The 55,352-nt window shown below is 69.5% G+C and carries 59 protein-coding genes and 1 pseudogene (1 of these 60 running past the window's edge); 35 read left to right on the top strand and 25 right to left on the bottom strand.

Going from position 1 to position 55,352, the window contains the following annotated elements; genetic code table 11:
- Window positions 1-353 carry the 3' portion of a low molecular weight protein-tyrosine-phosphatase gene (locus tag LVJ59_RS16835; RefSeq protein WP_208526489.1) on the top strand. 187 nt of this gene lie to the left of the window's left edge, so 353 of the gene's 540 nt are visible here — the last part of the coding sequence; its start codon lies off the left edge, out of view; the stop codon is at window positions 351-353.
- 23 nt (window positions 354-376) lie between these two features.
- Window positions 377-1,759: an adenylosuccinate lyase gene (purB, locus tag LVJ59_RS16830; protein ID WP_232763959.1), complete on the top strand. Its 1,383-nt coding sequence runs from the start codon at window positions 377-379 to the stop codon at window positions 1,757-1,759.
- A gap of 13 nt (window positions 1,760-1,772) precedes the next feature.
- On the opposite strand, the gene LVJ59_RS16825 is transcribed toward purB, so the two are convergent.
- From LVJ59_RS16825 to LVJ59_RS16815, 3 genes are all read right to left on the bottom strand, one after another.
- Complete coding sequence (locus LVJ59_RS16825) at window positions 1,773-3,203, bottom strand: MFS transporter (RefSeq protein ID WP_232763880.1); 1,431 nt, start codon at window positions 3,201-3,203, stop codon at window positions 1,773-1,775.
- A gap of 76 nt (window positions 3,204-3,279) precedes the next feature.
- Window positions 3,280-3,642, bottom strand: coding sequence for a hypothetical protein (locus tag LVJ59_RS16820; protein WP_232763879.1), 363 nt, complete (start codon window positions 3,640-3,642; stop codon window positions 3,280-3,282).
- The gene (locus LVJ59_RS16815; RefSeq protein WP_134352497.1) at window positions 3,639-4,289 is read right to left on the bottom strand and encodes an acyl-CoA synthetase; all 651 of its coding nucleotides are present in this window, start codon (window positions 4,287-4,289) and stop codon (window positions 3,639-3,641) included. The genes LVJ59_RS16820 and LVJ59_RS16815 overlap by 4 nt, the downstream gene beginning before the upstream one ends.
- Window positions 4,290-4,593: 304 nt before the next feature.
- Between LVJ59_RS16815 and LVJ59_RS16810 the strand changes: the two genes are divergently transcribed.
- Window positions 4,594-5,517 carry a hypothetical protein gene (locus tag LVJ59_RS16810; protein ID WP_232763878.1) on the top strand — a complete coding sequence of 308 codons (924 nt, stop codon included), beginning with the start codon at window positions 4,594-4,596 and terminating at the stop codon, window positions 5,515-5,517.
- On the opposite strand, the gene LVJ59_RS16805 is transcribed toward LVJ59_RS16810, so the two are convergent.
- The gene (locus LVJ59_RS16805) at window positions 5,505-6,344 is read right to left on the bottom strand and encodes a sulfurtransferase (RefSeq protein WP_232763877.1); all 840 of its coding nucleotides are present in this window, start codon (window positions 6,342-6,344) and stop codon (window positions 5,505-5,507) included. The genes LVJ59_RS16810 and LVJ59_RS16805 overlap by 13 nt on opposite strands.
- A 173-nt stretch (window positions 6,345-6,517) precedes the next feature.
- Here LVJ59_RS16805 and LVJ59_RS16800 point away from each other — a divergent pair, with 173 nt between their 5' ends.
- From LVJ59_RS16800 to LVJ59_RS16785, 4 genes are all read left to right on the top strand, one after another.
- Window positions 6,518-7,405, top strand: coding sequence for a DMT family transporter (locus LVJ59_RS16800; RefSeq protein WP_232763876.1), 888 nt, complete (start codon window positions 6,518-6,520; stop codon window positions 7,403-7,405).
- Window positions 7,406-7,481: 76 nt separating this feature from the next.
- Entirely contained in the window at window positions 7,482-8,141 is a 660-nt protein-coding gene (gene ribA / locus LVJ59_RS16795; protein WP_232763875.1) for a GTP cyclohydrolase II, read from the top strand.
- Between the two features lie 29 nt (window positions 8,142-8,170).
- Window positions 8,171-8,644 (top strand): MarR family winged helix-turn-helix transcriptional regulator, encoded by a 474-nt coding sequence (locus LVJ59_RS16790; protein ID WP_232763874.1) that lies wholly within the window; start codon window positions 8,171-8,173, stop codon window positions 8,642-8,644.
- Window positions 8,645-8,708: 64 nt separating this feature from the next.
- Complete coding sequence (locus LVJ59_RS16785) at window positions 8,709-9,041, top strand: helix-turn-helix domain-containing protein (RefSeq protein WP_232763873.1); 333 nt, start codon at window positions 8,709-8,711, stop codon at window positions 9,039-9,041.
- A 221-nt stretch (window positions 9,042-9,262) separates the two neighbouring features.
- Here LVJ59_RS16785 and LVJ59_RS16780 read toward each other — a convergent pair whose 3' ends face one another.
- A complete protein-coding gene (locus LVJ59_RS16780) occupies window positions 9,263-9,853 on the bottom strand; it encodes a ClpP family protease (protein ID WP_134352502.1) in 591 nt (196 codons plus the stop codon).
- Entirely contained in the window at window positions 9,850-10,464 is a 615-nt protein-coding gene (locus LVJ59_RS16775) for a ClpP family protease (protein WP_232763872.1), read from the bottom strand. The genes LVJ59_RS16780 and LVJ59_RS16775 overlap by 4 nt, the downstream gene beginning before the upstream one ends.
- Window positions 10,465-10,588: 124 nt before the next feature.
- On the opposite strand from LVJ59_RS16775, the gene LVJ59_RS16770 reads away from it, so the two are divergent.
- The gene (locus LVJ59_RS16770) at window positions 10,589-11,062 is read left to right on the top strand and encodes an acyl-CoA thioesterase (RefSeq protein ID WP_052193822.1); all 474 of its coding nucleotides are present in this window, start codon (window positions 10,589-10,591) and stop codon (window positions 11,060-11,062) included.
- A 17-nt stretch (window positions 11,063-11,079) separates the two neighbouring features.
- Here LVJ59_RS16770 and LVJ59_RS16765 read toward each other — a convergent pair whose 3' ends face one another.
- Entirely contained in the window at window positions 11,080-12,294 is a 1,215-nt protein-coding gene (locus LVJ59_RS16765) for a PLP-dependent aspartate aminotransferase family protein (RefSeq protein ID WP_232763871.1), read from the bottom strand.
- Window positions 12,295-12,406: 112 nt separating this feature from the next.
- Here LVJ59_RS16765 and LVJ59_RS16760 point away from each other — a divergent pair, with 112 nt between their 5' ends.
- Together LVJ59_RS16760 and LVJ59_RS16755 are read left to right on the top strand one after the other, a co-directional pair.
- Complete coding sequence (locus tag LVJ59_RS16760; protein WP_047524371.1) at window positions 12,407-12,874, top strand: Lrp/AsnC family transcriptional regulator; 468 nt, start codon at window positions 12,407-12,409, stop codon at window positions 12,872-12,874.
- Between the two features lie 178 nt (window positions 12,875-13,052).
- Window positions 13,053-14,762 (top strand): AMP-binding protein, encoded by a 1,710-nt coding sequence (locus tag LVJ59_RS16755; protein ID WP_232763870.1) that lies wholly within the window; start codon window positions 13,053-13,055, stop codon window positions 14,760-14,762.
- 4 nt (window positions 14,763-14,766) lie between these two features.
- Here the strand turns inward: LVJ59_RS16755 and LVJ59_RS16750 are convergent, their stop codons facing one another.
- The 5 genes from LVJ59_RS16750 to LVJ59_RS16730 all read right to left on the bottom strand — a co-directional run bounded on the left by LVJ59_RS16750 (window position 14,767) and on the right by LVJ59_RS16730 (window position 20,953).
- Window positions 14,767-15,183, bottom strand: a complete 417-nt coding sequence (locus tag LVJ59_RS16750) for a hypothetical protein (protein ID WP_232763869.1) — start codon at window positions 15,181-15,183, stop codon at window positions 14,767-14,769.
- Between the two features lie 135 nt (window positions 15,184-15,318).
- A complete protein-coding gene (locus tag LVJ59_RS16745) occupies window positions 15,319-16,791 on the bottom strand; it encodes an MATE family efflux transporter (RefSeq protein WP_131494443.1) in 1,473 nt (490 codons plus the stop codon).
- A 139-nt stretch (window positions 16,792-16,930) separates the two neighbouring features.
- Window positions 16,931-17,554, bottom strand: a complete 624-nt coding sequence (locus tag LVJ59_RS16740) for a response regulator transcription factor (protein ID WP_047524552.1) — start codon at window positions 17,552-17,554, stop codon at window positions 16,931-16,933.
- Window positions 17,551-18,858, bottom strand: a complete 1,308-nt coding sequence (locus tag LVJ59_RS16735; RefSeq protein ID WP_232763868.1) for a sensor histidine kinase — start codon at window positions 18,856-18,858, stop codon at window positions 17,551-17,553. The genes LVJ59_RS16740 and LVJ59_RS16735 overlap by 4 nt, the downstream gene beginning before the upstream one ends.
- A complete protein-coding gene (locus tag LVJ59_RS16730; RefSeq protein WP_232763867.1) occupies window positions 18,824-20,953 on the bottom strand; it encodes an MMPL family transporter in 2,130 nt (709 codons plus the stop codon). The genes LVJ59_RS16735 and LVJ59_RS16730 overlap by 35 nt, the downstream gene beginning before the upstream one ends.
- 115 nt (window positions 20,954-21,068) lie before the next feature.
- Here LVJ59_RS16730 and LVJ59_RS16725 point away from each other — a divergent pair, with 115 nt between their 5' ends.
- The 11 genes from LVJ59_RS16725 (at window position 21,069) to LVJ59_RS16675 (ending at window position 32,938) form a co-directional block, all read left to right on the top strand.
- A complete protein-coding gene (locus LVJ59_RS16725; RefSeq protein WP_232763866.1) occupies window positions 21,069-21,722 on the top strand; it encodes a YigZ family protein in 654 nt (217 codons plus the stop codon).
- 69 nt (window positions 21,723-21,791) lie between these two features.
- Window positions 21,792-22,712, top strand: a complete 921-nt coding sequence (locus LVJ59_RS16720; RefSeq protein ID WP_232763865.1) for a J domain-containing protein — start codon at window positions 21,792-21,794, stop codon at window positions 22,710-22,712.
- A 123-nt stretch (window positions 22,713-22,835) separates the two neighbouring features.
- Window positions 22,836-23,840 (top strand): LacI family DNA-binding transcriptional regulator, encoded by a 1,005-nt coding sequence (locus LVJ59_RS16715; RefSeq protein ID WP_232763864.1) that lies wholly within the window; start codon window positions 22,836-22,838, stop codon window positions 23,838-23,840.
- Window positions 23,841-23,908: 68 nt separating this feature from the next.
- Window positions 23,909-25,174, top strand: a complete 1,266-nt coding sequence (locus LVJ59_RS16710) for an extracellular solute-binding protein (RefSeq protein WP_134352510.1) — start codon at window positions 23,909-23,911, stop codon at window positions 25,172-25,174.
- A 4-nt stretch (window positions 25,175-25,178) separates the two neighbouring features.
- Complete coding sequence (locus tag LVJ59_RS16705) at window positions 25,179-26,075, top strand: carbohydrate ABC transporter permease (RefSeq protein ID WP_131494437.1); 897 nt, start codon at window positions 25,179-25,181, stop codon at window positions 26,073-26,075.
- Window positions 26,072-26,914: a carbohydrate ABC transporter permease gene (locus LVJ59_RS16700; RefSeq protein ID WP_232763863.1), complete on the top strand. Its 843-nt coding sequence runs from the start codon at window positions 26,072-26,074 to the stop codon at window positions 26,912-26,914. The genes LVJ59_RS16705 and LVJ59_RS16700 overlap by 4 nt, the downstream gene beginning before the upstream one ends.
- A gap of 26 nt (window positions 26,915-26,940) precedes the next feature.
- The gene (locus LVJ59_RS16695; protein WP_232763862.1) at window positions 26,941-27,942 is read left to right on the top strand and encodes a glycoside hydrolase family 130 protein; all 1,002 of its coding nucleotides are present in this window, start codon (window positions 26,941-26,943) and stop codon (window positions 27,940-27,942) included.
- Window positions 27,943-27,946: 4 nt separating this feature from the next.
- Window positions 27,947-29,974 (top strand): hypothetical protein, encoded by a 2,028-nt coding sequence (locus tag LVJ59_RS16690; protein ID WP_232763861.1) that lies wholly within the window; start codon window positions 27,947-27,949, stop codon window positions 29,972-29,974.
- Between the two features lie 59 nt (window positions 29,975-30,033).
- Entirely contained in the window at window positions 30,034-30,453 is a 420-nt protein-coding gene (locus tag LVJ59_RS16685) for a Fur family transcriptional regulator (protein WP_232763860.1), read from the top strand.
- A gap of 66 nt (window positions 30,454-30,519) precedes the next feature.
- Window positions 30,520-31,986 carry a catalase gene (locus LVJ59_RS16680; protein WP_047524506.1) on the top strand — a complete coding sequence of 489 codons (1,467 nt, stop codon included), beginning with the start codon at window positions 30,520-30,522 and terminating at the stop codon, window positions 31,984-31,986.
- A gap of 151 nt (window positions 31,987-32,137) precedes the next feature.
- Entirely contained in the window at window positions 32,138-32,938 is an 801-nt protein-coding gene (locus tag LVJ59_RS16675) for an alpha/beta fold hydrolase (protein WP_232763859.1), read from the top strand.
- A gap of 131 nt (window positions 32,939-33,069) precedes the next feature.
- On the opposite strand, the gene msrA is transcribed toward LVJ59_RS16675, so the two are convergent.
- Both msrA and msrB read right to left on the bottom strand, forming a co-directional pair.
- The gene (gene msrA, locus LVJ59_RS16670; protein ID WP_047522878.1) at window positions 33,070-33,615 is read right to left on the bottom strand and encodes a peptide-methionine (S)-S-oxide reductase MsrA; all 546 of its coding nucleotides are present in this window, start codon (window positions 33,613-33,615) and stop codon (window positions 33,070-33,072) included.
- Complete coding sequence (gene msrB, locus LVJ59_RS16665) at window positions 33,612-34,088, bottom strand: peptide-methionine (R)-S-oxide reductase MsrB (RefSeq protein ID WP_232763858.1); 477 nt, start codon at window positions 34,086-34,088, stop codon at window positions 33,612-33,614. The genes msrA and msrB overlap by 4 nt, the downstream gene beginning before the upstream one ends.
- A 154-nt stretch (window positions 34,089-34,242) precedes the next feature.
- Here msrB and LVJ59_RS16660 point away from each other — a divergent pair, with 154 nt between their 5' ends.
- The 4 genes from LVJ59_RS16660 to pnuC all read left to right on the top strand — a co-directional run bounded on the left by LVJ59_RS16660 (window position 34,243) and on the right by pnuC (window position 37,879).
- Window positions 34,243-35,160 carry a DUF808 domain-containing protein gene (locus tag LVJ59_RS16660; RefSeq protein WP_232763857.1) on the top strand — a complete coding sequence of 306 codons (918 nt, stop codon included), beginning with the start codon at window positions 34,243-34,245 and terminating at the stop codon, window positions 35,158-35,160.
- A 139-nt stretch (window positions 35,161-35,299) separates the two neighbouring features.
- Window positions 35,300-36,508, top strand: coding sequence for a hypothetical protein (locus tag LVJ59_RS16655; protein ID WP_153243168.1), 1,209 nt, complete (start codon window positions 35,300-35,302; stop codon window positions 36,506-36,508).
- Window positions 36,509-36,632: 124 nt separating this feature from the next.
- Complete coding sequence (locus tag LVJ59_RS16650; RefSeq protein ID WP_232763856.1) at window positions 36,633-37,160, top strand: GNAT family N-acetyltransferase; 528 nt, start codon at window positions 36,633-36,635, stop codon at window positions 37,158-37,160.
- 2 nt (window positions 37,161-37,162) lie between these two features.
- The gene (pnuC, locus tag LVJ59_RS16645; protein WP_232763855.1) at window positions 37,163-37,879 is read left to right on the top strand and encodes a nicotinamide riboside transporter PnuC; all 717 of its coding nucleotides are present in this window, start codon (window positions 37,163-37,165) and stop codon (window positions 37,877-37,879) included.
- A gap of 20 nt (window positions 37,880-37,899) precedes the next feature.
- Here the strand turns inward: pnuC and LVJ59_RS16640 are convergent, their stop codons facing one another.
- Genes LVJ59_RS16640 through LVJ59_RS16615 form a run of 6 tightly spaced genes read right to left on the bottom strand, consistent with a single transcriptional unit; the run spans window position 37,900 to window position 43,598 of the window.
- Window positions 37,900-38,637, bottom strand: a complete 738-nt coding sequence (locus tag LVJ59_RS16640) for an amino acid ABC transporter ATP-binding protein (protein ID WP_232763854.1) — start codon at window positions 38,635-38,637, stop codon at window positions 37,900-37,902.
- Complete coding sequence (locus tag LVJ59_RS16635; protein ID WP_047522889.1) at window positions 38,634-39,500, bottom strand: amino acid ABC transporter permease; 867 nt, start codon at window positions 39,498-39,500, stop codon at window positions 38,634-38,636. Before LVJ59_RS16635 ends, LVJ59_RS16640 begins: the two co-directional genes overlap by 4 nt.
- On the bottom strand, window positions 39,497-40,345 hold the full coding sequence (locus tag LVJ59_RS16630) for an ABC transporter substrate-binding protein (RefSeq protein ID WP_134352519.1): 849 nt from the start codon (window positions 40,343-40,345) through the stop codon (window positions 39,497-39,499). The genes LVJ59_RS16635 and LVJ59_RS16630 overlap by 4 nt, the downstream gene beginning before the upstream one ends.
- A 58-nt stretch (window positions 40,346-40,403) precedes the next feature.
- The gene (locus LVJ59_RS16625) at window positions 40,404-40,832 is read right to left on the bottom strand and encodes a cupin domain-containing protein (RefSeq protein WP_134352520.1); all 429 of its coding nucleotides are present in this window, start codon (window positions 40,830-40,832) and stop codon (window positions 40,404-40,406) included.
- 31 nt (window positions 40,833-40,863) lie between these two features.
- Complete coding sequence (locus tag LVJ59_RS16620; protein ID WP_153243172.1) at window positions 40,864-42,159, bottom strand: amidohydrolase family protein; 1,296 nt, start codon at window positions 42,157-42,159, stop codon at window positions 40,864-40,866.
- Window positions 42,156-43,598, bottom strand: coding sequence for an adenosylhomocysteinase (locus LVJ59_RS16615; RefSeq protein WP_232763853.1), 1,443 nt, complete (start codon window positions 43,596-43,598; stop codon window positions 42,156-42,158). The genes LVJ59_RS16620 and LVJ59_RS16615 overlap by 4 nt, the downstream gene beginning before the upstream one ends.
- Before the next feature lie 78 nt (window positions 43,599-43,676).
- On the opposite strand from LVJ59_RS16615, the gene LVJ59_RS16610 reads away from it, so the two are divergent.
- The 3 genes from LVJ59_RS16610 to LVJ59_RS16600 all read left to right on the top strand — a co-directional run bounded on the left by LVJ59_RS16610 (window position 43,677) and on the right by LVJ59_RS16600 (window position 45,660).
- Window positions 43,677-43,925: a type II toxin-antitoxin system Phd/YefM family antitoxin gene (locus tag LVJ59_RS16610; RefSeq protein ID WP_232763852.1), complete on the top strand. Its 249-nt coding sequence runs from the start codon at window positions 43,677-43,679 to the stop codon at window positions 43,923-43,925.
- Window positions 43,922-44,179: a type II toxin-antitoxin system RelE/ParE family toxin gene (locus LVJ59_RS16605; protein ID WP_232763851.1), complete on the top strand. Its 258-nt coding sequence runs from the start codon at window positions 43,922-43,924 to the stop codon at window positions 44,177-44,179. Before LVJ59_RS16610 ends, LVJ59_RS16605 begins: the two co-directional genes overlap by 4 nt.
- 98 nt (window positions 44,180-44,277) lie before the next feature.
- Window positions 44,278-45,660: an LLM class flavin-dependent oxidoreductase gene (locus LVJ59_RS16600; RefSeq protein ID WP_232763850.1), complete on the top strand. Its 1,383-nt coding sequence runs from the start codon at window positions 44,278-44,280 to the stop codon at window positions 45,658-45,660.
- An 83-nt stretch (window positions 45,661-45,743) separates the two neighbouring features.
- Here the strand turns inward: LVJ59_RS16600 and LVJ59_RS16595 are convergent, their stop codons facing one another.
- Window positions 45,744-46,586 (bottom strand): helix-turn-helix transcriptional regulator, encoded by an 843-nt coding sequence (locus LVJ59_RS16595; RefSeq protein ID WP_232763849.1) that lies wholly within the window; start codon window positions 46,584-46,586, stop codon window positions 45,744-45,746.
- A 121-nt stretch (window positions 46,587-46,707) separates the two neighbouring features.
- On the opposite strand from LVJ59_RS16595, the gene LVJ59_RS16590 reads away from it, so the two are divergent.
- Window positions 46,708-47,652: an SDR family oxidoreductase gene (locus LVJ59_RS16590; protein WP_232763848.1), complete on the top strand. Its 945-nt coding sequence runs from the start codon at window positions 46,708-46,710 to the stop codon at window positions 47,650-47,652.
- 6 nt (window positions 47,653-47,658) lie between these two features.
- On the opposite strand, the gene LVJ59_RS16585 is transcribed toward LVJ59_RS16590, so the two are convergent.
- Together LVJ59_RS16585 and LVJ59_RS16580 are read right to left on the bottom strand one after the other, a co-directional pair.
- Window positions 47,659-47,835 (bottom strand): hypothetical protein, encoded by a 177-nt coding sequence (locus LVJ59_RS16585; RefSeq protein ID WP_047522894.1) that lies wholly within the window; start codon window positions 47,833-47,835, stop codon window positions 47,659-47,661.
- Between the two features lie 9 nt (window positions 47,836-47,844).
- Window positions 47,845-48,549: a MerR family transcriptional regulator gene (locus LVJ59_RS16580; protein ID WP_232763847.1), complete on the bottom strand. Its 705-nt coding sequence runs from the start codon at window positions 48,547-48,549 to the stop codon at window positions 47,845-47,847.
- A gap of 79 nt (window positions 48,550-48,628) precedes the next feature.
- On the opposite strand from LVJ59_RS16580, the gene LVJ59_RS16575 reads away from it, so the two are divergent.
- The 6 genes from LVJ59_RS16575 (at window position 48,629) to LVJ59_RS16550 (ending at window position 52,930) form a co-directional block, all read left to right on the top strand.
- The gene (locus LVJ59_RS16575) at window positions 48,629-49,075 is read left to right on the top strand and encodes a DUF6194 family protein (RefSeq protein WP_232763846.1); all 447 of its coding nucleotides are present in this window, start codon (window positions 48,629-48,631) and stop codon (window positions 49,073-49,075) included.
- The gene (locus tag LVJ59_RS16570) at window positions 49,072-49,602 is read left to right on the top strand and encodes a putative immunity protein (RefSeq protein ID WP_232763845.1); all 531 of its coding nucleotides are present in this window, start codon (window positions 49,072-49,074) and stop codon (window positions 49,600-49,602) included. Before LVJ59_RS16575 ends, LVJ59_RS16570 begins: the two co-directional genes overlap by 4 nt.
- A 118-nt stretch (window positions 49,603-49,720) precedes the next feature.
- Window positions 49,721-50,398 (top strand): response regulator transcription factor, encoded by a 678-nt coding sequence (locus tag LVJ59_RS16565; protein WP_232763844.1) that lies wholly within the window; start codon window positions 49,721-49,723, stop codon window positions 50,396-50,398.
- A gap of 16 nt (window positions 50,399-50,414) precedes the next feature.
- The gene (locus tag LVJ59_RS16560) at window positions 50,415-51,707 is read left to right on the top strand and encodes a cell wall metabolism sensor histidine kinase WalK (RefSeq protein WP_232763843.1); all 1,293 of its coding nucleotides are present in this window, start codon (window positions 50,415-50,417) and stop codon (window positions 51,705-51,707) included.
- Between the two features lie 79 nt (window positions 51,708-51,786).
- Entirely contained in the window at window positions 51,787-52,605 is an 819-nt protein-coding gene (locus LVJ59_RS16555; RefSeq protein WP_232763842.1) for a hypothetical protein, read from the top strand.
- Between the two features lie 97 nt (window positions 52,606-52,702).
- Window positions 52,703-52,930 carry an RNA-binding S4 domain-containing protein gene (locus LVJ59_RS16550; protein ID WP_232763841.1) on the top strand — a complete coding sequence of 76 codons (228 nt, stop codon included), beginning with the start codon at window positions 52,703-52,705 and terminating at the stop codon, window positions 52,928-52,930.
- A 4-nt stretch (window positions 52,931-52,934) separates the two neighbouring features.
- Here LVJ59_RS16550 and LVJ59_RS16545 read toward each other — a convergent pair whose 3' ends face one another.
- The gene (locus LVJ59_RS16545; protein ID WP_232763840.1) at window positions 52,935-53,549 is read right to left on the bottom strand and encodes a bifunctional 2-polyprenyl-6-hydroxyphenol methylase/3-demethylubiquinol 3-O-methyltransferase UbiG; all 615 of its coding nucleotides are present in this window, start codon (window positions 53,547-53,549) and stop codon (window positions 52,935-52,937) included.
- A 60-nt stretch (window positions 53,550-53,609) separates the two neighbouring features.
- Window positions 53,610-55,352, bottom strand: a pseudogene (locus LVJ59_RS16540) (hypothetical protein); the annotation flags it as partial.

Here is a 55,352-nt window from a genome sequence, read left to right as displayed (position 1 = left end):
AGCGCGCCGACGAACGCACGATCGAGTCGCTCTCCCGCCGCGGGTACGACGGCTCGCTCCACCGCGCACGGCAGTTCACGTTCGCCTCGTTCGCCGAGAACGACCTCGTCGTCGCACTCGACCGCACGCACGAGCGCATCCTGCGGGAGTGGGCGCGCGACGAAGATGAGGAGGGCAAGGTCACCCTGCTGATGGCCTTCGACCCGAACGCCTCGACCCACGATGTCCCCGATCCCTACTACGCCGGGGCGGAGATGTTCGATTCGGTGCTCGGTATGATTGAGACGGCGACCCGGGGTCTGTTCCGCCAACTCGAGCCCGCCCTGCGCCAGCCCCGCACGCCCCGCATCTGAGGGGCCCGATCAGGAGGACTCCCCTGACTTTCCAGCCTTCGCTCCCGCCGCAGCCCCTGAGCCCGCTCGACGGTCGCTACCGCGGCGCCGTCACCGGTCTCGCCGACTTCCTCTCCGAAGCCGGACTCAACCGCGCGCGGGTCGAGGTCGAGGTCGAGTGGCTGATCGCCCTGACCGACCGCTCGCTGTTCGAGACGTCGCCGCTCTCGGACGCGGACAAGGATCGCCTGCGCGCGCTGTATCGCGACTTCGGCCAGGCCGAGATCGACTGGCTCGCCGAGAAGGAAGCCGTCACGCAGCACGACGTGAAGGCGATCGAGTACCTCGTGCGCGACCGTCTCTCGACGCTCGGCCTCGACGCCATCGCCGAACTCACGCACTTCGCCGCCACGAGCGAGGACATCAACTCCGCCTCGTACGCACTCACCGTGAAGCGGGCGGTCGAGCAGGTCTGGCTCCCCGCTCTCGACACCGTCATCGCGAAGCTCCGCGAACTCGCCGTCGAGCACGCCGATGCGGCCATGCTCTCCCGCACGCACGGCCAGCCCGCGACCCCGTCGACCATGGGCAAGGAGCTCGCGGTGTTCGCGTGGCGTCTGGAGCGCGTGCGCGGTCAGATCGCGGCATCCGACTACCTCGCCAAGTTCTCGGGTGCGACCGGGACCTGGTCGGCGCATCTCGCGGCCGACCCCGACGCCGACTGGCCCACCATCGCCCGTGAGTACATCGAGGGCATGGGGCTGGGCTTCAACCTCCTGACGACCCAGATCGAGTCGCACGACTGGCAGGTCGAGCTCTACGACCGTGTGCGTCACGCCGGCGGCATCCTGCACAACCTCGCCACCGACATCTGGACTTACATCTCGCTCGGGTACTTCGCGCAGATCCCGGTCGCCGGGGCCACCGGCTCGTCGACGATGCCGCACAAGATCAACCCGATCCGCTTCGAGAACGCCGAGGCGAACCTCGAGATCTCGGGCGCTCTGCTCGCCTCGCTCGGCCAGACGCTCGTCACCAGCCGCCTGCAGCGCGACCTGACCGACTCGACCACGCAGCGCAACATCGGTGTGGCCTTCGGACACTCGCTCCTCGCGCTCGACAACCTGCGTCGCGGCCTCAACGCGATCTCGCTCTCGCGCGACGTGCTGCTCGCCGACCTCGACGTGAACTGGGAGGTGCTCGCCGAAGCCATCCAGACCGTCATCCGCGCCGAGGTGGTGGCCGGTCGGTCCACGATCACGGATCCGTACGCGCTCCTCAAGGAGCTCACGCGCGGTCACCGGGTGGGCGCGGCCGAGCTCGCGACGTTCGTCGAGGGCCTCGAGATCGGGGATGCCGCCAAGCAGCGACTCCTCGCGCTGACCCCCGCGACCTACACCGGCATCGCGGAGCGCCTGGCCCGCTGACCCGCTCTCGCCGCTAGGCCGGTTCGCCGGAGTGGCGCTCGACGTGATCGCGCGGCATGAACGCGGCAGCGAGCAGCGTGAGCATGGCCGTCGCGGCGACGGCGACGAATACCCACACCGAGGCGTGGATGATCGTCTCCGGGTCGTCGGCGCCCGCACCCTGCGCGATGACCGCGTTGGAGATCGCGCCGAACACCGCCACGCCCACCGCACTCCCGGCGGAACGAGCGAAGGCGTTCATGCCCGTCACGGCACCGCGTTCCCCCCAGCCCACCGAGGACTGTGCGGCGATCAGGGTCGGGGCGGCCGACCAGCCGAGGCCGAAGCCGAGCACGAACGCGATCGCCGACATCACGAACGGGTTCGGCCACGAGGAGACCGCGGCGAGCACGGTCGCCGCGAACGTGGCGATGCTCATGCCGATCAGGGTGGTGCGGCGGAAGCCGATGCGCAGGTACAGTCGTCCGACGTTCGCCGCGGCGATGGGCCAGCCGAGCGTCAAGGCGGCGACCGCCAGACCGGACAGGAGGGGCGCGATGCCCAGTGACCCTTCCAGGTACGCGGGGGCGAAGCTGGTCACACCGATCATGAGCGCCCCCACCCCGAGTGACACGAGCGTGGTCGTCAGGATCAACGGCCGCGCCGCGAGCCGGAGGTCGACGATCGGCTCCGCCGCCCGCCGCTCGACCATCGCGAAGAACGCGAGGGCCACGACGCCCACCCCGAAGCAGAGCGCACTCGGCACGGAGATCCAGTCCCAGGCGTTCCCACCCTCGAGCATCCCGAGGATGAGGCCGGTGAGCCCGATCGTGAGCAGGACGGCCCCGGCGTAGTCGATCCGGTGCCGACGGGTCTGCTTCTCCTCCTTGTACTTGAGCTGCAGCATCCACGCGGCGATCAGACACAGGGGGATGTTCACCCAGAAGATCCATCGCCACGCGTCGAGCTGCGCGAAGATGCCGCCGAGCGCGGGTCCGACCACGGAAGAGACCGCCCACACGCTCGCGATGTACCCCTGCACCTTCGCGCGCTCGGCGACCGTGTAGATGTCGCCCACGATCGTCATCGCCATCGGCGCGACCGCGCCCGCGCCCAAGCCCTGGATGAGGCGGAACAGGATGAGCGCGGGCATGCTCCACGCGAACCCGCAGAGCACGGAGCCGAGCAGGAACAGGGCGATCCCGAGGAGGATGATCGGCTTGCGGCCCACCGTGTCGGCGAACCGGGAGTAGATGGGGACGCTCACCGCCTGCGCCAGCAGATACACCGAGAACAGCCAGGGGAACTGCTGGTAGCTGCCGAGATCGCGGACGATGCTCGGGACCGCGGTCGCGAGGATCGTGGCGTCGATCGCGATGAGGCCGGTGGCGAGCATCAGCGCGCCGAGGATGGGGCCTCGCGCCGAGCGGAGTCCGATGGAGGCGCGGTCGACGGGGGCGGTCACTTCAGGAACAAGCGGTCGGACGGACCGACTATTCCGGACGAGGGCGGAATAGCAGGGGATGCCGCACGCCCGACGGTCACGACGAAGCCGCGCGTCCGGGCTGCTCGCCGTCCGCCTCGCCCTCGGGCTCGGGGTCGGGGTCGTCGTAGAGCACCGGACGGTCGATGGTCTTGGTGACATCGGCGGGGTCGACCGCCAGAATCAGCATCGCGAGGATCAGGAGCGTGACGATGAACGCGCCACCGCCGACCACGAGGCCGAGCGCCACCGGGGTCAGCCCGTCATAGCTGCCGTTCGCGATCGCCGTGTTCACCCTGGCGGTGAAGGCTCCGGTCGAGACCAGGGTCACGACCATGGCGAAGACGCCGCAACCCAGCGCGATCAGCAGCAGGTGCAGCGGGCGCAGGATGTCCCGACGGGTGGGCTTCTCGTCGCTCATCGCGTTCCTCCGTGCTCCGCAGCGGCGGTGTCGTCGTTCGATTCGGAGACCGCGGTGACGGTGTCCACTCGCTTCGGGGTGAGGCCGGCGATGCCGAGGAAGACGGCGAGGATCGCCGCGTACCCACCGAACATCCCGACGCCGAGGATGATGCCGGACAACACGAACGTGCCGGCCTTCTCGATCGTGTACTCCTGGACGAAGCCGGCCGGGATCAGCAGCAGCACGATCCCGAGCAGCACCCCCAGCGCGCCGACGGTGATCGCATCACGGGACAGCGGATCGGCGTTTCGACGAGAGCGGATGCCGGCGAGGAGCTCGATGCCGCCGCTCAGGATCGCCCAGGTCGAGACGACGATGAAGAACAGGTCATCGGAGCGCCAGGCCGGGATGCCGCTCACGGCGCCAGCGAGGGTGCCGAGGACGCCGAGCAGGATGTACGGCCAGCGGGACCCCGCGGGGAGCACCAGCCACGCGGCCAGCAGCTGGATGAGCGCGGTGACGAAGACGAAGCCGCTGAACACCGAGAGGCCGACGGGAGCGGAGTGGTCCGACGAGAAGGTGATCATCAGGGCGGCGACGGCGGCGAACAGTGCGCGCAGCAATTGCACGTGGCGCATGGTGAATGCGCGAGCAGGGGCAGACATGACGATCCAGAGTCCTCCGGGGTGTTCCTCCCAGTCTACGCGGGGGCGCAGAGCCGCAACGCCCGCGGCGTGCGGAGGAGGTTTCGTGAAGCCCGGCGGATCTCCCCAGATCGATTGCCGGGCTTCACGACGTACGCAGCAAGGGGGGGCATCACTGCGTCAGGCCGGTCCTCGCACGGTCGGGCACCCTACCTGCGACGACGGCCAAGTGACCCCACATGCCCACCCGGTCCCCTGAGGTATGCGCGTGCGGTCGTATGCTCACTCTAGGGCGGTGGGCTTCACATACCGGATGGGGGCTGTGATGAGTTACGAATATGACGCGCGCAGACCCGGATCCGGCGCATTCGCGGGCGCGCTGCGCGACGCGATCAACGCCAGGGACGTGACACTCTCCTGGTTGCAGCAACAGCTCAATGCGCGCGGGAACCGCGTCTCGATGGCCACCCTGAGCTACTGGCGCTCCGGCGCCCGGCACCCCGAGGGCGTGCAGTCGCTCGCCGCACTCGCCGACATCGAGGACCTCCTCCGACTCGAGGCCGGGGCCCTGAGCAGGCTTCTCCGGTCGACGAACCGCACGGGACCGCTCGGGCCCAATCAGTTCCCGATCGATGAGGAAGAGCTCGAGCGCGCGGTCATGGACGCGTTCCAGGCGCTCGGTGCGTCGTATCCCGACACCTCCCGAGAGCTCACGACGCACTCGGTGACGGATGTCGGGGCCGACGGCAACATCGCCTACAGCGTCACCCGCAGCATCGTGCAGTCCACGGTCGGCACCATCACGGCGATCCCGTTCCTGGAGATCACTCCCGGGGTTCGCACGCCCGCACCCGTGATCGAAGCCGTCTCCGGAGGCAGGATCGCCGCACGGTACTCCCACCCCGATGGCGAGGTCCACGGGGTGCTGTTCGAGCTTGACATCCCGCTGACGGCCCCGGACACCGCGATGGTCGAGTGGTCGGCGGAGTATCCGCCCGACTACCCGGAGACGCGCGACACCGGGCACGCGCTGGCCCAGAAGGCCCGGGAACTGCTGGTGTGGACCCGTTTCCATCCGGACGCGATCCCGGACTGGTGCGAGGAGCACCTCGAGACCCCTGAAGGCGTGACCCTGACACCGCTGCCGCCACCCCGAGGCACCTCGGTGCACCTGGTGCGCCGGGCGTTCGGCCCCGGTGCGCTCGGCCTGCGCTGGGGATACGGACCCCGCGAGGATCAGCCCGGCTGATCACCGGTCGCCACCGGGCGGCCAGGGGTGTTCGACCACTGGCTCCAGGATCCGGGGAACACCTTCGCCTCGATGCCCACCTCGTGCAGGACCAGCGCGGTGTGCGCGGCGGTCACGCCCGAACCGCAGTACGCAGCCACCGGTGTGCCCGGGGTCACCCCGACCGCCGCGAGGGTGGCGAGCACGGTATCGGTGTCGAGGAGTCTCCCCTGGTCGTCGAGGTGGAGCGTGGTCGGCAGGTTGCGCGCGCCCGGGATGTGACCGGCCACCGGGTCGAGCGGCTCGGTCTCGCCGCGGTACCGCTCGGGGGCGCGCACGTCGAGCAGGACTCCGGTTTCCGGGAACGCCGCCGCCTCGTCGATCGTGAGGGCATCGCGCCCGATCTCCTCGAGCACCACGTCGCCGGGCTCCGGGCTCACGTCATCGGTCGCGACCTCGAATCCCTCGGCCTGCCACCCGCGGAGGCCGCCGGCGAGCACGCGCACGTCGACCCCTGCCTGCCGCAGCAGCCACCACGCGCGCGCCGCCGCCGTGCCCTTGGCATCGTCGTAGGCGACCACCGTGTCGCCCGCGCGGACGCCCCAGCGCCGGGCCGCGGCCTGGAGCGTGGCCGTCGACGGCAGCGGGTGCCGTCCGTCCGAGGGCTCTCCGTGCGTGGAGAGCTCCGTGTCGAGCGCGGCGAACACGGCGCCGGGGATGTGTCCCGTGAGGTAGTCGTCGTGCCCCGCCTCCGGGCGATCCAGCCGCCACCGCACATCGATCACGCGCACCGGTGCGCCCCGGGTCAACAGGTCGTTCAGCTCGACGGCACTCACGAAGTCGCTCATGCTGCGAGGCTACCGAATCCCCGGGTCAGCCCCGTCCTCGCCTTCGAATCGCGTGAATGGCCGCATCCGGCGCCGGAATCGGACCATTTGCGCGATTCGAAAGAGGATTCCCGCCACTAGGCTCGATCCGGCAACGTCGAGAAAGGCCCACGATGCCCTCTCGACTTCGCTGGATGCGGTTCCGCCCGGAGGAGGCCGCGCTCCTCGCGATCACCGCGGTCTGGGGTGGCACCTTCCTGCTCGTGCACTGGGCGATGGACCATTCCGGACCCTGGTTCTTCGTGGGCATCCGCTTCCTGATCGCGGGGCTGATCAGCGTCGTGATCTTCCGTCGAGTGCTGCGCGGGATCCGGTGGCGCGACGTCGGCGCGGGCGTGGCGATCGGGGTGATGATCTACCTCGGCTACGGCTTGCAGACGCAAGGGCTGCAGACGATCGACAGCAGCACCTCCGCCTTCATCACCGCCATGTACGTGCCCCTGGTCCCGCTCGCGCAGTGGGCCGTGTTCCGCACGCGTCCTCCGGTCATGGCCTTCGTCGGCGCGGGGCTGGCGTTCGTGGGACTGCTGTTCATCGCCGGGCCCGACGCCTTCGCGCTCACCCTCGGCACCGGTGAGATCGTGACCATGATCAGCACGCTGCCGATCGCCGCCGAGATCATCCTGATCAGCCTCTTCGCGGGAAAGGTCGATCTCGGCCGCATCACGGTGATCCAGCTGCTGACGGCCGGCGTCCTGGGGCTGCTCACGATGCCCGTGGTGGGTGAGAGCGTGCCGGAGTTCTCGTGGATCTGGGTCGGCTGTGCGGTCGGCCTCGGAGCGGCGAGCTGTCTCATCCAGCTGACGATGAACTGGGCGCAGAAGTCGGTCTCCCCCACGCGCGCGACCATCATCTACGCGGGTGAGCCGGTGTGGGCCGGCGTCATCGGACGCATCGCCGGGGAGCGTCTGCCCGTGACCGCCCTCATCGGCGGGGCACTCGTTGTGCTCGGGATCCTCGCGAGCGAGCTGAAGCTCGTGCGGCGCATGCGTTCGCCTGTGGACGCTCCGCCCATTGCGTAGCTCTCCTCTCCTGACGGAACACCTCCGAAGTTCACAGATCCGGGAATACTCCGCCGGAGCGCGCGTTGCACCGGGCATGATTGAAACTTCAACCGTCGCTCCGGTCGCCACGGAGCGCACGCGCGTCCGGGTGCCGCTGCGCTTCGGCGACGGCTTCTCCACGACCGCCGACGTCGTCACCTTCGACGGGCTCGTCGACGGCCGCGAGCACCTGCTGCTCGGACTCGGCGATTGGCGTGCAGCGCTCGAACGCGCGACCGAAGGCGGGGAGGCCCCGCTCGTGCGCCCGCACAGCGAGTGCCTGACCGGCGACGTCTTCGGCTCGGAGCGCTGCGACTGCGGCCCGCAGCTGCGCGAAGCCGTGGAGCGGATCGCGGAGGACGGCGGCTTCCTGCTCTACCTGCGACAGGAAGGTCGGGGCATCGGTCTCTACGCCAAGCTCGACGCCTACGCCCTGCAGGACGCGGGGCTGGACACCTACGAGGCGAACGTCGCCCTGGGACACGGCGAGGACGAGCGCGACTACACCGTGGCCGCCCAGATGCTGAACGCGATCGGCGTCGACGGCATCCGCCTGCTCAGCAACAACCCCGACAAGGCCGTGCAGCTTGAAGCGCTCGGCATCCGCGTGACCGAGCGGTTGCGCACCGAGGTGCACCTGTCGGAGTCCAACTCGCGCTACCTGCAGGCCAAGAGGGACCACACGGCGCACACGCTCGACCTGTCGGCGGCGTGACGCCCGGCGTGACACCCGAGGAGGACACCATGACGGCGGAGCAGCAGCATCCGCGGCGACTCGACGACACCGAGATGGACACCTGGCTCCCCGTCATCCGGTTCGTCCAGCTCCTCCCGCAGGTGCTCGACCGCACCCTCAAGGAGGAGGTCGGCCTCAACCACGCCCGCTACGCCATCCTCGTCACACTCGCCGGGCAGGGGGACGGCATCGTCACGATGACCGAACTGGCACGCATCGCGGGGCTCAGCCGCTCACGCCTGAGCCATGCCCTTGACTCGCTCGAGGAGCGCGGCTGGGTCGAGCGCACGTCCTGCAGCACCGACAAGCGAACCCTCTCGGCCGCTCTCACCCCTGCGGGTCGGGAGATGCTGCGCACGGCGGCTCCGGTGCACGTCGAGCAGGTGCGCGAACTGGTGCTGGATCCGCTCACCCCCGAGGAGCGCGACCAACTCGGGTCGATCCTCGGCAAGTTGCTGCCGGGAGTCACCGCAGCCCTGTAAAGGTCCGGTTCTGCTCTGAGCAGAACCGCTCGAAGCCTCCGGAGACCCCGGTTTATCGTGAGGCATGGCCGACATCGTCCCGTTCCCGAGCACTCCTCGTTCCGACCGTCCACAGCCCCACGGACCCGAGCCCCTGTGGCGACACCTCCTGGGCGACCAGCTGCGCCGACGTCGACACGACCGCGACGAGACACTCACCGCCACCGCGGAGAAGGCCGGCCTCTCGCCGCAATACCTCTCCGAGGTCGAGCGCGGGTTGAAGGAGCCGTCGAGCGAGATGATCGCCGCCATCGCGGGGGCTCTGGACACGAGCCTGATCGAGCTCACGAGCGCCGTCGCCGAGGAACTCCGCGCGACCACCACGGTCCCGCGCGGCGCCTTCGCTCTCGCCGCCTGAGCCGCGCGCGTCAGCCATCCGTCCGGCAGCGTGCTCACCTGCCCTGCGGCGTGCTCACCTGCCCGGCAGCGTGCTTCACCTGCCCGGCAGCGTGCTTCACCTGCATGAGCCGCGGACGGATGCATGACCACGGGCACCGCGCCACTCATGCATCCGTCCGTGAGTCATGCATCCGTCTGTCATCATCCGTCCGCGAGTCATGCATCCGTCCGGGGGGACCGTCAGGTGCGCGCGCCCAGCACGGTGTCGATCAGGCCGTAGTCCCGGGCGGCGGAGGCGGTGAAGACCCGGTCTCGGTCGGTGTCGGCGCGCAGCTCCGGAACCGTGCGACCCGTGTGCTCGGCGAGGATCTCTTCCATGTCGGAGCGCACCCGCACCACCTCGTCCGCCGCGAGGATCAGGTCGGGGATCGCACCTCGGGACTGTCCCGCGGGCTGATGCAGCACGATGCGCGCGTGCGCGAGGGCGGCTCGCTCCCCAGATTCACCCGCGGCGACGAGCAGCGCTGCGGGTCCGATCGCCTGTCCGACACACGTCGTGGCGATGCGCGGGCGGATGTGCCGCATGGTGTCGTAGATCGCCAGCGCCGCTCCGGGGTCGCCGCCCTCGCTGTTGATGTAGAACTGGATGCCGGACTCCGGGCTGTCGGCGTCGAGGTGCAGCAGTTGGGCGATCAGCGCGTTGGCGACGCCCGCATCGATGCCGGTGCCGAGATAGATGACGCGCTCGGCGAGGAGGTGCGAGTACACGTCCATGACCCGCTCCCCCCGGGGATGCTGCGCGATCACGTTCGGGATCGTGTAGCTGCTCATGCGTCCGCCCCCAATCCGACCCGCGGGCGTCGTCGCGGCATCACCTCGGCGATCGAAGCCACGATCCCGTCGATGAACCCGTACTCCTGCGCCTGGGTCGCGGTGTACCAGCGGTCGTGGAGCGAATCCTCGAAGATGCGCTCGAGGGGTTGCCCCGTGTCGGCGGAGATGAGTCCGAGCACGGTGTCACGCATGTGGCGCAGATCGTCGGCCTGCGTCTCGAGCTCGCCGGCGGACCCGCCGATCCCCGCGGAACCCTGATGCATCAGGATGCGCGCGTGCGGGAGGGCGCGTCGCTTGCCCGGCGTGCCCGCGGAGAGCAGGAACTGCCCCGCACTGCAGGCAAGGCCCAGGGCCAGGGTCGCGACGTCGTTCGGGACGAGTTGCATGAGGTCGCGGATCGCGAGCATGGACGGCACGGAGCCGCCGGGCGAGTGGATCCAGAGGGCGATGTCGGCGACGGGGTCCTCGGACGACAGTGCGAGCAGCTGCGTCATCAGCAGGGTGCCGTTGTCGTCGTCGAGCGCGCCGTCGAGCACGAGCACCCGCTCGTGGAACAGCGCACGCCGGGCCTCGGGGCCGAAGTGCGGGATGGGGTTGTCTTCGCTCATGCCCCCAGCTTCCGCTCTCGCGTGCCGCGTCCGGCGGGATTCTGCCGTGGGTGGCTCTGCCCTGAGCAGATGTCGAAAACGCGCCGTAACATCGCCGACTCACGGCACCCCTACCCTCGAGCTCATGGCGAAGCAGAAGGCACCGGCCTGGCAGTGGTCGGAAGACGGACTCAACTTCCGCACCCGCAAGTGGGTGCGCCCGGAAGACCTCAATGCGAACGGCTCCCTGTTCGGCGGGAGCCTGCTGAAGTGGATCGATGAGGAGGCGGCGATCTACGCGATCGTCCAGCTCGGCAACTACCGCGCCGTCACCAAGCACATCTCGGAGATCAACTTCGAAGCCTCCGCGGTGCAGGGGGATCTGATCGAGATCGGCCTGCAGGCCACACACTTCGGCACGACCTCATTGACGATGCGCGCGGTGGCCCGCAACATGATCACCCGCAAGCGCATCCTGACGATCGAGAAGATCGTGTTCGTGAGCCTGGACGACGACGGGGTGCCCACCCCGCACGGCTACCACGAGATCACCTACGATCGCGATCGGATGCCGACCGAGCGCATCGCGACCGGGACGATCCGACTGCCCTCGCTCTGACGCGGATCCCCCTGCGGCTACGCGGGAACGGCCTCTGCCGGCGCGCCGTTGCGGGAGGAATCGGCGACCGTGAAGGCCTGCGCGAGATCCGCGATCAGGTCATCGACGTCCTCCAACCCGATCGACAGCCGCAGCACATCGGCGGCCGGGCGGGCCTCGGGCGGCACGGGCCGGTGGGTGAGCGCCGCCGGGTGCTGGATCAGCGAGTCCACGCCGCCGAGCGAGACGGCATGGGTGAACAACCTCGTCGCCGTCGTCACGGCGGAGGCGGCAGCGAATCCGCCGCGCATCCGGATCGCGATCATCGCCCCCGTGCCGCGCATCTGCCGTTCCAGGATGCCGCGCGGATCGCCGTCGAGCCCGGGATAGAAGACCTCGGCGACCTCCGGCCGGTCGATCAGCCACTGCACGACCCGCTGCGCACTCCCCTGCTGGTGCCGCACCCGCACCGGCAGGGTCGTGAGGCCGCGGTGCAGCAGGTACGCCCCGAGCGGATGCAGGAGCCCCCCGGTCACCGCCCGCACGCGGCGCAGCGCCTCCGCGGTCTCTTCGCTGCAGGCGACGACACCGGCGATGACATCGCCGTGGCCGCCGAGGTATTTGGTGGCGCTGTGCAGCGACATCGCGGCGCCCAGATCGATCGGGTTCTGCAGCACCGGGGTCGCGAACGTGTTGTCGACCACGACCGGCACCGACCCGGCCTGGCGCACCACATCGGCGATGTCGGCGATGTCGAGGGTCGGGTTCGCCGGGGTCTCGACGACGACGAGGCCGGTGTCCGGACGCACGGCGGCGGCGACCTCGTCGGGATGGCAGTACGTGGTCTCGACGCCGAGCAGTCCGGAGCCGAGCAGGTGATCGGTGCCGCCGTAGAGCGGACGCACCGCGACCACGTGGCGTGCGCCCGTCGCGCCGGTGTGCGCGAGGATCACCGCTGTCATCGCCGCCATCCCCGAGGCGAACGCGACCGAGGCCTCTGCATGCTCGAGTTCGGCCAGAGCGTCTTCGAACCGGGCGACCGTGGGGTTCCAGAGCCGGGCGTAGACCATGCTGCCGTCCGCCGGCGGGCGGCCACCTGTGGCCATGGCCTCGTACGAGTCGCCCCCGCGCTCGATGTCGGGGAGCGGATTGGTCGTCGACAGGTCGATCGGCAACGCGTGCACCCCGAGACCCTCGAGGTCGGAACGGCCGCTGTGGACGGCGACGGTGTCGGGATGCAACGGTGCAGTCATCCCTCCACGTTGCCGGAATCGCGGCACTTTTGCAGGAAGTCGACAGGATCCACCATGAATCGAGGCCGTTTCGCTATTCTGTGCAGGATCCGTCCGACGAAGGAGCCGAAGGTTGGCGAAAGCACAACTCGATGAGACCGACCTCGAACTGCTCGCGGTCCTCACCCGCGACGCCGAGATCACGAACAAAGCCTTGGCGCACCGCCTGCGTCTCGCCGAGTCGACGTGCGCGCATCGCGTGCGGTCCCTGCGCGAGCGCGGGGTGATCCGCGACACCCGCATCCGTGTGGATGGCGCGGCCCTGGGCTTCCCGCTGCAGGCGATCATCAAGGTGCGGCTCGCGAATCACACGGGCGACAAGGTGACGGCGCTGTTCGATGCGCTCGCCGGCGTCCCGCGTGTGCTGCAGGTGTTCCACGTCGCCGGCGTCGACGACTTCCTCGTGCATGTGGCTGTGGAGGACGCGACGGCGCTCCGCGACATCGTCCTCGAGCACATCACCGTCCATCCCGTCGTGCGCGGCACCGAGACCCAGCTCGTGTTCGAACTGCGCGACGGCCCCGGCCCCCTCCCCCGCTGACCCCCCTCCCGTCCCGTCCCCCCCGTCCCGTCCCCGTCCCGTCCCCCGCCGGTTGCGGGATCAAAAGTGCGCCGGAGACGGGGCTGTCAGGCGCGTTTCTGCACTCGCACGCGACAAGATGGAACGCGCGACAAGATGGAACGCGCCACAAGATGGAACACGCGAGCAAGGGAGCACCATGAGCCGCAGCGCGACCGCCGCCACGCAGAGCATCCGCGAGATGCGGGACTTCCTCTTCGCCCATGCGACGGACTACGCGGCCGCGCGAGCAGGGTTCGCCTGGCCCGAGGTCGACGAGTTCAACTTCGCCCTCGAGTGGTTCGACGTGGTCGCCGCCGAGAAGCCGGATCGTCCCGCGGTGCAGATCGTCGAGGCCGACCTGAGCCTGCGCACCTGGACCTACGGCGAGCTCTCGACGCGATCCGACCAGGTCGCCGCCTGGCTCACCGGCCTCGGCCTCCGCCGGGGCGACCACGTGATCGTGATGCTGAACAACACGATCGAGCTGTGGGAGGTGATGCTGGCGATTACGAAGATCGGTGCGGTGTCGATCCCCACGTCCACGCTCCTGTCGGCATCGGACCTCGAGTACCGCGTCGACCACGGCCGCGCCCGCGCCGTCATCACCCTCGGAACCCTCGGCGACCGCGTCCTGACCATCGACCCCGGCATCATGCGCATCGGTGTGGGCGACGGCATCCCCGCGGGGTGGGAGCGCTTCGACCACTCGGCCGACGCCCCCGCCACCTTCGAACCGGTCGGACCCACCCCCGCGTCCGACACCGCTCTGCTCTACTTCACCTCGGGCACCACGAACCGCCCGAAGCTCGTGCAGCACACCCATGTCTCGTACCCGGTCGGACACCTGTCGACCATGTGGTGGCTCGGGGTGCGCCCCGACGACGTGCACCTCAACATCTCGTCGCCCGGTTGGGCGAAGCACGCCTGGTCGAGCTTCTACGCGCCGTTCCTCGCCGAGGCGACCGTGTTCGTCTACAACTACGCGCGCTTCGACGCGAACACCCTCATGCAGGTCATGGAGACTCACCACGTCTCGACGTTCTGTGCACCGCCCACCGTCTGGCGGATGCTGATCCAGGCCGATCTCTCGCGTCTCACCCACCCTCCGCGCGAGCTGGTCGGTGCGGGCGAACCGTTGAATCCCGAGGTCATCGACCGGGTGCGCGATGCGTGGGGCGGCACGATCCGCGACGGGTTCGGGCAGACCGAGATGACGGCGTGCATCGGGAATTCTCCGGGTCAGACCGTGAAGGTCGGATCCATGGGGCGTCCCCTCCCCGGCTACCCCGTCGTCCTGCTCGACCCGGTCACCGGGGCCGTCGTCGAGCACGAAGGGGAGATCGCACTCGATCTGACGAACCCGCCGCTCGGGTTGATGGCGGGCTACTTCGACGACCCGGAGACGACGGCACAGTCACGCGCCGGCGGCTACCACCACACCGGTGACATCGCGGTGCGCGATGCCGACGGATACCTCACCTACGTCGGGCGCTCCGACGACGTGTTCAAGGCCTCGGACTACAAGATCTCGCCGTTCGAGCTCGAGTCGGTGCTGCTCGAACACGACCTCGTGGTCGAGGCGGCGGTGATCCCGAGCCCGGATCCGACACGGTTGGCCGTGCCGAAAGCGTATGTCTGCCTTACCCCCGGAGCCACAGTCGCCGACACGGACGCCGCCCGAGCGATCTTCACCTACGCCCACGAGCGCCTGTCGTCGCACTTGTGGGTGCGGATCATCGAGTTCGTGCCCGAGCTGCCGAAGACCATCTCCGGCAAGATCCGTCGTGTCGAGCTGCGTGGGCGCGAGGCCGCGCGCGTGGAAGCCGGCGACGAAGCCGGACAGCACCGCGACCGCGACTATCGCTGACCGCTCAGGGGACCACCGCGATCGACGCGGTCGTCGGTGACGTCACCACGCGCGCCGTTTTGGACCCGACCGCGGGCCTCGACACCGGCACGGCTGCGGGCAATGCCTCATCCGTCTCACGCGCCGGCCGTCCGGCACCGGCCGCGGTCATGATGGCCCGCACGACACCGCCGATCACCAGCATCCCGACCAGCGCCGCTCCCGAAAGGATCAACGGCGTCCATTCCTGGGCGAACGACGCCGTGACGCTCAGCAGCGCACCGACGATCCACACCCCCACGGCTCCCCCGGCGAGCCCTCCGGACCCGCGGATCACCGCGACCGCCGCCACGATCGCACAGGCGGCGGCGATCGCCGCGCCCACATAACCGATCGGCACCATCACCGCAGCCAGATCGCTGGCCACTCTCATTGTCGTCATGACGACCCCCCGTCAGCGGAAATCCCGCTACCTCGACACTAGAAGTGTGTCTCGGAAAGGCCATCCGTCTCAAGTCCGATCCACATCATCCTGCAGACGGATATCTCGCTGGCGCGAAGGCGGCGTGGCGGACCCTCAGCGCCGACTCGGCCACCGCAGCCGGCGGGCACGCACCACGCGCACGGGCTGGGTGACGACGGCGTCCACGACCATCGAGCCGTCGGTCGGTCCGACGATCGCGATCGCCGAGGTCTCGGTCGCCTCGGCAGGCGCGACCGGGAGATGCGCGAGCGCCCGGTGCGCGCGGATGTAGGCGGGCACCAGCAGCACGATCGCCCCCACCCAGGCGAGCGGATTGCTCAGGGCGACGCCGTCGAACCCGATCCAGGCTCCGAGGACGATGGCTGCCCCGACGCGCATCACCAACTCGATCACGCCGGTCACGGTGGGCACGAGTGTGTGGCCGAGGCCCTGGAGCGCGCCGCGCAGCACGAACAGCATGCCGAGCGCCCAATAGCCGCAGCCGTTGATGATCAGCATCCGATGCGCCATGTCGACGACGTCGTCGGATCCCTCTCCGATGAACAGGCGCACCATCGGCGCGCCGAAGGCGATCAGCAGCACGCCGAGCACCACGCCGGCGCCGACCGCCATCCACGTCGCTTCGACGACACCACGACGGATGCGATCGGGCCGACGTCCGCCGTGGTTCTGCGCCACGTACATCGAGACCGCGAGGCCGAGCGAGGAGAGCAGCGCGACCGCGAGACTGTCGACCCGGGATCCCGTCGTGTACGCGGCGACGGCATCAGCTCCGAGGGTGTTCAACGCCACCTGCACGGTGAGCGTGCCGATCGCGATGATCGAGGCCTGGAAGCCCATCGGCAGGCCGAGGCGCAGGTGCTCGGCGATGTCGTCCCGCCCGATGCGCCAGTCGGCACGGCGGAGGTGCAGCATGGGCAGGCGGCGGCGCACGAACTCGAGACACAGCGCCACCGAGACGGCCTGCGCCACGACGGTCGCGAGGGCGGCTCCGCCCACACCCCATCCGAGCGGGCCGACCATCAGGACGACGAGTCCGACGTTCAACGCACAGGCGATGGTGAGGAAGACCAGGGGCGTCTTGGAGTCGCCGATGGCGCGGATGATCGCCGAGAGGTAGTTGAAGAACATGGTCGCGCTGGCGCCCAGGAAGCTGATCTGCGTGAAGGTCGTGGCTTCGGGCATGAGCTCGGCCGGTGTCTGCAGCAGCGCCAGGATGGGACCGGCGAGCAGCGGCGCCGCGACCGTGAGGATCACACTGGTGATGGCGCTGAGGAACACACCCGTCGCGACGGAGCGGCGTACGGCGGCATCGTCACGCGCGCCGAACGCCTGCGCGATCGGGATCGCGAATCCACTCGTCAGACCCCAGGCGAACCCGAGGAGCAGGAACAGCAGGCTGCCGGTTGCACCCACTGCGGCGAGCGAGGTGACGCCGAGGTGCCTGCCGACGACGATCGCGTCGGCGAACTGGTAGAGCTGCTGGACCACATTGCCGAGCAGGAGGGGGATGGAGAAGGCAAGGATGACGCGCCACGGACGGCCCGTGGTGAGGGAGGTGGCCATGAAGGAGCGGCTCGCAGAACTGGGGGATGGATCGGGGTGCACACCAGCATATCGAATCGATTCGAGGGCGGGGTCAGGCGGACTTCGCCGGGAGCAGCCGCTTGCGCAAGGCCAGGAAGAGCTGGAGATGCCGGAAGGCTCAGAGCAGACCGGTGTCGCGGGCGATGGCGATGGCGCGGGCACGACTGTCGGCGCCGAGCTTCTCGAACACGTGCACGAGGTGCGTCTTCACGGTGGCCTCCGTCACGAACAGGGTCTTCGCGATCTCGCGGTTCGAGGCGCCCGTGTCGAGCAGCCGGAGCACCGCCAGCTCACGTTCGGTCAGCCGCACCCGCGGTGCGCGCATGACCTGCACGACCCTTTCGCTGAGTTCCGGGGTGAGCACGAGCCCTCCGGCGGCCGCCTGACGGATCGCGCGAACGATGTCTTCGGGTGCCACATCCTTCAGCAGGTACCCGGATGCGCCGGCTTCGATCGCCCCGAGGATCTCGGCGTCACGGTCGAACGTGGTCAGGATGAGGACGGCGGGCGCCGGATCCAGCCCGCGGAGCGCGGCCGTCGTCTGCACACCGTCCATGCCATCACCGAGCCGCAGATCGCAGAGCACGACGTCCGGATGCAGGTGTCGCGCGAGAGCCACCGCCTCCTCGCCGGAGGCGGACTCCCCGACCACCTCGACGTCGTCACGATGGTCGAACAGCGAGCGCACTCCGGCCCGGACGATGGGATGGTCGTCGACGAGCAGCACGCGTACGGCGGTCATGCCGTGCCCTCCGTCCGCTGCGACGGCGCTGTTCCACCGAGCGGCACATGGGCCGACAGCGCGGTGCCATCGCCCGGGGCGCTCTCCACGTCGAGCCCTCCGCCGAGTTCCCGCAGCCGCGCGCGCATCGACCGCAGCCCGTAGCCCCCGCCCCGGCTGCCGATTCCGCCCTGCGTGTCCCAGTGCCGGGCGTCGAAGCCGACTCCGTCATCGACGATGTCGAGCCGCACCGCGTCACCGGCGTCGGCCAGGGTGACCACGACGCGAGAGGCCCCGGCATGGGACCGGACGTTCGCGAGAGCGGACTGCGCCGTCCGCAACAGGGCGACCTCCGCGTCGATGCCGAGCGCCGGGAGGTCGTCGTCGGCGTTCAGCGTCCCCTCGATCCCGGTCTCTTCGGCCAGTCGTGCGAGCATGCGGGCGAGCGCGTCGCCGAGCGCGGTGGACTCGAGTTCGGCAGGCATCAGCGCGTTCACGATGCGCCGCGCGTCCGCCATCCCCTCCGTGGCGAGCGCACCGATCTGTTCGAGCGCGCGGGTGCGCTGTGCCGGATCATCCGCCTCCAGCGCCGACCGTGCCAGCATCCCGATCGAGGACACGCTCTGCGCGACCGTGTCGTGGATGTCGCGAGAGACCCGGGTGCGTTCCGCGCTCGCCCCCGACTCGCGCTGGGTACGGGCGAGCTCGTCCTGCAGGGCCGCCATCTCCTCCTGCGTCGCGACGAGAGACGCGATCAGTCGACGCCTTTCCCGGCCGTCACGCACGAGCTCGAGGTACCCGCGGGAGATCCCCAGCGCGAAGACACCGCCGACGAGAGGACCGATCACGTTCGCGTAGGTCGTGGTGCCGGTGTGCAGCAGCGGGGCGGTGACCACGACGGCGAGCACCACCACGCTCAGCAGCAGCGCCCACCGCAGGCGCATCACGAAGCCGGCGAGCAGCCACAGCGGGAACGCGAGCCACACGAACTCCGGAGAGACCACGACCGCACCGAGCCAGATGAGCGTCAGCCCGAGCAGCCACCAGGTCGCCAGACGACGGTCGGAGGTCCGCTCGCCCAGCAGCAGGCCGCCGCCGTACCAGCCGAGGAAGACGAGCGAGAGGGCGAGCACCCACGGCAGCGGGACGCCGTCGGCGGCCGCACGCCAGGCGCCGATCGCGACCAGCACGACCGTGATGACGGCCTGGCCGATCCGGATCGACCCGACCAGGCTCGCCCACGTGCGCGGCGCGCGGATCCCTGCCGCGGGGTCGACGCGGCCGGGACGCTCAGCCCGCGTCTGCGGGGACGGCGACTGCGGCATCCTCGTATTCTCCCCCGCGCGGGCGGTCTCCGTGTCGATCGGCGCGGGATCCGGCACCCCCGACCTTCCCCGGCCACCACATCCGCTCGCCGACGAGGGCGAACAACGCGGGGACCACCAGGGTGCGCACGACGAAGGTGTCGACGAGCACCCCAATCCCGACGATGAGCCCGATCTGTCCGAGCGTGACCAGGGGCAGCAACCCGAGCGCCGCGAACACCGCCGCGAGCACGACTCCGGCGCTGGTGATCACCCCACCCGTCGCCGTGACCGCCCGCACCATCCCCTGCCGCGTCCCGACCGTCTGCGCCTCGATCCTGGCGCGATGGACGAGGAAGATCGTGTAGTCGATCCCGAGCGCCACGAGGAACAGGAACGACAGCAGCGGCACCTGCAGGTCGAGCGACTCCCATCCGAACACGACCCGGCTCAGCCACGTGCCCGCACCGATCGCCGCGACCGCGCTGAGGATGTTGACCGCGAGCAGCAGCACCGGTGCCACCAGGGAACGCAGCAGCACGATGAGCACGAGCAGACTGACCGCGAGCACGAGCGGGACGATGAGCAGCAGATCGCGCTGATTGCCGTCGCGCGCGTCGAGATCTGCGGCGACGGGCCCCCCGACCGCGGCATCCGCCGCCGGCACCGACGCCGCGGCCTCTCGCACGCCACGGACCAGATCGAGGCTCTCGGTCGTGCCCGGTGCCGGCTTTCCGACGACGAGCAGACGGGTGAGCGCGCCGTCGCTGCTGTCGCCCGTGGCCGACACCCGCAGCACACCCGGCACGTCGTCGATCGCCGCGGCCAGTGCCTCGGCCTCCGCCGTCCCCCCGATCACGACCATCGGCTGCGCCTCGCCCGCGGGGAAGTGATCCCCGAGCGTCGTCAGCCCCGCGGCGGACTCCGACGCGACCCGGAACTTCTCGACCTGGGTGAGCCCGACGGACGCCCCGGCCAGACCGCCGGCGAGGACACCGAGGAGCGCGAGGCCGCCGACCAGCGGCACCCACGGGCGACGGGACACGCGCTGTGCCACCACGCCCCACACGCGCCCCGTGACGGCGGTGTCGCCCACGCGCGGCGCGAACGGCCAGAAGAGCCGACGACCGCACACGGCGAGCGCCGGCGGGAGCACCAGCAGCACGGCGGCGAGCGCGATCAGGAGTCCGACGGCCGAGGCGATGCCGAGCCCCCGCGTGCCCGGGATCACGGCGAGGGCCAGCGTCGACAGCGCAAGGACCACGGTGACGTTCGAGGCGACGATCGCCGGAGCGGTGGCCCGCCACGCGGCTACCAGGGCGCGGCGGTGATCGGCCTCACGGGCGAGCTCTTCGCGATAGCGCGAGATGAGCAGGAGGGCGTAGTTCGTCCCGGCTCCGAACACGAGCACGCTGACGATGCCGGAGTCGAACTGCAGACCGAGCCCGGCGCCGATCGCGGCGGTCGCCTTGTTCGCCAGCTGATCGGCCAGCGCGACGACGACGAGCGGGATCATCCAGAGCACGGGTGAGCGATAGGTGACGATGAGCAGCAGTGCGACGATCCCGAGGGTCACGATCAGCAAGGTGAAGTCGGCGCCGTCGAACGCGGAGGCGACGTCCACACCGAACGCGGGACCACCGGTGACCTGCACACCGACCCCGTCGATCGGATGCGCCGCCACCGTGTCGCGCAGAGCGTGCACGGCCTCCGCGGCGGCATCATCACCGCCGTCGAGCGTCAGCGTCGCCTGGATCGCTGCGGCCTCGCCGTCGTCGCTGACGATCGGACCGCGCGGTTCGTGTCCGGTCTCCTCCTCGACGTCAGCCGCGAGGGCACCGAGGGCGGTGAGGTCGGCGTCGCGGAGCTCCCCGCCGTCGTCACGGGCCGCGACCAGCAGCACCGTGTGCTCGTCCGCGTCGGGGAACTGTTCGGCGAGCATCGCCGCCTGTGCGGATTCCGAGTCGGGCGGGGCGACGTCGGTGCCGGCGGGGAGCGACGCCCGTCCGAGCGCACCGAGGAGGGCGGTGAAGGCGACCACCGCGATCAGCAGGGAGACCCACGCGCCGCGACGGGAGGTGAGCCACAGGGGGAGGGAACGGAGGGTGCGGAGCATGGATCCAGTCCAGCCGCCGCGACTCCCCCGTGGATCGCGCGCGGGGCGGAGACGGGTATCCACCCTTCGATGGATCCGCTCCGGGCGGAATGCCGGCCTGGGTATCGTGAGGCGGGTGACCTCCGCCCGCAGCTATCCCGCCACCATCGCCGCGGCGGTCGCGCACGAGACGGTCGTCCGCAAGTCGCGCTTCCTCACGCACGTCGAGCCCGTGACCTCGGTCGAGCAGGCGGAGGCGGTGATCGCGGGGATCCGCAAGAGGGCCTGGGACGCGAACCACAACTGCACCGCGATGGTCACCGGCCTGCTCGGCGATCAGGCCCGGTCGTCGGATGACGGGGAGCCCTCGGGCACGGCCGGGATCCCGATGCTGGAAGTGCTGCGTCGGCGTGGCCTGACCGACGTGGTCGCCGTGGTGACGCGGTACTTCGGCGGGGTGAAGCTCGGGGCGGGAGGGCTCGTGCGCGCATACTCCTCCGCGGTGTCGGAGACCCTCGACCAGGCGGCCCTCGTGCGCAGGGCAGCGCTGCGGCAGGTGACGCACGAGGTGCCGCACGCCGACGCGGGTCGCTACGACAACCTGCTGCGCGAGTGGGCGGCTCATCACGGCGCGACGCTCGGTGAACCGACGTATGCCGCGACGGCCACGCTCGAGCTGTGGGCCCCGCAGACGGAGCTCCCTCGACTCACCGACGATCTGGCCGCCGCGTCCGCGGGAGCTGTCGTCCCGGTGCTCGGCGTCGAGCGCATCGTCGACGTGCCCGCCTGACCCCCTTCGAATCGCGAAGGAAGCCAGTCGGGTGGATATCCTGGATGCCGCGGTCGCGGAGGGAGAGCGATGTTCGACAGTCCGCTCTCGGCGTCGGCCTATGAGGTCCTCGGCGTCGACCCCTCGATCGATGAGGACGGGTTGCGCCGCGCCTACCGCCTGCGCCTCCGGCAGACCCATCCGGACACGGGCGGCGACGCCGCTGTCTTCATCCAGGTGCAGCGCGCGTGGGAACTGGTCGGCACCGTCGAGAGCCGCGCCGCCTACGACCGCCGAACCGGCGTGACCCACGATGCCGGTGCCGAGTGGAGCGGATGGCGACCGCCGGCTGCTCGCACCGACACGCGTCCGCGCGCCCGTGCCTACGGCCACCCCGGAGGCTGGCGCCGGGAGCGCTACCTGGCGCTCATCCGCGAATGGGCGGGCCGCGGCGTCGACGTGCCCGACCCCTACGACCCCGCCCTGGTGCGCTCGGCACCGCGTGACGTGCGCCGCCTTCTCGCCGATGCCCTCGCGGAAGAGGCGACGGCGCGCACGGTCTCCGACCTCGGCATGGGCTACACCGTCTGGCACGACGTCGTGGCCGGAGCAGACGCCGACGACAAGCTCGACCACGTGATCCTCGGCCCCTCGGGTCTGTACGGCGTGATGTCGGAGGACTTCGGCGGGGTCGTCGGCTTCCGTCGCGGCGAGATCACCGGACCGAGCCTCGGCACGCGGGCGCCCGTCACCGCGGCCCTCCGCCGGATGCGAATGATCGCCAAGGCCGCACGCGTCCGATTCAGCGGCGCCATCATGGTGCTGCCCGATGACGACCTCGCCCAGGCCGTCACACCGTTGGGCACCAGTCGCGGAGTCCCGGTCGTGGTGGTGCGCCGCAGTGCGCTCGCCATGGTGCTGCGTCAGGGTGTGCCGCACGCGCGCGCGATCGGCGGCAACGAGCTGTTCGACGTCCGGACGCGCCTGCAGCAGACCGTCCGCTTCGTCTGAGCCCGCCGCCCCGCTCGCGGATCCGGAGGCGACCGGACCGTTGACTTCCGGAATCAAACCGGTTTACACTCATCAAACCGGTTCACGCTGTACATCTCTGTGCCGGGTCCACGAGGAGGTGGCATGAGCCGCACGACGATCGCCGATGTCGCCCGGGAAGCCGGCGTCACGAAGGCCACGGTCTCGCATGCCCTGAGCGGCAACCGCCCCATCTCCGAGGAGACGCGGGCGAAGGTGCTCGCCGCGGCCGAGAAGCTGGACTGGGCCCCGAGCCAGAGCGCACGGGCACTCGCCACCCGCCGGGCCAACGCCATCGCCGTGGTGCTCGCCCGCGACCCGGAGGTCATCGCGAACGACTCCTTCTTCCCGGCCTTCATCGCCGGGGTCGAGTCGGTGCTCGCGGAGACCGAGACGGCGCTCCTGCTCCAGGTCGTCCCCGACCGCCACGCCGAGGAACGGGCGTACCGCACGCTGACTCACGGCAGGGCCGACGGGGCGCTCCTGCTCGATCTGCGTACCGACGACTGGCGCGTGCCGTTCCTCGACGACCTCGGCCTGCCGACCGTGCTGGTGGGCGCTTACGACCAGCCGACCGGGCTCTCGTGCGTGCGCACCGACGATGCCGCACCGATCCGCGAGCTCGTCGCACACCTCCGCGCCGCCGGGCACGGACGCATCGCCCACGTCTCCGGCCCCCTCGACTACGTGCACTCGAAGGCACGCGCCGAGGCGTACGTCGAGGCGGTCGGCGACGACGAGCTGCTCCGCGAGGGCGACTTCACGGCCGCGAGCGGGCGCGCCCGCACCGCCGAGCTCCTCGCCCTGCCCGACCGGCCGACCGCGATCCTCTACTCGAACGACACCATGGCGATCGCCGGCCTCTCCTATGCACGCGCACAGGGACTCTCGATTCCCCAGGACCTCGCGATCTCCGGATTCGACGACGATCACCTCTCCGCCCACCTGTCGCCGGCGTTGACCAGCGTCTCCTCTGATCCCGCCGCCCGGGGCCGCGCCGCCGCCCGGCTCCTGCGGGCGGAGATCATCGGAGCGCCGCCGCGCACCGAGGTCGTCGACTGCAACGTCGTGCACTTCCGGGAGAGCACCGGGTCGGCAGCACCCGCCTGACCGCACCACCACCTACCGCACCACCCCACGGCCACGCAGCCGTACCCCGCAGTGTCAAGGAGGACATCATGAAGAAGTTCCGCGCAATCGCCCTGATCGGCGCCACCGCTCTCGTCGCCACCGGATGCTCGGCCGGAGGTGGTGGCGGGGAGGGATCCGCCGACGGCACCGGCCCCATCAGCATCTGGCTCTCCAACAACGAGCAGGAAGTCGCCTGGGGCACCGCCGTCGTCGAGGCCTGGAACGCCGAGCATCCCGACGAGCAGGTGAAGGCACAGGAGATTCCCGCCGGATCGTCGTCGGAAGAGGCCATCACCGCCGCGATCACCGCCGGCACCGCGCCCTGCCTCGTGTACAACGTGGCCCCTGCCGCGGTCTCGGGCTGGGTCAAGCAGGGAGGCCTCGTCGACCTCAGCGCGATCGACGGGGGCGCCGACTACATCACCGAGCGCGGCGGCGATGTCGACGCCTATGCCAGTGACGGCAGCTTCTACCAGCTGCCCTGGAAGTCGAACCCGGTGATGGTCATGTACAACAAGGCGCTCTTCGAAGCCGCCGGCATCGACCCCGAAGACCCGCAGATGAACACCTACGATTCCTTCCTCGAAGGCTCGCGTGCGATCGTCGACTCCGGTGTGCAGAGCGCCATCTGGCCCGCTCCGACCAGCGAGTTCTACCAGCCGTGGTTCGACTTCTATCCGCTGTACCTGGCCGAGACGGACGGCACGATGCTGGTGGAAGACGGCAAGGCCACGTTCGACTCGGACGCCGGGCGCACGGTCTCCGAGTTCTGGAAGACCTTCTACGACGAGAAGCTGTCGCCGAACGAGGCGTCGACCGACGACGCGATGTCGGCCGGCACCACCGCCATGCAGCTCGCCGGCCCCTGGGCCATCCCCTCGTACGCCGACACCGTCGACGTCGGCTTCATGCCCGTGCCGACCAGCGACGGCCGCGAGAACCCCACGACCTTCGCCGACTCCAAGAGCGTGTCGATGTTCACGGCCTGCGAGAACCAGGGCACGGCGTGGGAGTTCCTGAAGTTCTCGACCAGTGAGGAGAGCGACGGACAGCTGCTCGAGGCGACGGGCCAGATGCCGATGCGCACCGGCCTCACCGACGCCTACGGCGACTACTTCGCCGCGAACCCGAACTACGTGGCGTTCGCCGAGCAGGCCGAGAAGACCGCCGACGTCCCCAGCATCCCGAACTCCGTCGAGGCATGGCAGGCGTTCCGCGACGAGTACTCCTCCGCCGTGATCTTCGACAAGGAGTCGATCGACGACTTCCTCGGGAATGCGGCGACGAAGATCGACGAGCTCGTCGCCGAGTGACATCGTGACCGACAAGAAGCGGTTGCGCACCCGATGGCTGGGTGCGCAACCGGTCGGCGGGCTGTTCGCGCTGCCGTACTTCGTGTTCGTGATCGCGATCTTCGCGTATCCGCTCGCGTTCGCCGTCTACATCGCCTTCCACGACTACTTCTTCACGGCACCCGGCACCGAGGTCGACCGCCCGTTCGTCGGCTTCGACAACTTCGTCACGGTGCTCACCGACCCGCGGGTCCTCGGATCCTTCCGCAACACCCTGATCTTCCTCGTCATCAACGTGCCGCTCACGGCGGTGCTCGCCCTGGTCCTCGCCGCGGCGCTCAACACCGGCATCCGCTGGGTCGCCGCCTACCGCGTCGCGTTCTACGTCCCCTACCTGACGGCGAGCGTCTCCCTCGTGGGCGTGTGGATGCTGCTGTTCTCGGGCAACGGGCTGATCAACACCATCCTCGGCCCGCTCGCCCCGGATCCGTCGTGGCTCGTGAACAGCGGACTCGCGATGCCGATGATCGCGTTCTACGTGACCTGGAAGCAGCTCGGGTTCTACATCCTGCTCTACCTGGCGGCCCTGCAGAACGTGCCGAGGGAGCTCTACGAGTCGGCGGAGACCGACGGCGCCGGAGTGTTCTCGCGTTTCCGGCACGTCACGATCCCCGGGGTGCGCAGCGCCACGACCCTCGTGCTGATCCTCTCGATCATCACCGGAGCCAACCTCTTCACCGAGCCGTACCTGCTCACCAACGGCGGCGGCCCGGACGGCGCCTCGACCACCCCCGTCCTGCTGATCTACCAGCTGGGCATCCAACAGCAGAACCCCGACACGGCAGCGGCGATCGGCATGATCCTCGTGATCTTCGTCGGGATGCTGTCGCTGGCGGCCAATCGCGTGACGAGGGAGCGATGATGCGAAAGAAGCGTTCACTGCCCCGCATCCTGAGCATCATCCTGCTCACGATCGCGGCCATCGGCTTCGCCTTCCCGTTCTACTTCATGATCGTGGGGGCGTTCCAGGAGAACCCGACGAACTCCCCCAGCGAGCTGTTCCCCACGAGCGGGTGGACGGTCGACAACTTCGTCGCGATCGACTCGCGCATCGACCTGGTCGGTTCGCTGCTCAACTCGCTGATCTTCACGGCGGGCGTCCTCCTGGGAACGGTCGTGTTCGGGCTGCTCGCCGGCTATGCGATCGCCCGGCTGGACTTCCGGGGGCGTGGCGTGATCTGGGTGCTGATGCTGCTCGTGCAGATGGTGCCGTTCCAGTTGCTGATGATCCCGCTCTACGTGCAGATCACCCGCAGCTATGGACTCGGCGACTCGTATCTGGGCATGATCCTGCCGTTCCTGATCAACACCACGGCGGTGTTCATCTTCGTGCAGTTCTTCAAGGCGCTGCCGGTGGAGATCTTCGAGGCCGCACGGATCGACGGTGCCGGCGAGATCCGCTTGCTCACATCGGTGGCGATCCCGCTCATCCGCCCCGTGCTCGTGACGGTCGTGCTGGTCACGTTCATCGGCCCCTGGAACGAGTTCCTCTGGCCGTTCCTCATCACGAAGGACGCGAGCCTGCAGCCGCTGGCCGTGTCCCTCGCCAACTACATCTCCAACGTGGCGCAGTCGACGGCCAACCCGAACGGCGCGATCCTCGCCGGCGCCACGGCGCTCGCGTTCCCCGTCGTCATCCTCTTCATCGTCTTCCAGCGCTTCTTCAAAGCCACCGACCTCGGCGCGGCCGTCAAAGGCTAGCCCCCATCCCCGACAGAAAGTGCCCCATGTTCACCGGAGCCTCCTTCCCCCTCGGTCCGTTCACGCCCTACGAGAGCAACCCGATCCTGCGCCCTCGGGGTGACAGCTGGGAATCGGCCAACCTCTACAACCCGGCGGCTCTCGTCGATGGCGACGAGGTCGTGCTGCTCTACCGAGCGCACGCCGACGACATCGTCTCCCACATCGGCATCGCCCGGTCGAAGGACGGGGTGACGTTCACCCGCGAGGACGCGCCGATCCTGTCCCCGTCCGAAGACTACGAACGCTACGGCTGCGAAGATCCGCGTATCGCGCTGATCGACGGCACGTACTACCTGACCTACACGGGGTGGGATCGCCGCAGCGCGCAGCTGTGCCTGGCCACCTCGACCGACCTGCGCACCTGGACCAAGCACGGTCCGTTGTTCGACGACTTCGACACGTTCAAGACCATGGACCCGCGCGGATTCAACTGGTCGAAGGCCGGGGTCATCGTGCCGCAGCGCATGCACGGCACGTGGTGGATGTACTTCGGCGAGGGCGCGATCTACTGGGCGACCAGCGACGATCTGATCCACTGGACCCCCGGAATGCCCGACACCGAGCCGATGTACTCGCCGACGCCCGGCACCTGGGACGAGGCGCTCGTCGAGATCGGCGCCTCTCCCGTGGTGACCGACAACGGGCTGCTGCTCTTCCTCACCAACGGCGCCACCCGCACCGTGCACGACGACGGCACGGTGGAGGTGGACTACCGCTGCGGGCAGATCGCGATCGACCCCGACGAGCCGACGCGTGTCATCGCCCGATTGCAGGAGCCCTGGCTGCGCCCGCAGACGTTCGAGGACACGCACGGACTCGTCTCCAACGTGACCTTCGTGGAGGGGCTGGTGAAGTTCCACGGCAAGTGGTTCGCGTACTACGGCCAGTCCGACACGACTCTCGCTGTGGCGATCCACGACCCCGCACAGCCCTGGGGACGGGCGCTGCACACCGATGCCCCCTCGCGTACGGAAGCCGGAGAGTGACGCCGTGGAGACCTCACGACGCACGTTCCTGACCCTTGCGGCGACGGCGTCCGCCCTCGCTCTCGTCCCCGCGGAGTCGGCCGTCGCCGCGTCCGTGACGCCCGACTCGGCTGTCCGGCTCGGGGGCCCGCACCGGCGGAGGCTGACGAACCTCGCCCACCTGCGATTCCTCCTCGCGGAGGTCCCGGTCACGGCGAGCGCGACGCACACCACGTTCGGCATCGAGGCGAAGCCGACGGTCCGCGCTCCCTGGACCTACGCGGACACCGATGGAGCGGGCGGGTACCGCCCGGTCGGCGGTGGCACCCTCGACGCGGCGACGGGGTACTGGTCGCAGGGAGCGTACAACGCGGACGACATCGCGCGCGCGGCGATCGTGTTCCTCCGCGACTGGAAGGCGACGCGCGACACGCAGAGCCGCGACGAGGCGAAGGACGTCCTCCGCTCTCTGGCGTTCCTGCAGACGACGTCGGGGCCGAACGCCGGGCGCGTGGTCCTGTGGCAACAGGAGGACGGCACGCTGACCCCGAGCGCGATCCCGGTCGAGCTGCCCGATCCGTCTGACTCCGCCGAGTCCTACTGGCTGGCACGCAGCGTCTGGGCGTTCGGTGAGGGCTACGCGGCCTTCCGTCGCGAGGATCCCGAGTTCGCGGCGTTCCTCCGCGAGCGGTTGCACCTGTGCCTGGATGCGCTGCGCCGCGAGTCACTCTCCCGCGCGGGGCGATGGGTGAAGAGCGACGGCCGCCGGCTGCCCGCCTGGCTGATCGCCGGTGGCGCGGATGCGACGGCCGAAGCCATGCTCGGCCTCGCCGCCGCAGCCGAGGTCGGCGACTCCCGCAGCCGCGCCGCGCTGCAGACCTACGGCGAAGGCGTCGCCGCGATGGCCACCGATCCCTCGAAGGGCTGGCCCTTCGGCGCGATCCTGCCCTGGACCGGTTCACTCGGGTTCTGGCACGCCTGGGGTGCCGCGGCACCCGAGGCGCTGGCCCGCGGCGGGGCGCTGCTCCGGCGGCGGGAGTGGTCCGCCGCCGCCATCGCGGATGCCGGGCGCTTCACCCCGCAGGTGCTCACGTCCGGGGGTCCGCACAACGCCTGGGCACCTCTGCCGGCCGAGGCCCAGATCGCCTACGGTGCCCACGGCCGCGTCGCGGGAGCTCTGCAAGCGGCGGCCGTCGGCGGCGACGGGCTGCGCGTGCTCGCGGGTCTCGCCGCCGGGTGGTTCTTCGGCGCAAACACGGCGGGGGTTCCGGTGTACGACCCGGCGACGGGCGTGACCTTCGACGGAGTGGAGACCGACGGGCGGGTGAATCGCAACTCCGGCGCCGAGTCGACGATCCACGGGCTGCTCACGATGCTCCTGCTCGACGCCAACCGTGATGTGGCCGACCTCGCGACCTCGATCACCGGCCTCGCCTCGTTCTCGGGGCTGCGGGTCCTGGAGGCCGAGGCAGCGCGACGGTCGCCCGGCGCCGCGATCGTGACCCCCGAGACGGGCGCGTGGATCGGCGAGGGGAACCTGTCCGGCGGATCCTTCGTGCACCTGCCGAAGGGCGAGTGGGTCGAGTTCGACGTGACGGAAGCCGACGCCGTCCTGCACGGTGTCGTCTGGCGTCAGGCCGCGCAGGCAGGCGAGGCGGTGTGGGAGGTCTTCCACGGTCGACGTCGCCTGTGGACGACACGGACACCCGCCGGAGGTACCGGCGACCCCGGGCTCACCGAGGCGGAGGGGATGCTGGTACCGCAACGGCTCGGCGGCGACCTGCCGGATGCTCCGGTGACCGTGCGGTGCACGAGTCGCGGCGACGTCCGGCTCGACGCGCTTCTGATCCAGCCGCGGGTGGCGAGCGCGGTGTACACGACGACCGGACGCCCGGCCGTGCTCTACACCGAGGCGACCGGTCGCACGCAGCAGGTCGCTCCCCTGGCCCCGGGTTCCGGACGCTCCTACGACGCCGACGGCAGCCAGCGCGGACCGGCGGCCGGTCACGGGAAGGTGCGTGTTCACGGCGGAGGCTTCACCGTCACCCGCTGAATCGGGCGCCGACACGCCGTTCTTTTGAATCACTCAAAAGAAGCGCTAGGCTCGGGGACATGGAGACAGAATTCGACTCGGTGCTTCACGGCGCCGGGCTACGGTCGACCGCGGGCCGCGTCGCCGTTCTCGAAGCTCTCGACTCCATGGCCCATACGGATGCGGAGCGGCTCTACCGCGCCGTGTCCGTCGTGCTCCCGACCACGTCGATCCAGTCGGTGCACAACATCCTCACGGACCTGACGACGGCGGGCCTCATCCGTCGGATCGAACCGGCAGGTTCCGCGGCGCTCTACGAGCGGCGTATCGGCGACAACCACCACCACGTCGTCTGCACCTCTTGCGGTGCGGTCGGCGATGTGGACTGCGTGGTCGGCGACGCGCCGTGTCTCACCCCGTCCTCCGCGGCGGGATTCACCGTCCAGACAGCCGAAGTCACCTTCTGGGGCGTCTGCCCCAGCTGCCAGAACGCCGCGTAGGTCCCCGGCGATCCTCCCGTCAACAGATGGGTCATTCGTCGCGCCTGCGCGCAGAAGGAGAACACCATGACGAACCCTGCCACCCCGAAACCCGCCACCACGACGCAGACCGGCACACCGGTCGCCAGCGACGCGCACTCCCTGACGGTCGGGGCCGACGGTCCCACGGTCCTGCACGACCGCTATCTGGTCGAGAAGCTCGCCTCCTTCAACCGCGAGCGGGTGCCGGAGCGCAACCCGCACGCCAAGGGCGGCGGCGCCTTCGGCACCTTCGTCGTCACGGAAGACGTGTCGGCGTACACCCGTGCAGCCGTGTTCCAGCCCGGAGCGGAGAGCGAGACGCTCCTGCGCTTCTCCTCGGTGGCCGGTGAACAGGGCTCCCCCGACACCTGGCGCGATGTGCGCGGCTTCTCGCTGCGCTTCTACTCGACCGAGGGCAACCTCGACATCGTCGGCAACAACACCCCGACGTTCTTCCTGCGCGACGCGATGAAGTTCCCCGACTTCATCCACTCGCAGAAGCGTCTGGGCGACTCCGGCCTCCGCGACGCCGACATGCAGTGGGACTTCTGGACGCTCTCGCCCGAGACCGCCCACCAGGTCACGTACCTCATGGGCGACCGGGGCCTCCCGCGCAGCTGGCGGCACATGAACGGCTACGGCTCGCACACGTACCAGTGGGTGAACGCGGCCGGAGAGCGCTTCTGGGTGCAGTACCACTTCCTCTCCACCCTGGGCTTCGAGACCATGGAGGCCGACGAGGCCGAGAAGCTCGCCGGGTCGGACGCCGACTACTACCGCCGTGACCTCTTCGATGCGATCAGCCGGGGCGACCACCCCTCGTGGGACGTGTACGTGCAGATCATGCCGTACGACGAGGCCAAGGCCTACCGGTTCAACCCGTTCGACCTCACGAAGACCTGGTCGAAGAAGGACTACCCGCGCATCAAGGTGGGCACGTTCACGCTGAACCGCAACCCGCAGAACTTCTTCGCCGAGATCGAGCAGGCCGCATTCTCGCCTGGGAACCAGGTGCCCGGCACGGGGATCTCGCCCGACAAGATGCTGATGGCACGGGTGTTCTCGTACTCCGACGCGCAGCGCCACCGCATCGGCGCGAACTACAACCAGCTGCCGGTCAACCAGCCGCACGCGGCCGAGGTGCGCAACTACATGCACGAGGGCCAGATGCAGTACCGGTTCAACCCGGCCGAGCACCGCACCTACACGCCGAACTCCTACGGTGCGGCCGGCGGGCCCGAGGCCGATCCGGCGGCAGGCGTCGAGGCGAGCTGGGAGTCCGACGGCGAGCTGATCCGCTCCGCCGCGACGCTGCACGCCGAGGACGACGACTTCGGCCAGGCCGGCACGCTCTACCGCGAGGTGTTCGACGACGTGCAGCGGGCCCGGTTCCTGGAGACACTGACCGGCCAGGGCCGTTCGATCACGGTCGACGGCATCCGTGAGCGCTTCTTCCAGTACTGGACGAACGTCGACGCGGGACTGGGTGAGGCGCTGCGCGCGCAGGTCTGACCCCCCTCCCGCTTCCCCCTCCTCCCTCCTCCCTCCCCTTTGGGTCGAGGCCCCCGCGGCTCGTCGAGGCCCCCTCCTGTACACGCGTGCAGGAGGGGGCCTCGACGGTGAAAGGGGGCGTCGGCCGGAGGGGAGGGACAGAATGGATGGCGTGACCGTCCCGCTCTCCGACCTGACCTCCATGCCCGACCCCCAGCACGTGTACGCCCTCGACGGCACACGGCTGGCCACCTACACCTGGGGCGAGCTCGATGCCCCGGTCGTGGTGATCGTGCACGGCTTCGCTTCGAGCGCGCGCGACAACTGGGTGCTCACCGGGTGGGTGCGCGCGCTCACGGGCTCCGGATACCGCGTACTGGCACTCGACCAGCGCGGGCACGGCCTCAGCGAGAAGCCGCATGACCCCGACGGGTACCGCATCCGCACCCTCGTGACGGACGTCGAGACCGTGATGGACACGTACCTGGTCGACGACGCCTTCTACGTCGGATACTCGCTCGGAGCCCGCGTGGGATGGGAGGTCGTCCGTGAGCTTCCGCACCGCATCGGACGGGCCGTGCTGGGTGGCGTGCCCGACGGCATCCCCCTCGCCCGGCTCGACCTCGAGCAGGTGCGGGCCTACATCGCGGACGGCACTCCCGTCGCGGATCGGACCACGCAGAACTACATCACGCTCACCGAGAGGGTTCCCGGCAACGACCTGCAGGCGCTGGTCGCGCTCGCGGAGGGTATGCGGGCCTCGGGCATGATCGACCCCGATCCTTCGGATGCTCCTACCCGGCCGATCCTCTTCGCCACCGGCTCCAAGGACGCGATCATCGAGGGGTCCCGGGCTCTGGCCGCCGCGGCCCCCGACGGGCAGTTCTTCGAGATCCCGAACCGGAACCACTTCAACGCGCCCGGCTCGCGCAACTTCAAGGAAGCGGCGGTCGCGTTCCTCGCCGAGGCATAGCGCCGAAACCCCCCTCCACCGCCGAGACCCCCTCCTGCTGGCGTCAGCAGGCGGGGGTCTCGGCGAGGTGACGGGGTCTCGGCGCGGTGGGCGACCGGGCAGCTCCGGGCAGCTCCCGGGGGAGGTCCGCGTCAGACCGCGGCGGCCTCGTCACGCTTCGGCAGCACCCAACCCGCACGCGGGAAGTGGCAGGTGTATCCGTTCGGGTACTTGACCAGGTAGTCCTGGTGCTCCTCCTCGGCCTGCCAGAACGGACCGGCGGGCTCGATCGTGGTGACGGCCTTCGCCGGCCACAGGCCCGAGGCGTCGACGTCGGCGATCGTGTCGCGTGCGACCGTCTCCTGCTCGGGAGTGAGCGGGAAGATCGCGGAACGGTAGCTCGACCCGATGTCGTTGCCCTGACGGTTCAGCGTCGACGGATCATGGATCTGGAAGAAGAACGCGAGTATGTCGCGGTACGTCGTCTTCGCCGGGTCGAACACGATCTCCACGGCCTCCGCGTGACCGGGGTGGTTGCGGTACGTGGCATGGTCGTTCGAGCCGCCGGTGTAGCCGACCCGGGTGTCGAGGACTCCCGGCTGGCGGCGGATCAGGTCTTCCATGCCCCAGAAGCAGCCGCCGGCGAGGACGGCCGTCTCGGTCCCGGGCGTGCGGGTGATGGTTCCGGTGTCGGTCATGACTGCTCCTCAGAAGAATCGGTGGTGGGGTGTGCGAAGAGGGGACTGTAGCGACCGTACCCCTCCTCTTCCAGCCTGTCAGCCGGGATGAAGCGCAGGGCCGCCGAGTTCATGCAGTAGCGCAGGCCGCCCTCGGCGCGGGGACCGTCGTCGAACACGTGCCCGAGGTGGCTGTCGGCGCCCGCCGAACGTGCCTCGGTGCGCGTCATCCACAGCGAGCGGTCGGTCCGCGTGGTCACCGCATCCGCATCGATCGGCTTGGTGAAGCTCGGCCATCCGGTGCCACTGTCGAACTTGTCGGTGGACGAGAACAGGGGCTCGCCCGAGACGACGTCGACATAGATGCCGTCGTCGTGGTTGTTCCAGTACGCGTTGCGGAACGGAGGCTCGGTCGCGTCCTGCTGGGTCACCTCGTACTGCAGGGGGGTGAGGCCGCTGACGGCCTCGGGGGTCTTGCCGTAGTCGTTCGACATGATCTGACTCCTTGTCCGACGTCGCTGGCTGCGGCGTCATAGAGGAGAACCGACGAGCGGCCCGTTTTGGTCCCGCAGCCCTGGGAACGGGCTGTGAGTTTCGGGGAGTCGATAGAGTTGCCTCCGCACCGCAACCTCTCGAGGGGAACCGCCCATGTCCGTTGGACTGCTCGCCGTCGTCGACGACATCCTGAGCGCCGCGATGAAGGCGTCGGCCAAGGCAGCCGGCGTCGTGATCGACGACGCCGCGGTCACCCCGCAGTACGTGCAAGGTCTCACACCGGCCAGGGAGTTGCCCGTCGTCGGCAAGATCGCTCTCGGGTCGCTGGCGAACAAGTTCCTGATCATCATCCCGGCAGCGCTCCTGCTGACCGCATTCGCCCCGTGGGTGCTGCCGTATCTGCTGATCCTCGGCGGGGCGTACCTGTGCTTCGAGGGCGCCGAGAAGGTGCTCGAATGGTTCGGGGTGCAGCACGGTCACGCCGATGAGGGCGCCCGCGACGAGAAGAAGCTGGTGCTCGGCGCCGTGCGCACCGACCTGATCCTCTCGACCGAGATCATGCTCATCTCGCTCGCGAGCCTCGAGAAGGGGCTCGACATCTGGGCGACGCTGGCGATCCTCGCCGTGATCGCCATCCTGATGACGGGCGTCGTCTACGGCGCGGTCGCACTGCTCGTGAAGATCGACGACATCGGCCTGAAGATGGCGAAGAACCCGGTGCAGCGCGTGCGTCACACCGGCACCAGGATCGTCCGCTCCATGCCTGCGGTGTTCCGCTTCATCAGCGTGCTGGGCACGGTCGCGATGCTCTGGGTCGGCGGTCACCTCGTGCTGGTGAACCTCGGCGAGGTGGGCTGGCACTTCCCGGTCGACGTGCTGCACGGGATCGAGCATGCGCTGGAGCCGTTCGGCGGTTTCGTGGTCTGGGTGGTCGAGACGATCGTGTCGGCGATCGCCGGCCTCGCGCTCGGGCTGGTGATCGTCGGAATCGTCCTGGGCATCGCCCGGCTCTTCGGCAAGACTCCCAACTTCCACGAGGGCGAGGCGTCCCCCGCCGACGTGCACGTCTGAGCGGTACCCTTCGACTGATCATTCCGACGGTCGCTTCCCCCTCTGCCCGTCGATCGAGTTGGTCGCGGGAGCGAGGCCCCCTGTATGGCCCCGCGACCGAGTGACACTCCGGCATCGCCGTTGCCGTATCCTCGACGCCATGTCCGCCTCCCCGCACACGCTGAAGCCCGGCGACGCGTCGCGCGGTGCCGACCGTTGGTTCCGCGAGCAGGGGCTCCCGACGTTCGTGCCGCTGCGCCGCTGGTTCACGGATCTGCCCCGACGCGTGGCGCCGCTGATCGCCTGGGTCGCCGTGGCTGCGTACCTCTTCCAGGACGGGATCGAGCTCGTGATCGAGTTCGCCATCGATGACGAGTACCCCGAGGTGGCCGCTTTCATGCTGCTCCTGGCGCTGGTCATCTTCGTGCTGGCGGCGGGTCTCGCCTGGGCCGCCTACTTCCTCGTCCGTGCCCTGCTGCGTCGGCTTCCGGTGGGCATCGGCACCGCGGTCGCCCTCCTCGTGATAGCCGGATGCCTCGCCTTCACGATCGCGTGGGGCTACAGCGCACAGCCGGACGCCTCGGTCGGACCCGTCCTCCGCACGCTCCTGGTGCTCGGCCTCTGCATCCTGGTGACCGGCATGGGCGGTGGTGCCTTGATCTCCTGGGCCTCCCGCCTCGCGGTGCGCAACGCATCGGCGATCGGTCACATGGCCTCGATCGCGCTGCCGGTGATCCTCATGCTCGTCGTGTTCTCCTTCTTCTCCGTCGAGGTGTGGCAGATGGCCTCCGCGATGTCCTGGGGATCGATCGCGCTGCTCACCCTCGTCGTCGCGGTGCTCGCGGGTATCGTCGTGCTGCGGGTCGCCGCCTCCGAGATCGAGGACGACGCGCAGGCGCCGTCGGATGAGCAGCGCACCGCCCTGCTCGTCGGCACACCCGCCGAAGGACGCCGTGTCGCGCCCGGCGCACCGCGAAGGCTGCGCGCACCGCAACGCATCAACATCCTGCTCGCCCTGACCGTCGCTCAGTTGGTGCAGGCGCTGTTCTTCGCCGGGCTGCTCGCGGCGCTGCTGATCATCATCGGCGCGATCACCGTCCCCGCGGGGCTCGTCGGCCTCTGGCTCGGGCCCGGCAGCGCCACACAACCGATGACGGTGCAGCCTCTCGAGTTCTTCGGGGCGACGCTGCCGCTCACCGTCAACCTCCTCAAGGTGGCGACGATCCTCGCGGTGATCGCGGCCCTCCCGTTCGTCTTCTCCGCCGTCAGCGAGACCCGCTACCGCGAGCGATTCTTCGACCCGATCATGGTCGACATGCGCCGCGCGATCCTCGTGCGCGATGCGATCGACACGACACCGTCGCGCTGACGGGCGTAACTGTTCGGTTGCGACGCATCCGTGGTCCTCGCATCCTGCTAGCGTCGGCGATGCGCCCCGAAGCGCCGACGCAGCATGCGCACCCGAAGCGCAGAAGAAGAGAGACCGCCCGCCGATGACAGCCGTGCGAATCAGGGATGCCGAGACCGCCGATCTCGAGACGATCACCGCGATCCACAACCACGCCGTGGTGCACACCACCGCGATCTGGAACGAAGAGGCGGTGGACCTCGACGACCGCGCCGCCTGGCTCGCCGACCGCACCGCGCACGGCTATCCGGTCCTGGTCGCCGTCGACGAGTCCGGCGTGCTGGGCTATGCGTCCTACGCGCAGTGGCGACCGCACAGCGGCTATCGGCTCACCGTCGAGCACTCGGTCTACGTTCTCGGTGGTCAGCACGGCCGCGGCATCGGCACCACCCTGATGGCCGCGCTCGTCGAACGTGCCACCTCTGCGGGAATGCACGTGATGATCGCAGGCATCGAGAGCGGGAACACCGCATCCATCGCCCTGCACGAACGGCTGGGCTTCGTCGAGGTCGGGCGGATGCCGCAGGTCGGCGCCAAGTTCGGGCGCTGGCTCGATCTGAGCATGCTCCAACTCGTCCTCGACGACCGCCCCGATCCCGACGCAGGATCCTGACGATGAACCTGCTGCAGTGGTTCGTCGAGGCGTTCAACTCCCAGTGGGTGTTGCCGGGCGGGCAGACGCTCCTCGTGCGTGAGGTCGTGGGCAACGCCTTCGGCCTCGCGAGCGCCCTCGGCGGCATGCGCCGCAAGGTGTGGGCCTGGCCGGTCGGCATCATCGGCAACCTGCTCCTGCTCACGGTCTTCCTGGGCTCCGCCCTGAGCCCTGACCCTTCGTTGCCGCACCTGCTGGGTCAGGCCGGACGGCAGATCATGTTCATCGCCGTGGCCGTCTACGGGTGGATCCGCTGGCGGAATCTCGACGGCGGCCGGGTGGTGCCGCGCTGGGCGCCGACGAGCGCGCGCATCGGCATGGTCCTGGCGATGATCATCGGCACCGTCGCCCTGACCCCGCTGTTCCGGCTGCTCGGATCGTGGGAGCCGGTCTGGGCCGATGCCTGGACCTTCGTCGGTTCCCTGCTCGCCACCTACGGCATGGCGAAGGGGTGGACCGAGTTCTGGCTGATCTGGATCGCCGTTGACGTGGTCGGGGTACCACTGCTGTTCAGCTCCGGCTACTACGCGACCGGCTTCATGTACGTCTTCTACGGAGTCTTCACGGCGATCGGGTTCGTGATCTGGTGGCGAGCGCAGCGCCGCGCCGCCCACCCGATCGAGATCCTGCCGCCCGACCCGAGCCCGCGGCGGCCGGAGGAAGAGGAAGAGCTCGCCTGACGCGAAGGATCGGACCGCGGTCAGTGCCGCACGCGAGCGAGGAACTCCGCGGTCGCGGCCTCCTGCGGGGCGTCGAACACCTGCGACGGCGGCCCCTGCTCGACGACGACGCCGTGCTCGAGGAACACGATGCGGTCGGCGACCTCGCGGGCGAACGACATCTCGTGCGTCGCCATCACGATCGTCGCGCCCTGACGCTTCAGCTCCCGCACCAGGTCGAGCACCTCACCCACCAGCTGCGGGTCGAGCGCACTCGTGATCTCGTCGAGCAACAGCACCTCGGGCTGCGTGAGCACCGCGCGCACGATCGCCACCCGCTGCTGCTGGCCACCGGAGAGTCGGTCGGGGTATTCGTCGGCCTTCGCACCGAGTCCGAGCGTCTCCAGGAGCGCGCGCGCCTTGGCACGGGCTTCCGCCTTGCGCATGCCGTGCACCCGGACGGCGGCGAGCGTGACGTTGTCGAGCACGGTCAGGTGCGGGAAGAGGTTGAAGTGCTGGAAGACGACACCGATCCGCGCCCGCACCCCGTCCGCGTCCACGCGCGGGTCGGTGATGTCCTCTCCGACGAGGAAGATCTGCCCGTCGTCGATGTTCTCGATGAGGTTCATCGTCTTGAGCAGGGTGGACTTGCCGGAGCCGGACGCGCCGATCAGCACGACCACCTCGTGGGTGCCCACCGACAGGTCGACGCCGCGCAGTACGTCATGATCGCCGAAGCGCTTGCGCACGCCCCTGGCCTCGATCACCGGGACACTCATACGACTCCTCCGGCCTGCTCGCGCTTGTTCATCCGAGCGGTCACGATGTCGGTCAGGCGGATCATGGGCCAACTGAGGATGATGAACATGAGCCCTGCGACGAGGTAGGGCGTGTAGTTGTAGGTCTCGGCGACCATCAGCTGAGCGGCGCGGACGGCGTCGACGGCTCCGAGGACCGAGATCAGACCCACGTCCTTCTGCATCGACACGAAGTCGTTCATCAGCGCCGGGACCACCTTGCGGACGCCCTGCGGGATCACGACGATGCGGAGGGTCTGCCCGTGCGTCAGCCCGAGCGATCGCGCGGCGATGCGCTGCGAAGGGTGCACCGCCTCCATCCCTGCGCGGAGCACCTCCGCGACATACGCCGAGTAGGTGAGGACCAGGGCGATCGTGCCCCAGAACATCGCGGGCATGCGCGGGAAGATCATCAGTGCCGGGATGCCGAAGCCGACCAGGTACAGCACGATCAGCAGCGGGATGCCGCGGAAGAAATCGGTGTACGCGGCGGCGAGCGCGCGTAGCGGGAAGAACACCGGTCCGCGCAACGAACGCATCGTCGCCAGGAGGGTGCCGAAGATCGCGACGCAGACCACCGCGATCGCGAGCACCAGGAGGTTGACGAGCAGACCCTGGAAGATCGGCCCGATGCTCTCCAGTGCGACCTGCGGGTCGAAGAACGTCTGACTGACGACCGCCCAGCCGGGGGTGTTGACCACGACGAGGAGCAGCACCGTCACGAGGACGATGCTGCTGAGGAGCGCGATCAGGACGGAACGCGTGGTCGCCCGTCGCCGCAGAACGCGGCGTGACAGCTCGAGTTCGCTCGGCTGCCACTCCGCGTCGACGGAGGTCGAGGTCATTTCAGGACGGGGACGTCGACGGCGTCGCTGAGCCACTTCTGCTGCAGCTCGTCGAGCGTGCCGTTCTCGCGCAGGGCGTCGACCGCCTCGGTGACATCCGCCGTGAGTGCGGATCCCTTGGGCAACACGATGCCGAAGTCGTCGCCGCCGTTCGCGTCGGCGAACTGGCCGGTGACGACACCGTCGTCGAGCTGAGCGCCCACGACGTAGAAGGCGCCGGGGAGGTCGGTGATCATCGCGTCGATCTGGCCGCCCTTGAGCGCGAGCACGACGTCGTCGACCGAGTTGAAGACGCTGAGGTTCGCCTCGCCGAGCTGCTCCTTGGCCACCGTGTAGCTGGTGGTGCCGCTCGCGACGCCGACCGTCGTGGCCTTGAGCTCGTCGATGGTCGTCGCGGAGGCCGCGGGCGAACCGCCGACCGCGACGACCGCCTGCGTGGTCGTGTAGTACGGCGAGGAGAAGTCCACGGCCTTCTTGCGGTCGTCTGTGATGGAGAACTGCTGGAGGTTGATGTCCCAGTCCTTCGGACCCGGAGCGATGGCACCGTCGAAGGTCGTGCGGACCCAGACGATGTCGTCGGCCGCGAAGCCGAGCTGCTCGGCCACAGCGTTGGCCACCGCGCCCTCGAAGCCCTCACCGTTGGAGGGGTCGTCGTCGACGAACCACGGCTCGTAGTTCGGCTCCCCGGTGGCGATCGTGAGCTTGCCCGCCGTCACGGTCTGCAGACCGGAGTCGCCACCGTCGCCGGTGTCGGCGGACGGAGAGGCACAGGCGGCGAGAGTGACGGCGAGGACGGTGGCAGCAGCGGCGGCTGCGGCACGGCGGAGGGAGGGAGCGAAGGGCACGATGACTCCAGTGCGAGGAAGGGTGAGGAGGAAGCTGCGAGGCAGGACGGGTCTGCCCTTACAGAGTAGGCGATGCGGCGAGTCGCCAATCCGCGAAATCGAAACCTGGGGACACGAAACACGAGACGAGGACTTCCTCGGCATCCAGGGGACGCGCTGCCTGCCAGACGCCGGCGGGCACCAGTACCTGCGCCGCGTCATCGGGACCGAGCACGATCGCGGTGGCTTCGCCCGGCTCTGCCGCATCTCCGCCGAGACGGAGCTCGAGTCGGCCGGGACCGTGCCACAGCCACAGCTCGTCGCTGGTCACGACGTGCCATTCACTGCGCTCGGAGGGCCGCAGCAGGTAGTGGATGCACGTCGCCGCGGGTCGCGGGCCGTTCGGGGTCTCGACCGGAAGCGGACTCGTCCACGTGCGGCGGAACCATCCGCCCTCGGGATGCGGCGCGAGGTCGAGGCGCTCGGCGGTCGTGGGGCGCTGTGTCACACGACACCTCCGGGTTCGGATGCGGGTACGGTCACGGGGCGACCGCCGGACGGTCGAAGCTGTCGATCGCGTAGCGGACCTCGCCCGACACCACGGTCGCGGCGGTGCGGCCGGCGCCGTGGTCGACGAGTTCCGCGACGGCATCCGGTCCGGCCGGCACGTCGAAGAAGGTGAGGTCGGCGAGCGCACCCACGGCGAGGTAGCCGGTGCGGTCCGGGCCGACGTCGATGCCCATCGCGTGCGCGCCGCCGAGGGTGGCCGCGCCGAGCAGGCGTGCAGGGAGATCACGGTCGGTGTATCCCTGCGACCGGGCGATGCGGGCCAGTTCAGCCACATCGGCGAGCACGTCGAGCGAGGGGCTCGACGACAGCGAGTCGGTCCCCACCGCGATCGGGCTGCCCTCACGCAGGTACGCGGCGATCGGGGGCTCCTCGAGTCCGATGACGGCATTGGACCTCGGGCACAGGGCCACCGTCGTGCGGCGCTCGCGCAGGATCGCACGATCCCTGGCGCTCATGTACACACCGTGCGCGATGTGGCAGTCGGGTCCGAGCACGCCGAGCTGGTCGACGAACTCGGTCGCGCTGGTGCCGAATCCGGCCTTGCGCAGCTCCTGGAAGCTGGCGAGCCCGGCCGTGTGCCACGCCTGCGGATGCTCGTGCGCGAACTCTCTCTCGAATGCGGCCTCGCCGAGGTGGATGTGGATGCGCCCGCCGCGCTCGCGCACGATGTCGGGGATCTCCAGGAGGGGCTCGATGTCCAGTGAGTACGGGGCGTGCGGCGACAGGCCGGTCCCGGGCGGGGTGGGCAGGGCGTCCAGCGCCTGCTCGACCTGCGCGCGTCCGGTGCGCGCCCAGTCGGCGTTGGTCCAGCTCATCACCTCCCAGTAGGTGATCCCGTGGAGCCCCGCGTCGTGCAGGGCGGTCGCGGCCGAGCGGTCGGTCACCACGTCGGCGAGCGCCGTCGTACCCGCCCGCAACGCCTGCGTCGCGCCGTCCGCAGCATCTGCGGCCCAGTCACGCCCGCCTTCGTACACGGGGTCGAACGCGCGCACCCAGTCTTCGAAGCCGTCGTACTGCCCGCTCCCGACCGAGGCCATGCCGGTGTACTGCAGATGGGTGTGCGCGTTCACGAGGCCGGGGGTCAGGACACCCGGCCAGTGCACCTCGTCGGCGTCGATGCCCCGTTCCGCGAGGGAATGCAGCACCCAGGCGCGCTCCCCGACGTGCATGATCCGGCCGTCCCGCACGGCGACCGCGCCATCGACGATCGGCGGCGCGGTGATCGGCACCACGAGTCCTGCCGAATAGACCGTGACGGCACTCATGCGGACTCGCCTCGGAACCGTGGCGAGCGCCACTCCTGCTGCGCTTCGACCTGCGCCGGACTGCGCTGGTCGATGCGCTCACCGCGGGCTACGAGCGCGGCGGCGCCGATCGTGGTGTCGGCGTCGGACGGAAGCGGATGCACCCCGGGCGGCAGGTCGTGCGCGAGCAGGTGCCCGACGGCGAAGAGCTGCACCGAGAACGACAGATCCATGATCTCGATGGGGTTGCCCTCACCGGCGGACAGATTCACGCAGCCTGCCCGGGCGATCACGAGTGCTCCGTCACCGGCGCGTTCGACGGCACTCGAGGCCTGGCCGTTCTCGCCCGTGTACGGTCGCAGCATGGCAGGGTCGAGCTCGACCTCGTGCGGAACTCCCCCGGCGACCGCGACGATCGCCGCAGCGCGCAGCACCTCGGCGTCGATGGTGTGCGGAGCACCGGTGGCCGAGACGACGAGCGCGCCCGGGGCGAGGTCGTGCAGGCGGCCGATACGAAATCCGTCGTGGGCGGCGCGCAACGCGCGGACGGGGTCGGTCTCGGTGACGAAGACGTCGACCCCGAGGGCGCGCAGGTGCGCCGCGACGCCTTCACCGACGGGGCCGTAGCCGACGACGACGGCCGGCTGGTCGCGGAGGTCGACCCCCACGGCGTCCAGCGCATCGGCGATCGCGAACACGCACGACTGACCGGTGCCGTACCGGTTGTCGAAGGAGGTCTTGGTCAGGGCGTCGTTGACCGCGATGACGGGGATCTCGAGCACTCCCTCACGCTCCATGAGCCGCAACGGGGTGAGCCCGCTCGTGGTCTCCTCCGCGGCACCTCGCAGGTCGGCGGCGAGGCCTTCCTCGTGCGCCAGGCGGATCAGGTGCGAGCCGTCGTCGAGCAGCAGGTCGAAGCCGCGGCGCAGGAAGTCCACGGCGGCAGCGCGCTCGGCGGCACCCGAAAGGGACGGGTCCCCGTCGACCGGGATTCCGCGCCGGCGCAGCACCGCGGCGACCTCGACGTCGATCTCGTCGGGATGGGCGTAGACGGCCACGGTGGCCCCGGCGTCCCGCAGCAGCAGGGCGAGCTGGGCGGTCTTCGGCTCGAGCACCATCGCGATGCCGATCCGGAGTCCTCTCACCGTGCCGGCGTCGCCCAGGCGTGCGGCGAGAGCGGTGGCGACCGACATGTGCCGTCCGGCCGCGTCCACGCGGTCCTCGGCGGTCTCCCGTACCGGGAGGGGCCCACCGTCGAGCAGGATCTCGCAGGATCCCCCCGGCGCGAAGGTGACGCCGCCGTCTCCGAGGCGCGCACCGAGGGCGGGGAGGAGGGATCGCAGCGCATCGGCCACCGCATCCGTCCCGACGACCGAGAAGTCCCGACCGGACACGAGCAGGTTGGTCTCACGGGCGAAACGGCGCACCAGACGCTGGGCGGTCGAGATCTCGTCGGTCACCAGTCAAGGGTAGAGCCCGCGGAGGAGAGCGAAGGACGGGATATGTACATCTCTGACACCCAAATGTACAATTGGTGCATGTCCACGATCAGCGTCGCCGACGCACGCAACAACCTCTCCACGGTCATCGCCCGCTCTCAGGAGGAGGCGGTCTTCATCGAGCGGCGCGGTCAGCGCACTGCGGTTGTGATCAGCCCCGAGCAGTATGAGCGGATGCTCGATGCGCTCGAAGAAGCCGAAGATGTCGCCGCATTCGACGAGGCGATGGCAGAAGAGGGTCCCGACGTCCCCTGGGAGCAGGTGAAGGCAGACCTGGGCTGGACGTGAGCTACCGGATCGAGCTGCGCCCCGCCGCAGTCCGCGCGCTGAAGAGGGTCGACCACCAGGACCGCGACCGGATTCGCGGCGCGATCGCTCTTCTCGGTGAGAACCCCCGACCTCCCGGTGCCAAAGCCCTGCAGGGACGCGACGGACTCCGCGTCCGCGTCGGAAGCTATCGCATCATCTACACGGTTGACGACGATGTCCTGATCGTCGCAGTCGTCACGCTGGGCCATCGCCGCGACGTGTACAAGCCCTGACCCCGACCGGATCGACGTGACCGAGTCATCCTCCTGAAATGTGTCCGTGCGTGTCGGCTGCCCTGGATTCGCGCACGCCGTTCGCCTTTCATGGGTGCATGACACGTCAGATCCGCTTCAACGCCTTCGACATGAACTGCGTCGCCCACCAGTCGTCCGGGCTGTGGCGGCATCCCGACGACCGGTCACGGCAGTACAACACGCTCTCGTACTGGACCGACCTCGCGAAGCTCTTGGAGAGCGCGACGTTCGACGGCATCTTCATCGCAGACGTGCTCGGGACCTACGACGTCTACGGCGGCACGAACGAGGCCGCGATCCGCAACGGTGCCCAGGTGCCGGTGAACGACCCGATCCTGCTGGTGAGCGCGATGGCTGCCGTCACCGAGAACCTGGGATTCGGCATCACCGCCGGCACCGCCTTCGAGCACCCCTACCCCTTCGCGCGCCGGCTGAGCACGCTCGACCACCTCACACAGGGCCGCGTGGGGTGGAACGTCGTGACCGGATACCTGCCCAGCGCCGCGCGGAACATGGGCCAGGAGGACCAGCTCGCGCACGACGACCGCTACGACCATGCGGACGAGTACGTCGAGGTGCTCTACAAGCTCTGGGAGGGGTCGTGGGAGGACGACGCGGTGGTCGAGGACCGCGAGCGCGGCATCTTCACCGACCCGGCCAAGGTGCATCCCATCGGGCATGACGGCAAGCACTTCAGCGTGCCGGGCATCCACATCTCCGAGCCGTCACCGCAGCGCACGCCGGTGATCTACCAGGCCGGCGCCAGTCCGCGCGGGGTGAAGTTCGCGGCCGAGAACGCCGAGGCCATCTTCGTCGCCGCGCCCTCGAAGGAGGTGCTCGCCGGCACGGTGAAACGCATACGCGATGCCCTCGAAGCGGCGGGCCGCGACCGGTACGACGCCCGCATCTACACGTTGCTCACCGTGATCACCGCCGCCACCAGCGAAGAGGCGACCGCGAAGCACGCCGAGTACCTCTCCTATGCGAGCCCCGAGGGTGCGCTCACGTTCATGTCGGGATGGATGGGCGTGGACCTGTCGCAGTACGCCGAGGACGAGCCGGTCGGGAACGTCGAGTCCAACGCGATCCAGTCGGTGCTGCAGCATCTGAAGGAGGAGGCCGACCTCGGACGCGAATGGACAGTCGGGGACTTCGGGCGCCACAACGCGATCGGCGGCCTCGGCCCCACGATCGTCGGATCCGGCGTCGAGATCGCCGACGAACTGCAGTCCTGGGTGGACGAGACCGACATCGACGGCTTCAACCTCGCCTACGCGGTCACCCCCGGCACGTGGCAGGACATCATCGAGCACGTGATCCCGGTGCTGCGCGAACGCGGCGCCTACCCGGAGGAGTACGCGCCGGGCACCCTCCGCAACAAGCTCCACGGTCGCGGCGACCGGGTGCAGGACACACACCGTGCCGCGAAGTACCGGGTCGGGGAGTTCGCCCGGGCCTGACGCGGAGGCCTTTCGAATCGCGCACAGTGTCGCTGCTGAGGTGAATTCGCAGCCGTTTGCGCGATTCGAAGGGCAGGAGTGTGTCAGACGAGAGCGCGCGGGGCCAGGGTCGACAACAGCGCGAGCTTGTCGTGGCTCTCGGACCCCGGAGCGGCCGTGTACACGAGCAGGAACTGCGACTGCTCCGGGTCGATGAGACTCTGACAGTTGAGTTCGAGGACGCCGAGCTCGGGGTGCACGAAGTGCTTCGTCTCGCGCGCTTGCAGGCCGACCTCCTGCCGGTCCCACAGCTCACGGAACTCGGCGCTGCGGTCCTGGAGCGATTCGGCCATGAGGGAGGCGCGCGACGAGGTCCCCCGCCGGGCTATGGCTTCACGCAGCGACGACACCCACAGGCGGGACAGGAACTCGTGCTCCGCCGGGTCATACAGATCGCGGGTCGCAGGCTCACTGAACCAGCGATATCCAAGGCTCCGATTGAGCCCGGTGAAACGCGTGGTGTCCCCCGTGAGCGCGACTCCCAGCGAGGTCTGCCGCAGGGTCTCTCCGAGCTCGCTGACGATCTCGGCCGGAGTGTCTTGCAGGCGGTCGAGGATCCGCAACATTCCGGGACCGATGTGGTCGCCGGCCCCACCTCGTGTGGGAGGGGCGTGGCCGGCGAGACGGAACAGATGATCACGCTCATCCATCGTGAGGTGAAGGCCCTGGGCGATCGCGGCAAGCATCTGCTCCGAAGGCAAGGGGCCGTCACCGCGTTCGATGCGAGCGTAATAGTCGGCGGACATGTGGCTGAGCGCGGCCACTTCCTCGCGCCGCAGGCCGTCGGTACGCCGTCGCCCCCCTCTCGGAAGCCCCACATCCTCGGGCTGGAGGCTGTCCCGCCGCTGCCGGAGGAACCCCGCGAGTGCGGTCCTGTCGATCGCCATGTATCGCCTCCTGTCGACGCATCGATCCTCGCATCGGCGGCGCCCGGGTATCCACTGCATGGCAAGTCCTGGTTGCGCAGCGATGCGAGACGCACGCTGGAGGGGAAACGAAGGAGCAACGATGAGCAACCGCATCCCCGACATCCGCATCCCCTCTTTGAAGGGCCGCCGAGCCGTCGTCACCGGTGGCAGTGACGGGATCGGACTGCGCATCGCAACGCGGCTCGCGCAAGCGGGCGCCGATATCGTGCTGCCGGTTCGCAACACCCAGAAGGGCGAGGCGGCGGTGAACGCCATCCGAGCGGCCGCACCTGACGCATCCGTGCAGACGAAGACGCTCGATCTGTCGTCCCTGGCGTCCGTCGCATCCTTCGGGGGGACGATGGTCGCCGACGGCAGGCCCGTGCATCTCCTCATCAACAACGCGGGTGTCATGACCCCGCCGGATCGGCAGACGACAGCCGACGGATTCGAGGTGCAGTACGGCACGAACCATCTCGGACACTTCGCCCTCGTCTCGCACCTCCTCCCTCTCCTGCGCGCAGGAGAGGCGCGAGTGACTTCCCAGGTGAGCGTCGCCGCCGCACGCGGGTCGATCAACTGGCAGGATCCCAACTGGACGCGCGCCTATGACGGTATGCGCGCCTATCGCCAGTCCAAGATCGCTTTCGGGCTGTTCGGACTCGAGCTCGACCGGCGAAGCCGAGCGCTCGGATGGGGGATCACCTCGAACCTGTCCCACCCGGGTGTCGCCCCGACGAGCCTGCTGGCGGCACGACCCGAAGTCGGTCGCGCAGACGACACAGCCCAAGTACGCGTGATCCGATGGGCCTCCACCCGTGGACTCGTCGTCGGGACGCCCGAGACCGCGGCGCTCCCCGCCCTGTACGCGGCCTCGTCGTCGTCCGCGCTCGCTGGTCGTCTGTACGGTCCCCGCGGTCTCGGCCATCTGGGCGGAGATCCCGCAGAACAGACCCTTTACCGCCCGCTACGCAGCAGCGAGGACGCAGAGCGCAACTGGCGACTCTCGGAGGAGTTGAGCGGAGTCTCGTTCCCGCGGGAGTGATGTGTGTCAGTCGTCGCTGCGGCTGAAGATCCCACGGAGCACGAGGAAGACCACCACGGCGACGACCGCGACGATCGCGAGCTTGAAGATGAACGCGAGGACCGAGAACAACGCGCTCACGATCCACCACGCGATCACGACGGCGAGGATGACGCCGAGGATGGTCCAGATGTTCTTCGTCATGTCTCCAGCCTACGGAGTAGAACCTGGGCGGACGAGCAGGTCGTGCACGTGCCCCGCGGCGGCGAGGAGCGCGACGCTACGTCGGGTGAGCGCCGCGAGCCGTTCCGCGAGGATCACCTCCACCTCGTCGGTGCGATCGTGGGCGCGCACCTGGTCGAGGATGCGGGCGATCGCAGGGATGCGGTAACCGCCCGAACGGAGCGCCGCGACGATACGCGCGTCGGTGATCGCCGTGGAACCGTAGGAGCGCGCCGACGTCGCACCCCGGAGCGGGTGGACGAGCCCCTCACGCTCCCAATGGCGCAGGGCGGAGGGGCGGATGCCGAGCGCCTGGGCGAGTTCACCGATGGCCATCACATCGTCCTCGTCGAAGTCGTCGTCGGCTTCCTCCCTGGCGGCCTCGAGACCGCGGAGCGCTTCCCGCACGCGTGAGCGCTCCTCGGCGAGGTCGGCGTGTAAGAGGTCGATCCGCTCGGCGGCGTCTTCCATCGATGCGTCGATCAGTCCGGGCATCAGTCGTCGTGCGGGCACAGGACCGAGGGCCGCTGCCATCGCCCGATAGGCACGCAACGCCGTTTCATGGTGCGGACCGTAGCGGCGGTAGCCGTTGGTCCCGCGCTCGGCCGCGGGGAGGACGCCGAGCCTCTCCAGGTCTCGCACCTGTTGGGTCGAGTACCCCACGCGTCGCCCGAGCAGCGCTGTCGTCAGAGTCACCTCTTGAGGGTTCACCATCGAATTTCCCTTCGTCCTGGAGGAAAACTCCACATAAGCGCTTCAACTTCATCATTGAAGCATGAACATGCAGGAGATCATCGACGCCGTCCGTGGATTCGACGGCGTCCTCGTCATCACCCCCCAAGCAGGTGACCCCTACCCCGAGCTCTCCTGGGGAGACGCCTACTTCTCCTACGCCCCGGACGGGCGGATGCCGGAGCGCACACAGCCCTACGGGACGATCATCACGAAGAACTATCCGGACGACGAGTCCTCCGCGCTCGACACCCCCGGGCGCTTCCGGGTGAACATCCACGTCGGCCAGGGCAAAGCCGACCCACTCGTGGCCGCGGACGCACAGCCGACCGATGTCGATGTGTTCCAGCCGCATCCGCTGTACGGCACGGCCGGGTGGGTCTGCGTGATCGATCCGGCCGAGCGGACGTCAGACACCGTGCTCGCCCTGCTCCGCGACGCGCACGAGTCCGCCCGCGCTCGCGCCGACCGCCGAGCGCGACGAGGATGAGCACCGTGCAGGGCATGGCCGAGGGGGATCGGCGCCTGGTCGCGGTGTGGGCCGCCGACTGTGCCGAACGCGTGCTGCCCCTCTTCGAGAGGGAGGCGCCGGACGATGACCGTGCGCGCGACGCCATCGCCAGAGCTCGCGCCTTCGCACGGGGAGAACTCACCGCTGCGGGAGAGATCCGCCGCCGTTTCGTCGCCGGTCGCGCCGCCGGCGCAGCGACCACGCCCGCCGGCGCGGCCGCTGCGCGGTCGGCCGCCCAGGCTGCGGGCGTCGCGCACATGGGTGCTCATGCGTTCGGGGCGGCCGCCTATGCCGCGAGCGCGGTCGAGCTCGCGCACCCCGACGACTCCGACGCTCGCGCCGGAGAGGTGCACTGGCAGCTCGCGCTCCTCTCCCCCGAAGCCGCGGCGGCGCTCCGACGACTCCCGCCCCTCGGTACGGATACGGCGGGCCCGCTCGGCCCGGGCCTCCTCGCCGCCGGAACCCTCGGCGCGGTGATCCGGCAACTCCAGGCCGCCCTCTCCTGACCCTTTCGAATCACGCAACTGGTCGCATCTGACGCCGAGATCGAGCTGTTTGCGCGATTCGAAAGGGCGGGGAGGGCGCTTCAGCCGCGATTCAGCGTCGACGGGCCACACTGGAGGAATGCGGATCCTGGTGGTGGACGACGAGGTGCGTCTGGCCGAGGGCGTGCGCCGTGGCCTGGAGGCTGAGGGGTTCGCCGTCGACGTCGCGCACAACGGTGTCGACGGGCTCTGGCGTGCACGGGAGACGCGGTACGACGCGATCGTGCTCGACCTCATGATGCCGGGTATGAGCGGGTGGAAGGTGTGCGAGGCACTGCGCGCCGAAGAGAACTGGACCCCCGTCCTGATGCTCACCGCGAAGGATGGCGAGTGGGATCAGGTCGAGGCACTCGAGACCGGGGCCGACGACTACGTCACCAAGCCGTTCTCCTTCGCGATCCTCGTCGCACGCCTGCGCGCCCTCGTCCGGCGCGGTGCCGTCGCGCGCCCGGCGATCCTCGAGGCCGGGGACCTGCGCCTCGACCCCGCCGCGCATCGTGTCTGGCGAGGCGACATGCCGGTGGCACTGACCGCGCGGGAGTTCTCCGTGCTCGAATACCTTCTGCGGCACCGCGGCCAGGTGCTGTCGAAACGCGCCCTCATCGAGGGGGTCTGGGATGACGATTTCGACGGCGACCCGAACATCGTCGAGGTGTACGTGGGGCATCTGCGCCGCAAGCTCGACAAGCCGTTCGGACGCGAGGCGATCGAAACCATCCGCGGTGCGGGGTACCGGCTGGCGGCCGACGGTGGCTAGCCGCAGTTGGCGCTCCGTGCGCGGCAGGACGACGCTCGGAGCCACGGTGGTCGTGGCCGTCGCCCTGCTCATCGGCTCCTTCTCCTTCTACGGCGTCCTGCGCAGCAGCATGCACGACAACACCGTGCGCGCGGCGGAGCAGCGTCTCGAGCAGCTCTCCGACCGCACGGGCGGGCCGGGCGGCCGGGGCATCGACGCTCTCGACGATGAGATCCTGCAGCTCGTCGGACCGGATGGCTCCGTCCGCGCCGCGAGCGAGGACGCCCGCGAGAAGCTGGGCTCCACACCGCTCCCCATCGACGATGACCCACAGACGACGACGGTCGACGGCGGCCCCGTGCTCGTCGTCTCGGAAGAGCTCGACGATGACCAGACGCTCGTGCTCGCCGTCGCGATCGACGACGACGCCGAGACCCTCGCGACGGTGGCGACCTTGCTGGCGATCGCCGTCCCCCTCCTGCTGCTGCTCGTCGCGGTGACCACATGGCTCGTCGTCGGTCGCGCCCTGCGTCCGGTCGAGCGCATCCGTGAAGAAGTGGACGGCATCACCGCCGAGCGGCTCCACCAGCGCGTACCGGTGCCCGAGACGGCCGATGAGATCGCGGCACTCGCGACGACCATGAACGGCATGCTCGATCGCCTCGATGCCGCCGCCACCGCACAACGACGCTTCGTGTCCGATGCTTCCCATGAGCTGCGTTCGCCGCTCGCGACCATCCGCCAGCACGCCGAGCTCGCGCAGGCCCACCCGGAGGTGACGAGCATCGGCGAACTGGCCGAGGTGGTGTCGGAGGAGGGACTCCGGCTGCAGGGCATCGTCGAGTCGCTGCTGCTGCTGGCCCGTCTCGACGAGGGGGCGAGCACGCGCGGCGAAGCGGTCGACCTCGATGACATCGCGCTGGGCGAGGTGCGCCGATTGCGCGCGGCAGGACTCGACGTCGACGGCTCGGGGATCGCCGCGGCCCGGGTGCACGCAGACCCCCGCCTCCTGGGCCAGCTGGTGCGGAACCTCGCGGACAACGCCGTCCGTCACAGTCGCGGCCGAGTCGCCATCGGTGTCGTCCCCGCGGACGGGCACGTGTTCGTGATGGTCGAAGACGATGGCGCCGGGGTCCCCGTCGAGGAGCGGGAGCGGATCTTCGAACGATTCGTCCGGCTCGACGAGGCGCGCAGCCGAGACGCCGGCGGGAGCGGTCTGGGGCTTGCGATCGCCCGCGGCATCGCCGTCTCCGCCGGCGGGACGCTGATGGTCGACGACTCGCGGTGGGGCGGCGCGCGCTTCGTGCTCGCGCTGCCCGTCGCGCCCTGAACGCCCGGGGTGGTCGATCCTGAAGAGGTCTTCAGGTCGCTTCAGGATGGCTTCAGCGACTCCGGGGGACCATCGGGTCATGGATGACAAGACCCCCACCCCCGACCAGACGCCCGAGAGCACCCCGGATGCGCAGACCGTTCCGGTATCCCCGGCTCCGGAGTCCGCCGCTCCGACCGTCGGCGACGGGCAGCACCCGACGTTCCCCGCAGCCGATCCGGTCGCCGCTCCGGCGACATCCGCTCCCAGGTCGGGCCGCACGCGCGCACTGCTCATCGGGGGCGGCATCGCGGCAGCCGTCGTCCTCGCAGGCGGCGGTATCGCCGTCGGCGCCGCGATCAGTGATGAGTTCGACGACGATCACCGCCCCTCGATCTCCGACGACAGTCGCCACGACGACGGTCACCACGACGACGGTCGCCATGAGGAGCACCGCGGCGAACACGACGACGCGCGGATGAACGACCGGGGTCCCGCGACCGGCATCGGCGCGGTTTCAGCCGATGAGCTGATCGACATCGCGGATGCCGCGCGCGGCGCCGCCGAGGGCGAGGTCACATCGATCGACGCGAAGCGTGACGGGACCTGGGAGGTGCAGTTGACGGCCTCCGACGGGAGTGAGAGCGAGGTGCGAGTCACCGAAGACCTCGCCGCATCCGTCATCGCGACGGACGCCGCGGACGACGATGACACCGCACCCACGCTCACTCTCGACGATGCCACCATCCGCGCCCTCGTCGCAGCAGCCTTCGAGGAGGCCGAGGGCACGATCACGGATCTCGACGTCGACGGGGATGACACCAGCCCTTACGACGCTTCGGTCCTCACCTCCGACAACCGTTCGATCGACATCGACTTCAGCGCCGACTTCACGGTCGTCGGGACCGACCTCGACTGATCGAGCCCCGTTCGAATCGCGCACATGGCTTCATCGGGTGCCCAGATCGAGCCGTGTGCGCGATTCGAACGCTTTCCCGCACGACTAGCATTCAGGGATGACGAGTTCCGGACCGATCGACGAGATCTCCATCGGCGGTGAGGTGATCCGCCTGGGGCAGTTCCTCAAGTTCGCGGGTCTCCTCGACTCCGGCGGTGACGCGAAAGAAGTGATCATCGACGGCTACGTGACGGTCAACGGCGAGGTGGATCGCCGCCGCGGCCGCCAGCTGCGCGACGGGGACCTGGTCTCGTTCGAAGGCCGCACGGTCCGCGTCCGGCCCTGACGACTCAGACCGCCACGGCGCTGATCGAGGCGTGAGGTCGTGCTCCGGTCGGCACGCGAGTCTCACTGTCGATCACCGAGAAACCTGCCGCTTCCAGCAGCGCGGACATCCCGCCGACGCTCCAGTGGTGCGCGGTGGTCACGGCATGGGGGAACGGCTCACCGTCGGGGCCGTCGAAGAAGCCGAGGAGCAGGGCCCCTCCGTGTGCGAGAGCCGACCGCACCGTCGCCAGGAGCGAAGGAAGCTCATCCGGCCTCGCATGGATCAACGAGTACCAGGCGAGCACGCCACGGAGCGACCCCTCCTCGAGGTCGGCCTCGGACAATGACGTGACCCGGTAAGGCACACCCGGGTACCGGGCGGTCGCGAGGGAGATGAACTCCGACACGAGGTCGATGCCCTCCGCCGCGTGGCCTCGCGCGGCGAGAAACGCCGTCCAGTGGCCGGGACCGCACCCCGCGTCGAGGAGGCGACCGTCGATCCCCTCCGCCCAGTTCGCGATGCGCTCGCGGTCGTCGGCATCCATCTGGTCGATGTCGCCGAAGAGTTCCGCGTACTCCCCCGCGCGGGCGGAGTAGCCCTCGCGGATGCGGCCGTCGCTCCCGGTGTTCTCCGGCATGGATGTTCGTCCCTTCACCGGATCGTCCGGATCGTCGACACCCACGGTATCGGGCGGCTCCTAGAGCACGCTCTTCGCATTCATGAGCAGTTCCTTCCGGCTGACACGATCGGCTGCGCGAAGGGCTGCACCGAGCGACAGGAGCAGTGCAGCGAGTGTGAGTCCTCCGCCCAGCGCCGCACCGGTGACGGCGAGACCGCCGCCCCCTCCGCCCGGGGGCACGGGGGGAGCCGGAGGTGCCGCGGTGGCGACGGTGACGGTGGACTCACTCGGCGGAGGCGGCGCGACGCCGTCCGGAGGCGTCCCGTTCGCGGTCGCCACGTTCACGACACTGCCCCGGGCGATGTCGTCCGTCGTGACCGTGTAGGGCGCACCCGCGCACTCCATCATCGTCGCCGGCGGCAGCGACTCCGAGTCGCAGGTGACAGCACCGATCATCGGGTCGTCGATCGTGACGGGGTCGAGCGTCACGTTCCCGGTGTTGCGCACCTGGAAGCGGTAGTCGATCGTCTCGCCGACGTCGGCGAGGCCGTTTCCGTTCGCATCGTCGAGAGTCGCGCTCTTCACCATCTCGATTCCGGCCGTCGGGAAGTCGGTCGGCGTGGTGACGGAGTCGGTGGGTGGCTCGACCGGTTCCACCCCGTCAGGCACCGTGCCGTCAGCGGTCGCCGTGTTCACCACCCCACCGGCGAGGAGATCCGCCTCCACCACCGTGTACGGCACATCCGCGGTGCACGTCATCGACGCACCACCCGCCAACGACGTCGCCGGACACGTCACACTCCCCGCCAGAGGATCGGTGACCGTGATGTCACTCACCGTGACCGTGCCCGTGTTCATCACCACGAACGAGTAGGCGATCGTCTCGCCGAGCCCGGCGAGACCGCTCGAGTCCGCGTCGTCCACCTGGGCGATCTTGGTGATCGCCAGCCCCGCGCTGTCAGCAGGGGTGGGGGTCGTGACCGTGTCGGTGGGTGGCTCGATCGGTTCCACCCCGTCAGGCACCGTGCCGTCAGCGGTCGCCGTGTTCACCACCCCACCGGCGAGGAGATCCGCCTCCACCACCGTGTACGGCACATCCGCGGTGCACGTCATCGACGCACCACCCGCCAACGACGTCGCCGGACACGTCACACTCCCCGCCAGAGGATCGGTGACCGTGATGTCACTCACCGTGACCGTGCCCGTGTTCATCACCACGAACGAGTAGGCGATCGTCTCACCGATGTCCGCGAGACCGTTCCCGTTCGTGTCGTCGATCGTCGCGTCCTTCACGATGGACAGCCCCGCCGACGCCTCGACGGTCGGGACGATAGCGGTGTCGATCGGGGGAAGGAACCCGACGTTCACCGGCGGTGTGGCCACGCCGGTCGCGGTGTTCGTCACCGCCCCGGCAAGGACGTCATCCTCCGTCACCACGTGCGTGGCAGGAGCGACACACGTGGTGGACTCGCCGATCGCGAGCGTGGTCGTGTCGCAGATCACCGTGCCGACTGTCGGGTCACTGACCCCGACATCCACCAACGTCACGTTGCCGACGTTGGTGAGGAGGAACTCGTAGCTGATGACATCGCCGATCTCGGCGATCCCGTCACCATCCGCTTCAGCGAGATTCGCGATCTTCTCCAGAGTGAGCCCCGCGTCGGGAATCGCCGTCGGAACCGTGACGGTGTCCTCCACCGGGTCCGGAGGGCTCACACCCGCCGGGGGCGTCGCCGACACCGACGCCGTATTCACCACCCCACCCGCGAGGATGTCCCCCTCCGTCACCGTGTAATCCGCATCCGCCGTACACGTCACCGT

This window comes from Microbacterium sp. KKR3/1, from assembly GCF_021272365.1.
Taxonomy (GTDB): Bacteria; Actinomycetota; Actinomycetes; order Actinomycetales; family Microbacteriaceae; genus Microbacterium; species Microbacterium aurugineum.
Note: the sequence above shows the minus strand (reverse complement) of the source record. Positions and strands in the feature narration are given on the sequence as shown.

Coding starts and splice junctions, on each gene's coding strand:
- msrA (WP_047522878.1), bottom strand. CDS start 33,615: ATGACCGACACCGGAACCATCACCCGCACGCCCGGGACCGAGACGGCC.
- LVJ59_RS16785 (WP_232763873.1), top strand. CDS start 8,709: ATGGCCGACATCGTCCCGTTCCCGAGCACTCCTCGTTCCGACCGTCCA.
- LVJ59_RS16710 (WP_134352510.1), top strand. CDS start 23,909: ATGAAGAAGTTCCGCGCAATCGCCCTGATCGGCGCCACCGCTCTCGTC.
- LVJ59_RS16550 (WP_232763841.1), top strand. CDS start 52,703: ATGACGAGTTCCGGACCGATCGACGAGATCTCCATCGGCGGTGAGGTG.
- LVJ59_RS16595 (WP_232763849.1), bottom strand. CDS start 46,586: ATGGCGATCGACAGGACCGCACTCGCGGGGTTCCTCCGGCAGCGGCGG.
- LVJ59_RS16800 (WP_232763876.1), top strand. CDS start 6,518: ATGCGGTTCCGCCCGGAGGAGGCCGCGCTCCTCGCGATCACCGCGGTC.
- LVJ59_RS16555 (WP_232763842.1), top strand. CDS start 51,787: ATGGATGACAAGACCCCCACCCCCGACCAGACGCCCGAGAGCACCCCG.
- LVJ59_RS16590 (WP_232763848.1), top strand. CDS start 46,708: ATGAGCAACCGCATCCCCGACATCCGCATCCCCTCTTTGAAGGGCCGC.
- LVJ59_RS16765 (WP_232763871.1), bottom strand. CDS start 12,294: ATGACTGCACCGTTGCATCCCGACACCGTCGCCGTCCACAGCGGCCGT.
- LVJ59_RS16815 (WP_134352497.1), bottom strand. CDS start 4,289: ATGTCTGCCCCTGCTCGCGCATTCACCATGCGCCACGTGCAATTGCTG.
- LVJ59_RS16620 (WP_153243172.1), bottom strand. CDS start 42,159: ATGAGTGCCGTCACGGTCTATTCGGCAGGACTCGTGGTGCCGATCACC.
- LVJ59_RS16650 (WP_232763856.1), top strand. CDS start 36,633: ATGACAGCCGTGCGAATCAGGGATGCCGAGACCGCCGATCTCGAGACG.
- LVJ59_RS16640 (WP_232763854.1), bottom strand. CDS start 38,637: ATGAGTGTCCCGGTGATCGAGGCCAGGGGCGTGCGCAAGCGCTTCGGC.
- msrB (WP_232763858.1), bottom strand. CDS start 34,088: ATGTCGAACGACTACGGCAAGACCCCCGAGGCCGTCAGCGGCCTCACC.
- LVJ59_RS16610 (WP_232763852.1), top strand. CDS start 43,677: ATGTCCACGATCAGCGTCGCCGACGCACGCAACAACCTCTCCACGGTC.
- LVJ59_RS16715 (WP_232763864.1), top strand. CDS start 22,836: ATGAGCCGCACGACGATCGCCGATGTCGCCCGGGAAGCCGGCGTCACG.
- LVJ59_RS16730 (WP_232763867.1), bottom strand. CDS start 20,953: ATGCTCCGCACCCTCCGTTCCCTCCCCCTGTGGCTCACCTCCCGTCGC.
- LVJ59_RS16780 (WP_134352502.1), bottom strand. CDS start 9,853: ATGAGCAGCTACACGATCCCGAACGTGATCGCGCAGCATCCCCGGGGG.
- LVJ59_RS16790 (WP_232763874.1), top strand. CDS start 8,171: ATGACGGCGGAGCAGCAGCATCCGCGGCGACTCGACGACACCGAGATG.
- LVJ59_RS16740 (WP_047524552.1), bottom strand. CDS start 17,554: ATGACCGCCGTACGCGTGCTGCTCGTCGACGACCATCCCATCGTCCGG.
- LVJ59_RS16775 (WP_232763872.1), bottom strand. CDS start 10,464: ATGAGCGAAGACAACCCCATCCCGCACTTCGGCCCCGAGGCCCGGCGT.
- LVJ59_RS16720 (WP_232763865.1), top strand. CDS start 21,792: ATGTTCGACAGTCCGCTCTCGGCGTCGGCCTATGAGGTCCTCGGCGTC.
- LVJ59_RS16600 (WP_232763850.1), top strand. CDS start 44,278: ATGACACGTCAGATCCGCTTCAACGCCTTCGACATGAACTGCGTCGCC.
- LVJ59_RS16745 (WP_131494443.1), bottom strand. CDS start 16,791: ATGGCCACCTCCCTCACCACGGGCCGTCCGTGGCGCGTCATCCTTGCC.
- LVJ59_RS16810 (WP_232763878.1), top strand. CDS start 4,594: ATGAGTTACGAATATGACGCGCGCAGACCCGGATCCGGCGCATTCGCG.
- LVJ59_RS16755 (WP_232763870.1), top strand. CDS start 13,053: ATGAGCCGCAGCGCGACCGCCGCCACGCAGAGCATCCGCGAGATGCGG.
- LVJ59_RS16680 (WP_047524506.1), top strand. CDS start 30,520: ATGACGAACCCTGCCACCCCGAAACCCGCCACCACGACGCAGACCGGC.
- LVJ59_RS16805 (WP_232763877.1), bottom strand. CDS start 6,344: ATGAGCGACTTCGTGAGTGCCGTCGAGCTGAACGACCTGTTGACCCGG.
- LVJ59_RS16585 (WP_047522894.1), bottom strand. CDS start 47,835: ATGACGAAGAACATCTGGACCATCCTCGGCGTCATCCTCGCCGTCGTG.
- LVJ59_RS16685 (WP_232763860.1), top strand. CDS start 30,034: ATGGAGACAGAATTCGACTCGGTGCTTCACGGCGCCGGGCTACGGTCG.
- LVJ59_RS16735 (WP_232763868.1), bottom strand. CDS start 18,858: ATGCCGCAGTCGCCGTCCCCGCAGACGCGGGCTGAGCGTCCCGGCCGC.
- LVJ59_RS16750 (WP_232763869.1), bottom strand. CDS start 15,183: ATGACGACAATGAGAGTGGCCAGCGATCTGGCTGCGGTGATGGTGCCG.
- LVJ59_RS16575 (WP_232763846.1), top strand. CDS start 48,629: ATGAACATGCAGGAGATCATCGACGCCGTCCGTGGATTCGACGGCGTC.
- LVJ59_RS16545 (WP_232763840.1), bottom strand. CDS start 53,549: ATGCCGGAGAACACCGGGAGCGACGGCCGCATCCGCGAGGGCTACTCC.
- LVJ59_RS16570 (WP_232763845.1), top strand. CDS start 49,072: ATGAGCACCGTGCAGGGCATGGCCGAGGGGGATCGGCGCCTGGTCGCG.
- ribA (WP_232763875.1), top strand. CDS start 7,482: ATGATTGAAACTTCAACCGTCGCTCCGGTCGCCACGGAGCGCACGCGC.
- LVJ59_RS16700 (WP_232763863.1), top strand. CDS start 26,072: ATGATGCGAAAGAAGCGTTCACTGCCCCGCATCCTGAGCATCATCCTG.
- LVJ59_RS16565 (WP_232763844.1), top strand. CDS start 49,721: ATGCGGATCCTGGTGGTGGACGACGAGGTGCGTCTGGCCGAGGGCGTG.
- LVJ59_RS16655 (WP_153243168.1), top strand. CDS start 35,300: ATGTCCGCCTCCCCGCACACGCTGAAGCCCGGCGACGCGTCGCGCGGT.
- LVJ59_RS16660 (WP_232763857.1), top strand. CDS start 34,243: ATGTCCGTTGGACTGCTCGCCGTCGTCGACGACATCCTGAGCGCCGCG.
- LVJ59_RS16820 (WP_232763879.1), bottom strand. CDS start 3,642: ATGAGCGACGAGAAGCCCACCCGTCGGGACATCCTGCGCCCGCTGCAC.
- LVJ59_RS16635 (WP_047522889.1), bottom strand. CDS start 39,500: ATGACCTCGACCTCCGTCGACGCGGAGTGGCAGCCGAGCGAACTCGAG.
- pnuC (WP_232763855.1), top strand. CDS start 37,163: ATGAACCTGCTGCAGTGGTTCGTCGAGGCGTTCAACTCCCAGTGGGTG.
- LVJ59_RS16695 (WP_232763862.1), top strand. CDS start 26,941: ATGTTCACCGGAGCCTCCTTCCCCCTCGGTCCGTTCACGCCCTACGAG.
- LVJ59_RS16770 (WP_052193822.1), top strand. CDS start 10,589: ATGGCGAAGCAGAAGGCACCGGCCTGGCAGTGGTCGGAAGACGGACTC.